This window comes from Infirmifilum lucidum, from assembly GCF_014876775.1.
GTDB classification, from domain to species: domain Archaea; phylum Thermoproteota; class Thermoprotei; order Thermofilales; family Thermofilaceae; genus Thermofilum; species Thermofilum lucidum.
The window spans coordinates 57,672-113,649 of record NZ_CP062310.1 but is presented as its reverse complement, the minus strand read 5'-3'; the positions used below and the strand labels follow the sequence as shown (position 1 = coordinate 113,649).

The 55,978-nt window shown below is 55.0% G+C and carries 63 protein-coding genes (2 of these 63 only partly in view); 23 read left to right on the top strand and 40 right to left on the bottom strand.

Features of this window, described 5'->3' with window-relative positions:
* The 3 genes in view from IG193_RS00640 to IG193_RS00630 are tightly spaced (at most 8 nt apart) and all read left to right on the top strand, a layout consistent with a single transcriptional unit that may run on beyond the window.
* Positions 1 to 2,511, top strand: the 3' portion of a protein-coding gene (locus IG193_RS00640) for a DEAD/DEAH box helicase (protein WP_192818980.1). It extends 1,095 nt beyond the left edge of the window; only the last 2,511 of its 3,606 coding nucleotides appear in the window; its start codon lies off the left edge, out of view; it ends in the stop codon at positions 2,509 to 2,511.
* Positions 2,512 to 2,519: 8 nt separating this feature from the next.
* The gene (locus tag IG193_RS00635; protein ID WP_192818979.1) at positions 2,520 to 4,667 is read left to right on the top strand and encodes a hypothetical protein; all 2,148 of its coding nucleotides are present in this window, start codon (positions 2,520 to 2,522) and stop codon (positions 4,665 to 4,667) included.
* On the top strand, positions 4,657 to 4,794 hold the full coding sequence (locus tag IG193_RS00630) for a hypothetical protein (protein WP_192818978.1): 138 nt from the start codon (positions 4,657 to 4,659) through the stop codon (positions 4,792 to 4,794). The genes IG193_RS00635 and IG193_RS00630 overlap by 11 nt, the downstream gene beginning before the upstream one ends.
* On the opposite strand, the gene IG193_RS00625 is transcribed toward IG193_RS00630, so the two are convergent.
* The 9 genes from IG193_RS00625 to hypA form a co-directional block, all read right to left on the bottom strand.
* Complete coding sequence (locus IG193_RS00625) at positions 4,795 to 5,967, bottom strand: hypothetical protein (RefSeq protein WP_192818977.1); 1,173 nt, start codon at positions 5,965 to 5,967, stop codon at positions 4,795 to 4,797.
* A gap of 130 nt (positions 5,968 to 6,097) precedes the next feature.
* The gene (locus IG193_RS00620) at positions 6,098 to 6,274 is read right to left on the bottom strand and encodes a hypothetical protein (protein WP_192818976.1); all 177 of its coding nucleotides are present in this window, start codon (positions 6,272 to 6,274) and stop codon (positions 6,098 to 6,100) included.
* Positions 6,275 to 6,389: 115 nt separating this feature from the next.
* Positions 6,390 to 6,521: a hypothetical protein gene (locus IG193_RS09230; RefSeq protein ID WP_263971719.1), complete on the bottom strand. Its 132-nt coding sequence runs from the start codon at positions 6,519 to 6,521 to the stop codon at positions 6,390 to 6,392.
* Positions 6,522 to 6,541: 20 nt separating this feature from the next.
* Positions 6,542 to 6,946, bottom strand: coding sequence for a type II toxin-antitoxin system VapC family toxin (locus IG193_RS00615; protein WP_192818975.1), 405 nt, complete (start codon positions 6,944 to 6,946; stop codon positions 6,542 to 6,544).
* Entirely contained in the window at positions 6,864 to 7,100 is a 237-nt protein-coding gene (locus IG193_RS00610; protein WP_192818974.1) for an AbrB/MazE/SpoVT family DNA-binding domain-containing protein, read from the bottom strand. The genes IG193_RS00615 and IG193_RS00610 overlap by 83 nt, the downstream gene beginning before the upstream one ends.
* A 90-nt stretch (positions 7,101 to 7,190) precedes the next feature.
* Positions 7,191 to 8,420, bottom strand: coding sequence for an ATP-binding protein (locus IG193_RS00605; RefSeq protein ID WP_192818973.1), 1,230 nt, complete (start codon positions 8,418 to 8,420; stop codon positions 7,191 to 7,193).
* An 88-nt stretch (positions 8,421 to 8,508) separates the two neighbouring features.
* On the bottom strand, positions 8,509 to 9,807 hold the full coding sequence (locus tag IG193_RS00600; protein WP_192818972.1) for an ATP-binding protein: 1,299 nt from the start codon (positions 9,805 to 9,807) through the stop codon (positions 8,509 to 8,511).
* Positions 9,808 to 9,904: 97 nt separating this feature from the next.
* Positions 9,905 to 10,630 (bottom strand): P-loop NTPase, encoded by a 726-nt coding sequence (locus IG193_RS00595; RefSeq protein WP_192818971.1) that lies wholly within the window; start codon positions 10,628 to 10,630, stop codon positions 9,905 to 9,907.
* Positions 10,631 to 11,026, bottom strand: a complete 396-nt coding sequence (gene hypA / locus IG193_RS00590; RefSeq protein ID WP_192818970.1) for a hydrogenase nickel incorporation protein HypA — start codon at positions 11,024 to 11,026, stop codon at positions 10,631 to 10,633.
* A gap of 76 nt (positions 11,027 to 11,102) precedes the next feature.
* On the opposite strand from hypA, the gene IG193_RS00585 reads away from it, so the two are divergent.
* Entirely contained in the window at positions 11,103 to 12,089 is a 987-nt protein-coding gene (locus IG193_RS00585; RefSeq protein ID WP_192818969.1) for an MDR/zinc-dependent alcohol dehydrogenase-like family protein, read from the top strand.
* Here the strand turns inward: IG193_RS00585 and IG193_RS00580 are convergent.
* The 3 genes from IG193_RS00580 to IG193_RS00570 form a co-directional block, all read right to left on the bottom strand.
* Entirely contained in the window at positions 12,086 to 12,613 is a 528-nt protein-coding gene (locus tag IG193_RS00580; RefSeq protein ID WP_192818968.1) for a hypothetical protein, read from the bottom strand. The genes IG193_RS00585 and IG193_RS00580 overlap by 4 nt on opposite strands.
* Positions 12,594 to 12,797 (bottom strand): hypothetical protein, encoded by a 204-nt coding sequence (locus IG193_RS00575; RefSeq protein WP_192818967.1) that lies wholly within the window; start codon positions 12,795 to 12,797, stop codon positions 12,594 to 12,596. Before IG193_RS00575 ends, IG193_RS00580 begins: the two co-directional genes overlap by 20 nt.
* 71 nt (positions 12,798 to 12,868) lie before the next feature.
* Positions 12,869 to 13,129, bottom strand: coding sequence for a hypothetical protein (locus tag IG193_RS00570; RefSeq protein ID WP_192818966.1), 261 nt, complete (start codon positions 13,127 to 13,129; stop codon positions 12,869 to 12,871).
* Between the two features lie 357 nt (positions 13,130 to 13,486).
* On the opposite strand from IG193_RS00570, the gene IG193_RS00565 reads away from it, so the two are divergent.
* Complete coding sequence (locus IG193_RS00565; RefSeq protein ID WP_192818965.1) at positions 13,487 to 14,659, top strand: MFS transporter; 1,173 nt, start codon at positions 13,487 to 13,489, stop codon at positions 14,657 to 14,659.
* 24 nt (positions 14,660 to 14,683) lie between these two features.
* Here the strand turns inward: IG193_RS00565 and IG193_RS00560 are convergent, their stop codons facing one another.
* From IG193_RS00560 to IG193_RS00540, 5 genes are all read right to left on the bottom strand, one after another.
* The gene (locus tag IG193_RS00560; RefSeq protein ID WP_192818964.1) at positions 14,684 to 15,088 is read right to left on the bottom strand and encodes a pepsin/retropepsin-like aspartic protease family protein; all 405 of its coding nucleotides are present in this window, start codon (positions 15,086 to 15,088) and stop codon (positions 14,684 to 14,686) included.
* Entirely contained in the window at positions 15,063 to 15,449 is a 387-nt protein-coding gene (locus IG193_RS00555) for a hypothetical protein (RefSeq protein ID WP_192818963.1), read from the bottom strand. Before IG193_RS00555 ends, IG193_RS00560 begins: the two co-directional genes overlap by 26 nt.
* A 201-nt stretch (positions 15,450 to 15,650) precedes the next feature.
* The gene (locus IG193_RS00550) at positions 15,651 to 15,965 is read right to left on the bottom strand and encodes a hypothetical protein (RefSeq protein ID WP_225876094.1); all 315 of its coding nucleotides are present in this window, start codon (positions 15,963 to 15,965) and stop codon (positions 15,651 to 15,653) included.
* 2 nt (positions 15,966 to 15,967) lie between these two features.
* A complete protein-coding gene (locus tag IG193_RS00545) occupies positions 15,968 to 16,432 on the bottom strand; it encodes a hypothetical protein (protein ID WP_192818962.1) in 465 nt (154 codons plus the stop codon).
* A 178-nt stretch (positions 16,433 to 16,610) separates the two neighbouring features.
* Positions 16,611 to 16,769: a hypothetical protein gene (locus IG193_RS00540; RefSeq protein ID WP_192818961.1), complete on the bottom strand. Its 159-nt coding sequence runs from the start codon at positions 16,767 to 16,769 to the stop codon at positions 16,611 to 16,613.
* Between the two features lie 117 nt (positions 16,770 to 16,886).
* Between IG193_RS00540 and IG193_RS00535 the strand changes: the two genes are divergently transcribed.
* Positions 16,887 to 17,291 (top strand): hypothetical protein, encoded by a 405-nt coding sequence (locus tag IG193_RS00535; protein ID WP_225876093.1) that lies wholly within the window; start codon positions 16,887 to 16,889, stop codon positions 17,289 to 17,291.
* 200 nt (positions 17,292 to 17,491) lie between these two features.
* On the top strand, positions 17,492 to 17,851 hold the full coding sequence (locus tag IG193_RS00530; protein ID WP_192818959.1) for an aspartyl protease family protein: 360 nt from the start codon (positions 17,492 to 17,494) through the stop codon (positions 17,849 to 17,851).
* Positions 17,852 to 18,049: 198 nt separating this feature from the next.
* Here the strand turns inward: IG193_RS00530 and IG193_RS00525 are convergent, their stop codons facing one another.
* The 4 genes from IG193_RS00525 to IG193_RS00510 form a co-directional block, all read right to left on the bottom strand.
* Positions 18,050 to 18,769 carry an AAA family ATPase gene (locus IG193_RS00525; protein WP_192818958.1) on the bottom strand — a complete coding sequence of 240 codons (720 nt, stop codon included), beginning with the start codon at positions 18,767 to 18,769 and terminating at the stop codon, positions 18,050 to 18,052.
* Positions 18,770 to 18,789: 20 nt separating this feature from the next.
* Positions 18,790 to 19,083 (bottom strand): ATP-binding protein, encoded by a 294-nt coding sequence (locus IG193_RS00520; RefSeq protein WP_192818957.1) that lies wholly within the window; start codon positions 19,081 to 19,083, stop codon positions 18,790 to 18,792.
* A gap of 104 nt (positions 19,084 to 19,187) precedes the next feature.
* Positions 19,188 to 20,453 carry an ankyrin repeat domain-containing protein gene (locus tag IG193_RS00515; RefSeq protein ID WP_192818956.1) on the bottom strand — a complete coding sequence of 422 codons (1,266 nt, stop codon included), beginning with the start codon at positions 20,451 to 20,453 and terminating at the stop codon, positions 19,188 to 19,190.
* 66 nt (positions 20,454 to 20,519) lie between these two features.
* The gene (locus IG193_RS00510) at positions 20,520 to 22,073 is read right to left on the bottom strand and encodes a serine/threonine-protein kinase (RefSeq protein WP_192818955.1); all 1,554 of its coding nucleotides are present in this window, start codon (positions 22,071 to 22,073) and stop codon (positions 20,520 to 20,522) included.
* A 260-nt stretch (positions 22,074 to 22,333) separates the two neighbouring features.
* Between IG193_RS00510 and IG193_RS00505 the strand changes: the two genes are divergently transcribed.
* The gene (locus IG193_RS00505) at positions 22,334 to 22,954 is read left to right on the top strand and encodes a hypothetical protein (RefSeq protein WP_192818954.1); all 621 of its coding nucleotides are present in this window, start codon (positions 22,334 to 22,336) and stop codon (positions 22,952 to 22,954) included.
* Entirely contained in the window at positions 22,935 to 24,566 is a 1,632-nt protein-coding gene (locus IG193_RS00500) for a hypothetical protein (protein ID WP_192818953.1), read from the top strand. The genes IG193_RS00505 and IG193_RS00500 overlap by 20 nt, the downstream gene beginning before the upstream one ends.
* Here IG193_RS00500 and IG193_RS00495 read toward each other — a convergent pair.
* Positions 24,550 to 25,695 (bottom strand): carboxypeptidase-like regulatory domain-containing protein, encoded by a 1,146-nt coding sequence (locus tag IG193_RS00495; protein WP_192818952.1) that lies wholly within the window; start codon positions 25,693 to 25,695, stop codon positions 24,550 to 24,552. The two genes, IG193_RS00500 and IG193_RS00495, sit on opposite strands and share 17 nt — an antisense overlap.
* Before the next feature lie 88 nt (positions 25,696 to 25,783).
* Between IG193_RS00495 and IG193_RS00490 the strand changes: the two genes are divergently transcribed.
* Positions 25,784 to 27,067, top strand: a complete 1,284-nt coding sequence (locus tag IG193_RS00490) for an HD domain-containing protein (protein ID WP_192818951.1) — start codon at positions 25,784 to 25,786, stop codon at positions 27,065 to 27,067.
* Between the two features lie 65 nt (positions 27,068 to 27,132).
* Here the strand turns inward: IG193_RS00490 and IG193_RS00485 are convergent, their stop codons facing one another.
* A complete protein-coding gene (locus IG193_RS00485) occupies positions 27,133 to 28,131 on the bottom strand; it encodes a hypothetical protein (protein ID WP_192818950.1) in 999 nt (332 codons plus the stop codon).
* Positions 28,132 to 28,227: 96 nt separating this feature from the next.
* Positions 28,228 to 29,244, bottom strand: coding sequence for a serine/threonine protein kinase (locus IG193_RS00480; RefSeq protein ID WP_192818949.1), 1,017 nt, complete (start codon positions 29,242 to 29,244; stop codon positions 28,228 to 28,230).
* A gap of 113 nt (positions 29,245 to 29,357) precedes the next feature.
* On the opposite strand from IG193_RS00480, the gene IG193_RS00475 reads away from it, so the two are divergent.
* Entirely contained in the window at positions 29,358 to 29,987 is a 630-nt protein-coding gene (locus tag IG193_RS00475) for an ankyrin repeat domain-containing protein (RefSeq protein WP_192818948.1), read from the top strand.
* A gap of 463 nt (positions 29,988 to 30,450) precedes the next feature.
* Here IG193_RS00475 and IG193_RS00470 read toward each other — a convergent pair whose 3' ends face one another.
* The 8 genes from IG193_RS00470 to IG193_RS00435 all read right to left on the bottom strand — a co-directional run bounded on the left by IG193_RS00470 (position 30,451) and on the right by IG193_RS00435 (position 37,946).
* Positions 30,451 to 31,350: a metallophosphoesterase gene (locus IG193_RS00470; RefSeq protein ID WP_192818947.1), complete on the bottom strand. Its 900-nt coding sequence runs from the start codon at positions 31,348 to 31,350 to the stop codon at positions 30,451 to 30,453.
* 44 nt (positions 31,351 to 31,394) lie between these two features.
* Positions 31,395 to 31,952 (bottom strand): hypothetical protein, encoded by a 558-nt coding sequence (locus IG193_RS00465; protein WP_192818946.1) that lies wholly within the window; start codon positions 31,950 to 31,952, stop codon positions 31,395 to 31,397.
* Positions 31,953 to 32,090: 138 nt separating this feature from the next.
* Positions 32,091 to 33,995 carry an ATP-binding protein gene (locus IG193_RS00460; protein ID WP_192818945.1) on the bottom strand — a complete coding sequence of 635 codons (1,905 nt, stop codon included), beginning with the start codon at positions 33,993 to 33,995 and terminating at the stop codon, positions 32,091 to 32,093.
* Complete coding sequence (locus IG193_RS00455) at positions 33,996 to 35,129, bottom strand: serine/threonine protein kinase (RefSeq protein WP_192818944.1); 1,134 nt, start codon at positions 35,127 to 35,129, stop codon at positions 33,996 to 33,998.
* Positions 35,130 to 35,185: 56 nt separating this feature from the next.
* On the bottom strand, positions 35,186 to 35,467 hold the full coding sequence (locus IG193_RS00450; protein ID WP_218042149.1) for a hypothetical protein: 282 nt from the start codon (positions 35,465 to 35,467) through the stop codon (positions 35,186 to 35,188).
* 383 nt (positions 35,468 to 35,850) lie between these two features.
* Positions 35,851 to 36,435 (bottom strand): hypothetical protein, encoded by a 585-nt coding sequence (locus IG193_RS00445; RefSeq protein ID WP_192818942.1) that lies wholly within the window; start codon positions 36,433 to 36,435, stop codon positions 35,851 to 35,853.
* Between the two features lie 434 nt (positions 36,436 to 36,869).
* Complete coding sequence (locus tag IG193_RS00440; protein WP_192818941.1) at positions 36,870 to 37,478, bottom strand: hypothetical protein; 609 nt, start codon at positions 37,476 to 37,478, stop codon at positions 36,870 to 36,872.
* Between the two features lie 282 nt (positions 37,479 to 37,760).
* Entirely contained in the window at positions 37,761 to 37,946 is a 186-nt protein-coding gene (locus tag IG193_RS00435; protein WP_192818940.1) for a hypothetical protein, read from the bottom strand.
* Positions 37,947 to 38,051: 105 nt separating this feature from the next.
* Here IG193_RS00435 and IG193_RS00430 point away from each other — a divergent pair, with 105 nt between their 5' ends.
* Complete coding sequence (locus tag IG193_RS00430; RefSeq protein ID WP_192818939.1) at positions 38,052 to 38,414, top strand: DUF5518 domain-containing protein; 363 nt, start codon at positions 38,052 to 38,054, stop codon at positions 38,412 to 38,414.
* 247 nt (positions 38,415 to 38,661) lie between these two features.
* Here the strand turns inward: IG193_RS00430 and IG193_RS00425 are convergent, their stop codons facing one another.
* Positions 38,662 to 39,675 (bottom strand): ankyrin repeat domain-containing protein, encoded by a 1,014-nt coding sequence (locus IG193_RS00425; protein ID WP_218042148.1) that lies wholly within the window; start codon positions 39,673 to 39,675, stop codon positions 38,662 to 38,664.
* 112 nt (positions 39,676 to 39,787) lie between these two features.
* Between IG193_RS00425 and IG193_RS00420 the strand changes: the two genes are divergently transcribed.
* Positions 39,788 to 40,300, top strand: coding sequence for a hypothetical protein (locus IG193_RS00420; RefSeq protein ID WP_192818938.1), 513 nt, complete (start codon positions 39,788 to 39,790; stop codon positions 40,298 to 40,300).
* Between the two features lie 84 nt (positions 40,301 to 40,384).
* Here the strand turns inward: IG193_RS00420 and IG193_RS00415 are convergent, their stop codons facing one another.
* Complete coding sequence (locus IG193_RS00415) at positions 40,385 to 40,945, bottom strand: hypothetical protein (RefSeq protein ID WP_192818937.1); 561 nt, start codon at positions 40,943 to 40,945, stop codon at positions 40,385 to 40,387.
* A 121-nt stretch (positions 40,946 to 41,066) separates the two neighbouring features.
* On the opposite strand from IG193_RS00415, the gene IG193_RS00410 reads away from it, so the two are divergent.
* From IG193_RS00410 to IG193_RS00400, 3 genes are all read left to right on the top strand, one after another.
* On the top strand, positions 41,067 to 41,405 hold the full coding sequence (locus tag IG193_RS00410) for a hypothetical protein (RefSeq protein ID WP_192818936.1): 339 nt from the start codon (positions 41,067 to 41,069) through the stop codon (positions 41,403 to 41,405).
* A gap of 9 nt (positions 41,406 to 41,414) precedes the next feature.
* Positions 41,415 to 42,956: a S8 family peptidase gene (locus IG193_RS00405; RefSeq protein WP_192818935.1), complete on the top strand. Its 1,542-nt coding sequence runs from the start codon at positions 41,415 to 41,417 to the stop codon at positions 42,954 to 42,956.
* A gap of 293 nt (positions 42,957 to 43,249) precedes the next feature.
* The gene (locus IG193_RS00400) at positions 43,250 to 43,822 is read left to right on the top strand and encodes a hypothetical protein (RefSeq protein ID WP_192818934.1); all 573 of its coding nucleotides are present in this window, start codon (positions 43,250 to 43,252) and stop codon (positions 43,820 to 43,822) included.
* 39 nt (positions 43,823 to 43,861) lie between these two features.
* Here IG193_RS00400 and IG193_RS00395 read toward each other — a convergent pair whose 3' ends face one another.
* Genes IG193_RS00395 through IG193_RS00385 form a run of 3 tightly spaced genes read right to left on the bottom strand, consistent with a single transcriptional unit; the run spans position 43,862 to position 46,620 of the window.
* Complete coding sequence (locus tag IG193_RS00395) at positions 43,862 to 44,269, bottom strand: hypothetical protein (protein ID WP_192818933.1); 408 nt, start codon at positions 44,267 to 44,269, stop codon at positions 43,862 to 43,864.
* Positions 44,270 to 44,317: 48 nt separating this feature from the next.
* Complete coding sequence (locus tag IG193_RS00390; protein ID WP_192818932.1) at positions 44,318 to 46,171, bottom strand: COG1470 family protein; 1,854 nt, start codon at positions 46,169 to 46,171, stop codon at positions 44,318 to 44,320.
* A gap of 41 nt (positions 46,172 to 46,212) precedes the next feature.
* Complete coding sequence (locus tag IG193_RS00385) at positions 46,213 to 46,620, bottom strand: hypothetical protein (protein ID WP_192818931.1); 408 nt, start codon at positions 46,618 to 46,620, stop codon at positions 46,213 to 46,215.
* Between the two features lie 153 nt (positions 46,621 to 46,773).
* On the opposite strand from IG193_RS00385, the gene IG193_RS00380 reads away from it, so the two are divergent.
* Genes IG193_RS00380 through IG193_RS00365 form a run of 4 tightly spaced genes read left to right on the top strand, consistent with a single transcriptional unit; the run spans position 46,774 to position 52,847 of the window.
* Positions 46,774 to 48,702, top strand: a complete 1,929-nt coding sequence (locus IG193_RS00380) for a hypothetical protein (RefSeq protein ID WP_192818930.1) — start codon at positions 46,774 to 46,776, stop codon at positions 48,700 to 48,702.
* Positions 48,699 to 49,634: a hypothetical protein gene (locus tag IG193_RS00375; protein WP_192818929.1), complete on the top strand. Its 936-nt coding sequence runs from the start codon at positions 48,699 to 48,701 to the stop codon at positions 49,632 to 49,634. Before IG193_RS00380 ends, IG193_RS00375 begins: the two co-directional genes overlap by 4 nt.
* Before the next feature lie 3 nt (positions 49,635 to 49,637).
* Positions 49,638 to 50,789 (top strand): zinc ribbon domain-containing protein, encoded by a 1,152-nt coding sequence (locus IG193_RS00370; protein ID WP_192818928.1) that lies wholly within the window; start codon positions 49,638 to 49,640, stop codon positions 50,787 to 50,789.
* Between the two features lie 6 nt (positions 50,790 to 50,795).
* Complete coding sequence (locus tag IG193_RS00365; RefSeq protein WP_192818927.1) at positions 50,796 to 52,847, top strand: serine/threonine-protein kinase; 2,052 nt, start codon at positions 50,796 to 50,798, stop codon at positions 52,845 to 52,847.
* An 80-nt stretch (positions 52,848 to 52,927) separates the two neighbouring features.
* Here IG193_RS00365 and IG193_RS00360 read toward each other — a convergent pair whose 3' ends face one another.
* The gene (locus tag IG193_RS00360) at positions 52,928 to 53,446 is read right to left on the bottom strand and encodes an ankyrin repeat domain-containing protein (protein ID WP_192818926.1); all 519 of its coding nucleotides are present in this window, start codon (positions 53,444 to 53,446) and stop codon (positions 52,928 to 52,930) included.
* A complete protein-coding gene (locus tag IG193_RS00355) occupies positions 53,439 to 53,699 on the bottom strand; it encodes a hypothetical protein (protein ID WP_218042147.1) in 261 nt (86 codons plus the stop codon). The genes IG193_RS00360 and IG193_RS00355 overlap by 8 nt, the downstream gene beginning before the upstream one ends.
* Before the next feature lie 543 nt (positions 53,700 to 54,242).
* Between IG193_RS00355 and IG193_RS00350 the strand changes: the two genes are divergently transcribed.
* The 3 genes from IG193_RS00350 (at position 54,243) to IG193_RS00340 (ending at position 55,449) form a co-directional block, all read left to right on the top strand.
* Positions 54,243 to 54,617: an aspartyl protease family protein gene (locus tag IG193_RS00350; RefSeq protein ID WP_192818924.1), complete on the top strand. Its 375-nt coding sequence runs from the start codon at positions 54,243 to 54,245 to the stop codon at positions 54,615 to 54,617.
* A 113-nt stretch (positions 54,618 to 54,730) separates the two neighbouring features.
* A complete protein-coding gene (locus IG193_RS00345; protein WP_192818923.1) occupies positions 54,731 to 54,997 on the top strand; it encodes a hypothetical protein in 267 nt (88 codons plus the stop codon).
* The gene (locus IG193_RS00340; protein WP_192818922.1) at positions 54,994 to 55,449 is read left to right on the top strand and encodes a type II toxin-antitoxin system VapC family toxin; all 456 of its coding nucleotides are present in this window, start codon (positions 54,994 to 54,996) and stop codon (positions 55,447 to 55,449) included. Before IG193_RS00345 ends, IG193_RS00340 begins: the two co-directional genes overlap by 4 nt.
* A 37-nt stretch (positions 55,450 to 55,486) precedes the next feature.
* On the opposite strand, the gene IG193_RS00335 is transcribed toward IG193_RS00340, so the two are convergent.
* Positions 55,487 to 55,978, bottom strand: the 3' portion of a protein-coding gene (locus IG193_RS00335; protein ID WP_192818921.1) for a DedA family protein. 126 nt of this gene lie beyond the right edge of the window; 492 of the gene's 618 nt are visible here — the last part of the coding sequence; its start codon lies beyond the right edge, outside the window — the gene reads right to left on this strand; the stop codon is at positions 55,487 to 55,489.

Sequence of the window (55,978 nt, the reverse complement as noted above, 5' to 3'; positions counted from 1 at the left end):
GTCGCGTCCGGGAAGACTCTAATTTTCACTGTGTTCATTATAGCCAAAATACTCGCGCTCAAGGCCCGCAGTAAAGAGGGCGGCGACAGCACGCGCTTCAAAGCGATCTTGATCTACCCGAGGAAGTCTCTTGCAAGCGACCAGTTAAAGAAGATTATAGAGCTACTCTACTTCTTGAATAAGGAGCTGGAGAGCATCGATAAGAACCTGAAGCTCAGAGTTGCAATTCGCGACGGTGACTCACTAAAACAAGATCGTGACAATGTGGAGCGGCAGAAGTTAAGAGACTTAGAGCTAAACATTGGTGGAAGAGCAGAGCTATACCACGGCTACTCCGATGAAGAATACTACGTTGAATTGAGGAGAGAAGACGGGTATAGTGAGAAAATAGACTGGTTATTCGATACAAAATCTATAGAAGACTACGGGAAGGTAGACATACTCGTCACGAATGAAGTGATGCTGTACCAGCTTTCGAGAGACTCTATTGTCTCTGGCGAAACCTTCAGAGAATTTGCCAGAAGAGTGGGCACGATCGTCGTGGACGAGGCCCACATATATAGGGATGCTGAGAGCAGGGAGAAACTTTCCGCGTCACTTGTCGCGTTTATCATCGCCGCGCTTGAGGATTCGACAGATCCTACAGGAGAACTTAAAAGGTTTGACTTCGTTATGTCCAGTGCTACTCTTACCAATAGGGCTGGATCCGATAAGAGTTCCGGCTTAAACCCAAGCGGGGTCTTAGGGGTAGTAAACCTGAGAAAGCGACACGAGGAGGGCAAAGAGCGCGAGAAGAGGGTAGTACAGGAGATAAGGAACTTTATCAGGATGATTACCGGGGAGAGACTTTACGATAGGCTTGGTGACAGGGAGCTGGTATACCACGACTACTACGCGCTTCTCTCCGAAAGCTACGTCGGGCCATCGAGTACCTACCGAGGGGGGTACAAGGTGGACATTTCAATGGTTACTCACCCATTCCCGGAGAAATCATCGAAGACAAGCCTCAATAAGAGCTTGGTAACTGTCCTTCATTGGGTGAATGCCCTGCGCTCGCTTCCGGTCAAGGAGCTGAAGCGAAGCTTCTCGATAGCATTTATTGACTCGCGCGAGTCACAGGGAGAAATTTACAGTTATTTCATTAACAGGCAAATTGTAGAGGCGAAGGATCATGTAGATAGAGTTCTTCTGACCTTTACCAGTGTAGGGAGAGGCAAAGACTTAAGCAAAGGTAGAAGGGAGGTCACAGCTGTTGAGGCTATGCTCGCACCTTTCTTCGGAGACAGGCAAGTTAAGCCATCACTCTTCGATATACTCTTCCGATCTCCGCATGAGGATAAGGCAGGTGACACAGTCATGCTACCCTTCCGCTTCCATAATCTTTCCTTTTATATCACGTTAGACAAGCTGAGAGAAGTAAGCAGAACCCCCGTAGAAGATGTTAAAGATGTTAGCAGGAAAGTACAACACGTTTTCCCAGATGTTTTCGAGTTTGTAAGGAGGGTAAGCGAGCAACATAAGTCATTCGTTGATCGTCACCACGGCCTCCTTGGACGCAGAAAGAGGCATCAGCTTGAGCAGAAGATGCGTAATGGAGAATTGCGCCTCGTACTGAGCACGTCGACACTCGAGGTCGGAGTAGATTTTCCGAACCTCGTCTTGACCGTGCAGTATGGCTCTGAGCCAAACCCGTCCGAGCTCCAGCAGAGGTGGGGGCGATCCGGGAGGAGCTTGGACTCGCTGTACGTGAGTACTCTAGTCCTCATTCAGCGTAACACTGGCGAGGACTTAACGTTCCTAGACCCGCTAGAAGCTTTCACTTACGTATTCAACCTAAAGCCAATAGCGACCGGAATGAGTCCTCTAGAAGACCTTATAGTCAGTCGCGTGGCTGCATCAATTGTTATAGACGTGAAAGGAAGAAAAAGCACCACAGAATTCTTATACCTTGGAGAGAAGCTAAAGGAAACTCTTGGGGAAATATTTGGCTACTCGCCCCCATACTATGAAGAGTGGCTATTGGCTGTGAAAAAATTTTCCAGCATTAAGGATGAGCATGCGTACAAATATGATTTTAATTTTCTCATCGATAGGATCATGGACTGTAGAGAAAATTTGCCTCCTATAGAGGAGGTAATATTAGAAATAAAACATGAACTTGAAGAAAATTCCGCTAGAAGACATAATGAGAAAATTAACCTCCTGTCTTACATATATAGGCTAGAAGACATAAGGCGAAAATTCGGACGCGAAATTTCAAGTGAATGTCATAGTATGCTAATCCAACTACGCGTGCGTCTCATTGAAAAACTAATGGACACCCTACCTAGTAGCGTGCAAGGCAAGATTGCTAGTGAAATCCCAGCCAAGATTACACCGCCAGGAGTGTACTCGGATCTTCTCGAACCAGAAAAATTCCTGTATATTCTTCCGTCGAGCAAGAGCGAATACGAAAGCATTAGCGACTTCGTTGAAGCCTCCTACGAGGTCAGGCCTCTTCACTCAGGGTGACGCTCTACATGACTACGGGCAGGAAGGTTAAGTTTAACTTTCCCTTGTTTCCATCGGATAGAAAACTTGCAGTGTACACCTCTAAGCTTTCCATTCGATCTTCAACGCAAGACAGGTTGGTAGAGGTCTACCTTGAGTTTTCTCAAATAAAAGACGTGGGAGGTAAATATCTGGTCAGCCCAGTAGCGGATATTGCAGATACCTTGAGAATTTTAGAAGAGATTAGGAGAGATGTGTCGGACGACGAAATTAATTCTGTAACTACAGAGTTCGGTCTTGGAAGTAAGCACCACGTATACTTTGTATACATGTTCTCAGACGACCTGAGTGGGCTTGTAGCTGTCTCGTTCACGGTTCAACGGGACTCCGACAAGTCTAGTGCTGTATTCTTTCTTTTCGTACCGTTCGAGTACGCAAAGCAAATATTTAGACTTGGATTTAAAATAAGGAGCCTGCGTCGGAGGAATGTAAAGCTCCACGTGGAGGTAGTGCGTAATAACAAGAATGTAACTCATGAGTACCACAGTGATAAGGCGGTTGTCTACCTGTGGAGAATCCTTCCATCTCACAGCGAACCTTACCAAACGGTATACCCATTCATTCTCAGTGTGCCGTATGAGTCACTCTCACGAATACTCGGGGGAGAGTTCTCAGGAGCACTCAATTTGTACATAGTCAGAGACGTGCTGATGCAGTCCCTACTCGGGAGTTGGTTAATTCTCAAAGATAGGGACACCTCGGTTCAGTTTGAATATATAATCCCGACGCCGGTGGTCGGCAGACTTTTGAAGTTAGGCAAAACGCCTAGGCCTCTAAATGTGTTTTCAAGCGTCACTTTCTCGGCTGCCACGTTCGTGCTGAGAATCGACTTGAGCTCCTTCTTCGACGATATTGACGGAAAAATAAGCAAAATGGATCCAAAGGCTATACTAAAAGCTCTGGCACACTCTCAGGCTATCCGGGCTTTCTTAACAAAAGGAGACCAGGAAGCAGATAGGAAAATCTTCAGACTTGTCCCTATAGCTCAGAGAAGCCTCCACATGGACATAAGTGTTGGAGGTGAGGACTTCAGGCTGAAGTATAGGTATCTAAAGACGAGGAGTCTCGAGTTATTCTTGTACTCTCTCTACGAGGAGCTTAAGGAAAGACCAGCTAGCTCCTCTAAACTCTCCTCTGAAAATCTCCTGTCCATGGTGAAAGATATTATAGAGAAAAAGGTGATGGATGAGTTAAAAACACCTCTTAATTCACTAGAGCTCAAGTATAAAAGGGCTGAGACCCGCGAGAAGTACCTGAAGATATTTGTCGTGTTCTCGCTGGCAGAACTCGGACTCCATGCGATCTCACACTTGCTCATGCACTATATCCACGACATATTCAATGTACCGCTGTCCAAAATGCGGGAGATACTGGTCTTGGAGATCCCACGTAGTGGTAGTGGCATTAGTGCGGAGAAACTTGGTATACGTAAGAAGAACCTCGTTATTGATGGATACATCTATGTCGTGAAATCAAATTCCAACACACTCAAGGGTTATGTTCTCATATCAATAGACGACGACTTTTCTTTTGAAAAGATCAAAAATTCCCAGGCTGTAAAGGAAAGTTTTAACATGTTAGACGACACAAAACTTCACCTTAAAGACGCGAAGAATGTAGTTGAGCGGCTCCTGAAATACATAGGCATTGATGAAAGTGGAGGCAATGACCCGTGTTATGATCTGTGGAAACGACACTCTGGGCTGTACCACAGAACTATGAAAGTCATCCTCGAGAACCAGCGCGAAGACGTCAGAGAGATTATTCAACGTGAAATTCTGGACGCCTATGAGGATGCGTTTGGTTTGCACGATCCAGAGAAGGGGGAGCCTTACAGGCAACTATACTACCCTCTGTCTCAATTTAGAAGACTCATAATCAAATTGGCTAGAACCGCTAACACTGGTGATAATACTAGAGACCTCATAGGCAGTATGAAGATTATTGCAAACGCTATTTACATGGCTTACCAGCCTATATGCTTCGACGGGTGCTATAACTGCACGATGATTAAGCCAAGGTACTGCGGGACAAAGAACCCCTTGCTGGGAGAGTGGCTAACTTCCAAGGCTGCCGCCCGCCTAATATTGAGGAGCTATGTTCAGGGTGGGGTATGAGGCTATACTTGCCCCTCATGTACCCTGCAGTTTCCCGAGCTGGCTGCTCGAAGAGCTCTACAACGGGATTTGCTCTGCAACCGACGGCATAAAGGTCGAGAGGCTACTCGTCCTGGAGAAGCCCTGACTAGAGCAGCACGTACTCCCCGTACAACTCCTCTCTTACTCTCTTGAAGTGCCTGATGTTATGTTCTAAAGATGCCACCTGAATCTCCTCGCCGAACTCATAGTTCCTCATGACCTTCCCAGCAAGGATGTCCACGTTGACCTCCCGTCTCATCACGTTCTTTGATCTATTCCACGTGAAGACGCGTGGGCTGAGTTCGAGCAGAGTCTCTGCAAGCGTCTGTCCCCTAGTAGGCGTGCCTCTGAACATATCAGAAATATGACCGAGTCTTTCCCTTATTCTCTCTCGGAGCCTATTGTATACTTCCTCGAATTCAATAAGGGAGGCTTCTCTTCTCCCTTTCTTTACTACGCTGTGCATCAGCTTATGCCACGCAATGTGGATTAGGTACTTGTATAGGAAGTCTGGATGGATGCTCTCTACGTGGAGGATCACGGGTATTGTCGGAAGCCCTTTTAGTTCACCCTTTGGAGACAGGTAGATCGCGAAAGCCAACCCCTCGGCTCTCTCTTCGACATCGTCGGCCACACACACGTCAACACTGCGTGGCCTGATATACTCGGTGTCAGGGCTGTTCGTCAGGACGTAGACCTGCGATGAGGAGCCCTGCACGGCATAGCCCTCTTCCTCACCTCTAAGGAGTTCAGCTATTTTTCTGCACGAAACTCCACCAGGCATCTGGGTAGTGTCTGGCTTTCTGCGAAATAGTCTCGTTATGAAGACGCCCACTCGATAGTAAACTCCTTTTCCCGGGATCTTAATGTTAGTCTCGCTGAATAGCCAGGGCCCATTATCTCTCAGCCCCCTCGTGTAGAAGTGTAACATTTCTCCAGCTTGTACCATGTGGTTTATAACGTAGTGGCTCTGGAAGTTACTTATAACCTCCTTTAGTGAAGTATGGGTCAGTACCCTATCGCCCTTTTCCTCTACCGGAAACTTGTATACCGCATGCTTGAGTTGATCTCGTAGTCGTTCGCCAGAGTGATTGACTGCTAGGACACTTGCATAGTCGCCCAAGTAATTGAAGACGTAGAACACGTAGCGCCAGTAGCCGTACTCTTCGCCACTTCGACCCATGTATTTATCCTTAACGGGTCTAAAGAACCTGTATGCAATTGAGCCGGTTGGGCAAAGGAACTGCGTAGGGTATCCAAGCATATGATCCGGAGGCATTAGTACGACACAAGATAATATTACATGTTAAATATAAAAATCTTCGCGAGAGGAATTGTCGAAAATTGTTACGTTATCAAACTAATTTTTCCCAAATTCTGGTGGCCCTTAACCGCAGGAGCTCGGCGGGCTAGTCCTGCCGTATTTTCCCGTGCTTCCGGAGGGCTTTCACTACGGTGTCGAGTAGCTTCTCGTCGTGGAAGAGCACGTCGGCTACGTGTCTGCCGTCTACGTAGACGCGGAGCCGGTTCCCGTCTACCGTGAAGGACGCGCGCTGGAGGAGGGTGGCGAGCTTCAGTAGTTCCACGTGGTAAAGAGTACGCAAGTGCTACTTAGGGTTTCCGGCACTCCCCGCAGGGCACTCACCTCCTCGCCCGTCAACTAGCTCCAGCTCTGCCGGCTTTACCGCGTGTAGTGGGTATTCAGGTGAGGGGGTTTGGGTACGTGTCGGGCGTGACTACCTTGATGTCCTCTGTTTTGACGTCGAGCCCGTTGTCGCGGGCCTCTGCCGCGATTCTAGGCAGGCTCCTCCTGAGCCTCGCCCAGTCGTCCACGTCGTTGGTTACTACGGTGTCTATGCGTTCAAGAGGAGGAGGGACGCGTGGATGGCGTCGTACCCGATGTTGGTTACAGTGTTCACGAGTGAGGCCAGGAGTAGTGTCTCGCTCGTGACCTCGAGGTTTACTACAGGCATTGCGAGGTAGGCTTTCATCGCCTCGCGCGCCAGCTTCGCGTCGACGCGTGAAAGGGAGCCCAGCAACTCCGCCGCTACTATTGGCGAGCCGTAGGCCCTTACCCGCTCGGAGTAGGCGTCGTAGAGTATCGCCCTGCACTTCTCGTAGTACGTCCTGTTCCTCAGGGCGACGCAGACGTAGATGTCCGTGTCCAGGTACGCGCTAGTCTTCGTGCCACGACTCCTCCACGAGCTTGACCGCGTCCAGGTCGCTTGGCTTAGGGCTGAGGGAGGAGAGGTAGTCAACGGGGTTGCCTACTACGGGCTTCAGGGACTCTAACACGATCCTGTTGCCCTCAACCGTCACTTTGAGCTCGTCGCCAACTCTTACGCCTACGAGCTCTCTGACCTCCTTGGGGATAGTCACCTGGTACTTCCTCGTGACCCTTACCTTCTTCACAGTACTACGTACTACGCACTACTCTATATTTTCCCCTCCCCCCGTGAGACACTGCACGTGTAGAGTCTTTACAACCGAGCTCTCCCCAAGTCAGCCTCTAAGCAGGAACTCCAAGAGGGGGACTACGCTGACCCTCTCCGGCAGGCCCTCCAACTCCTCGGCCTCTAGCGCCACGACTGTGGCGTGGGAGCACTTCAGCTCTCTGCACGCCTGCTCGGCCTTGTCGACGTGCTCCCGCGTCGCCCTGAGCGTGGACTCGTATATCCTCGTCGCCCCGCCCGGCTCCCGCACTATGAAGTCGACTTCCCTGCCCCTCCGCGTGGTGTAGTACGATATCCTCTCGGGGTCGCCTGTCCTCCTCAGGAGGTGGGTGTACACTACGTTCTCCACTCTCCTCCCGAGGTCCATGGGCTGCTCGAAGAGCGTGGCTATCGAGTGGTCGACGAGGTATATCTTCCTCGGCGATACGGCTCTCTCGCGCTCGGAGAAGGAGAACTTCTTGACCTGGAACAACAGGAAGGCCTGCTGCATCGAGTACACGTACCTTATCAGGGTCTTGGTGTCCAGCTTCAGGCCCTCGCCCTCGAGTAGCCTCCTAAGCGAGCGCCAGGTGACCGCGTTGCCGTACTGGGACAGCACGTAGTAGAACACTTCCTTGAACTCGCCCACGCTCCTGACCCCCTGCCTCTCGACTATGTCACGGTAGAACACTGTCTCGACTATGGAGACGAGCTTCTCCCTGCTCCTCGCGAGCCAGACTTCTGGGAAGCCGCCCCACTTCAAGTAGTCCTCTAGCAGGCCCCTAGCCGTGCCCCTGTCCCGGAAGCCCCCAGCGCCCAGAGGCCCCGCGGCCTCCCTGAAGGAGAACGGCAGGAGGACTACTGAGACGTACCTCCCCCTGAGTCTGCTCGGTATCTCTGACGACTGGAGTGTCGAGGACGAGCCCGAGACGTAGATGTAGAAGTCCTTCACGTCGTGTAGCCACCTCAGGTTAAAGTCCCAGTTCCTCCACTCCTGAACCTCGTCCAGGAACAGGTGGATCCTGCCCTCGGGGTACTCTGACTTGGCGAGCTCGGCGAGCTTCCTGGCTTCCATTCTCCTGAAGAACGGCTCGTCCATGGACACGTAGATGACGTTCTCCCCCCTCTCGAGTAGCTCCCTGGCTTTCTGTAGCATGAGGAAAGTCTTGCCCACTCTCCTAGCCCCGACTACTGCCACGATGTCTGTTATGTGGGTGGGGATCCGGGCTTCGCGCTCTACCGCTTTCACGAACTGGAGGGAGCCTATATACTCTCTCGTAACCTCCGACAGCAAGCCCATATTGTGTGGAGTCTAAATCCACAAGAATATATAAGGATTGTGGAGTCTAAATCCACAAGCTTCTCGCAGAGCGCCAACACCGGGAGCTCTAGAACAAGTCTGCCAGCTCCACTTTCAGGCCCTCGAAGTAGCCGTGTATCTTCTTTGCGACGACTCCATAGTAGCCCTCGCGGTAGCCGAGCTTCCTCCTGAGCTCCTGGACTGTTTCCCGCGCCTCGCCGGCGTCGAGCTCGGCCCACTTCACCTCGAGCGCGAGGACTTTCTCGCCTTCCAGGCAGAGGACGTCGACTTCCAGGTCTCTCTCCCAGTACTTCCCGCACGTGCCCAGGAAGGGGAGGACGCCTTTCCTCCAGAGGTGCTTGAGCGACCTCCTGACCATCTCCTCGAAGACCAGCGGGAGGTAGTCCCACATCTCCTGGAGCCTGAACCTGTAGGCCCCGAGTTCGACTCTGTCCTTGTTGGGGAGGACGTAGCGGACCCAGAACCTCAGGTAGTTGTCTCTAACAGCGTAGACGGGCCTGGCCCTGCCGAGGACGGGCTTGACGCGTTCTACGACTCCCATCTTCTCGAGGACGTGGAGGTACTTTGGGAGCGTGGTGACGCTCACTCTAGCCTTGTCGGCTATCTCCGAGTAGGACGTGGCGCCCTCCTCAATGGCCCTGACTATGTTGAAGTACGTGTAGGGCTCTCTCAGCTCGTACCTCAGGAGGTTCTCGGCCTCCTCATAGAGTACACCGCCTTTGCTGAAGAAGAGTGCGTTGATGTTCTCCTCTAGGCTCCTCGAGGGGTCGAAGAGCGAGAGGTAGAATGGCACGCCGCCCACGCAACCGTAGACTGCCACGAGCTCCTCGAGGCTATAGTTTGGGAGGAAGTCTCGCACGAACCTCGGCTCGAGCTCGCCCAGCTTCCACTGCCCGGTTCTCCTGCCGTAAAGCGCGCTCCCATAGGAGAAACTCTTCTCGACGAGCGTGGCTGCTGAGGCGACGAGGAGTAGGAAGACTCTGCTCTGCGCGAGGTACTCGTCCCAGACCCTCTGGAGTACTGTGAGAATCCTGGGGTCTTCCTCGACCCAGTGCGTGAACTCGTCGATCACTACGACTACTCTCCCCTGCTCCGCGAGCCTGCTGAACACCTCTTCAAAGTCGGGCTCCACGTATGTCCCAAGAGCTCTTGAAACGACGCGGGCCAGCCTCTCAGCCTCTAGCCTCAAGTCCTGCCTCACCGCGTGGAAGTAGACGCTCTTCTTGCCCTCAATGAACTTCTTCGCGAGCTCCGTCTTGCCTATCCTCCTCCTGCCGTAGAGGACAACCATGTGAGGCCTACCCTCCCGGTAGAGCCTCTCGAGGTACTCGAGCTCCTCCTCCCTGTCGATAAACCTGCCCGCCATCAACACCACATGATACTAATGATCATGATCATTAGTACCATGATACTAAAAAATTTCGGTGCGTAAAGAAGGGAAATTGGCCTCGGGTATAGAGCCCTTAGTCTAAGGCCTCCCTGACCCTGCCTAGAACCCCGGCCAACGTACCTGAGAAGAGCTCTGCGAGCCTGTCCCTGTCCCCCTCCCGTAGCTGCTCGAAGCGCGGGACGCAGTCGAGGGGCTTCACGCCCAGGGCCTCCTCCAGGCCCCTGCAGTCTTTACACATGTTCGCCACGACCCCCAGGACGGCTACGCCCTCGTGCTCCAGGAACTCCAGGATCCGCTTCGTGGACACCAGGCTGAGCTTGTCGCAGGCCGATACCACGAGAACTCTCGAGCCCCTAGCCAGCCTCAGCATCTCCAGTAGCGCGTCCGAGAGGCCCGGCGGGGAGTCTACTACGAGCACCGTCGAGGACCACCTCGTGATGGCGAGCACCTCTCGTAGCGCGTCCACGACCGAGTGGCCCCTGAGGGGGAGCGGCCTGTCCCTTGTGTAGAAGGCCAGCCCCATGAGCTCCAGGTTCTCCTCCACTCTGACGGGCAGTACGCCTTTCTCCTCCTCAGGCATAGCCGACGCGGTGTCGACTCCGAGCATTATGTGCGTCGTGGGGTTCGTGAAGTCTAGGTCCAGCACGCCTGTCTTGACGCCGCTCCTCGCCAGCAACACGGAGAGGGCTGACGCGATAGTAGTCTTCCCGACGCCGCCCTTGGGGCTCGCGACGGGCACTACGAGTTTTATGCTTGAGAGCCTCTCGCGTATGAGGGGGGCCCTGAAGTCCAGCTCCACCTACCTCACCCTCACCTGCACGCCCCTGCCCTTGACTATCTCGAAGTCCCTGCTACCGCACTTGGGGCACGAGTAGTACGAGTGGACGGCCTCGGGGACGAAGTGTATGGCCTCCCTGAACTCCTCCGCGACCCCCCACTCGTCGAGGCTCCACGTGTGGCCGCAGACGTTGCACTTGAAGAGCGCCTTCTCCCTCGTGATCGTGAAGCCCCCGACGCTTACCCCCTTCTCTGCTCTAAGCGAGCTAAGTAGCTCCTCTAGCGCCACCCGGAAAACCTCCTCGTCCACGGCCTGGAGCTCACCGAGGACGACCTCCACGTGTTTCACGTCCCTGCCGCTTAGAACAAGCTCCTCGACTGTCCTGGCGACAGCCTCTGCCAAAGCCCACTCATGCACGCGAAAAGCTACCCTGCGGGATCATATAAAGGTATCAGCCGTCAAGTATATGAGCCCTCGAACCCTGCACTTCTTAATGAAGGCCGTCAGGCTGTACGGGCCTAGAGACCTGAGAGTAGAGGAGGTAGAAGACCCCAAGCCCCCTGAGGGCTGGGCGCTTGTAAAGACGGAGGCTGTGGGCATCTGCGGCACAGACAAGGCGTTCTACTCCGGCACGTACCCCCTCTTCAAGAAGCCCATTACACTGGGGCACGAGGTCGCGGGCACCGTCGTCAAGGGGCCCGGGGAGCTCCTGGGCAGGCTAGTCGTGAGCGAGATAAACTTTCCGTGCTGGAAGTGCGAGCTCTGCAGGAGCGGCCTGTACACCCACTGCCCCTACAAGAAGACCCTCGGGATAGACTTCGACGGCGGCATGGCCGAGTACTTCGTGGCCCCTGTGACTGCGCTACACGACGCGTCAGGCCTGGACCCGGTGATGGCGACGTTCGCCGAGCCGCTCGCGGCAGTCCTGAACGCGCTCGCCCAGTTCCCCGTGAGAGCCGGCGATAGGGTAGCGATACTGGGGAGCGGGAACATAGCCTACCTCCTGGCCCAGGTTCTCAAGGAGAAGGGCGTGTGGGACGCCGCTGTAGTAGTGAGGGACGGGAGCCCGAAGGCGAAGTACTTCGGCTCCGTCGGCCTGGATGTTGTCCCGCTGTCCGCCCTGGGCGACTACATGCGCGAGGCGTCCATCCCAGGCTTCGACGTAGTGTTCGAGGCGACGGGTAGCACGAGTGCCCTAGACCTGGCCATAGACATAGCTAGGCCCCGCGGCGTCATACACTTGAAGTCCACGCCTGGAGGCGTCTTCCAGGCCAACTTGACGAAGGCTGTTGTGAAGGAGCTCAGGATAGTGGGGACTAGGTGCGGAACCTTCCGCGAGTTCAGGCTTGCTCTAGACATGCTGAAGACGGGGAGGGTCAAGCCTCTAGCTACAGCAGTGCTGGACGGCTTAGAGAACGCGCCGAGGGCCTTCGAGAAGGCCTTCGAGAGGGATCAAGTAAAGGTCGTCCTACGCCTCTAGACGGGGCGCTGAGGCTCTCGTAGAGCCCCCAGCACCCTCTGGATACCCGCTTCAATGCCCTCAACCAGGTTCTCGAGTCCCGACTCTCTCCTAACCAAGAGGTAGTAGTGGCTCGCGTAGAACTCTGGGAAGCCTAGGACTGCGCGGAGGTTCTCCCTGACCCTCTGGAGCGAGCCGCGAGTACACCCGAGCTGTTCTACATAGCGCCTCACAGCAGCCTCGTCCACGTGGCGTAGCAGTCTAAGGTCGAGCACGGCCTTGAGGATGTCGTGAGCAACTAGCGGTAACTCGTCCCCGAAGTCCCTGCAGAGCCTGCCTGCAATCTTGGCAGCCAGCTGGTACTCCACCTCGGTGATGCTGAGCTCGTGCCTCCCAAGCCTGAAGGGGAGATCCACGACGTAGTACTTGCAAGGGTAAGCCTCCCCCACCGAGACCTCAAACCTGACGTAGTCGATCAGTGCGCCTTCTCTCCCGACAGTCTCCCTGAAAACCGCTTTAAGCCTTCTAATCAAGTTGTAGTCCATCTCGACCCCCCGAGACTTTCGAGGCAAAACGGTAGAACTCGAGCCTACTCCACCTCGTGATAACTGGCATTCTCAGTGAGAGTATGTCTGGGAAGAAGTCCTTCTCGGCGTCATACTCGGAGGTATAGAGGGGAATGCTCGCGGTGCTCGAGACAGGCATGTCTACGGAAACCTCACGCCTCAAGTACGCATTGAACCCGGCTATCTCCTCGAGGAGAGAGTGCTTCGCTCTAACCTCCCCCAGCCACCTCGCGTCTAGGTCAAAGGTAAACCTGGGGGCGTAGCCGTAGCTCCTGAGGAAAATGTAGTTGAGTACTGCACCCCCGCCGAAGCACAGTCTTTCGCGGAAGTACCCCCCAGTTTTTTCATAAGCCAGAGGACGTAGTAGACTCTCTCCAGGTCGGCCAGAACGCCTTGTTTCTCACCCGGGCTAAGCCTGTACCTCTCGGCCTCCTCCTCTAGAACCCCCAAGTCTGGGACAGCCCTAGCCAGGTTTTCCCTAAGCAACTCCTCCACAGCCACTTACCCTAGAGCCTCCTCCCCTCGATGACGCTCCGTGTCGAAGCCCCTCGGAACGAGGGGGGTGTCCCGAAAACCTCGGGGCCCCTGCAGGGGTAGGGGCTCTTGGAAACCCCAAGCCTAGTTTTCGGCTCTGCGCCTCATGAGACATACTCTTAAAAGCCATGTACGCCACTAGGACTGAGAGAGCTCGAGTAGTGCACGACACCAGGAAGAGGGGGTTTCCCAAGCTCCAGGCACTCACGTGGAAATTATGAACTCTCCCGCGCTAGCCTAAACGACGCCTAACTAGCTTGAGGATAACTAACTCTGAATTTTCAAAAGGTTTTATAGCCGGCCGGGGGTTAGACCCTTGTGTCAGAGCGCCCAGGGGACAGCCTGAAGACAAGGTTGTTTGCCTATGGGTTCGTGTCTAGCCTTGCAGGCAACCTCGTCTCGCCGTTCCTCCCAGTATTCATATTCGAGCTGGCGGGCAAGAGCTTCCTGGCGACGAGCATTAGTAGCCAGCTCCCAGCGGCTATCACGGCAGCGATGTCACTGGTATGGGCCCGCATCTCAGACTCCACCGGCAAGCGTAAAGCCTTCATAGTCCTCTCCGCTGGCACCGGGGTAGTGGCGAGTGCGGCGCTGAGCTTCGCCTCGAGCATCGAGCAGGTAGTGGCTATACAGTCGCTCGGAGCCTTCACTGGAAGCGCCGGCGGCTCTGCCTTCTCAGCCTTAATTGCGGAGAAGTTCCGCAACGGGAGGGGGGAGTTCCTGGGGAAGTACAACGCCGCAGGGGTTCTCGGGGCTTTCCTTGGCAGCCTAGCCTCAGGCCCGCTCTACTCAACTATAGGATTCAGGAACCTCTTGAGGCTAAACGCGGCCCTGAACGTGATACCACTTTTACTAGTCCTCGAGTTGAGAGAGGAGAACAAGGACTCTAAGCCTAGAGCCAGGGACATAGTCCGGATCCCGCGCGTTCCGAGGAGGTTTTGGCGTCTCTATGCGGCGAGGCTGCTCATGACGCTCCCAGGGGCTATAAGCGGCGGCATACTTGGCATATACTTCCTGAAATACCTCAAGGGCTCGCCCGAGCTCTGGTCCCTAGTAGTCTCGATAACAGTGCTGGCGGGCTTATCCTCGGTACACTACGGCAAGCTAGCAGACAAGCTCTCAACGCGGCAGATGTTCACCCTTGCAGGCCTCGGCTGGGCAGTACTCTACGCGGGCTACTTCCTCTCCCCGAACCCCCTCGTCTTCGCCCTCTTCTTCATAGTCCCGGTGTGGCCCCTCTTCTGGGTATCCTACTCCAAGGCCCTAATGGACATAAGCGACGAGACAGAGAGAGCCACTTTCTACGCGTTCGAGGGCGTGCTCTCGACGATATACGGTTCAACCATAGGGATGGCCGCAGGCTACCTGGCAGACGTAACAAGCCCGAGGCTACTCTTCCTGGCCTCGAGCACGGCCGCACTAGCCTCCACTCTCGCCGTGCGGCTCCTCCTGCCTGAAGACACGGGAGCCCTCAGAACGGGAGAGCCTTAGGGTAGCCCGTGGCATAGCGGAGCCTCAAAGCGGCTGGGAGACCCTCACTCTGAGCTCTGGGCCTCTCAGCTCCACTAAGAGCCTGTTCAGGATTTCCCGCCCCAGGAGCGGCCACTTGAGTAGAGGGTGCATGTACACCCGCGTGAGCAGCGTGAACAGCCCGCAGACGCTCATGCTCGCCAGCGCTACTTGAAGCCTGACAGGTAGGGATCCCGCGTGGACAGCGTAAACATCCTCTCTCATCTCGATGAGGCCGAGGCGCAGTCTCTCCCATAGAGGAGCCGTGAGGAGCAGGGAGCCGTCGAAGCCTGTGTCAACGTAGGCCATGACTTCAACTTTGTCGCCTGAAACAGGGTTCACCAGGGTGACCCTCACCCTCGGCGCGGGAGGCCTTCTCCACGTATCATACTGTTCCTCGCAACTCGTCATACCCCATGCCGACCTCGATTATCCTAGCCCTCTTGGCGCCCAGCGGCTCTATGTACGAGTTCCTCAGCCTCCCCTCGCTGTAGAGCTTCCGTAGCCACGCAAGAGCGTCCTCGAGCCTGTCAAAAGTCTCCTCAAACTCCCCGTCGTTGGCGACAACCCTATACCTCACCCCCTGCTCGTCCCCTACCCCGTGCCCAGCGCTAGTGGGCCCGCTAGAGCAGTGGCCATGTGAGGACTCTAGCCAGGCCTTTAGAGCAATATTCACAGCCTCGCTGACAGTTATCCCCAACTGGGCCGCCCTAGCCTTTGCCTCCGCGTATACCTTCTCGTCGATGCCCCTGAGGAAGACTTTCCTACCCACAGGTAGATTATCGCGATAATCACTAATTAACTTATCCCACAGTCGCTCGCCCCGTACTCCCGCCTCGGCCCTTGAGAAAAGAGTACATTAGCCCTCGAAAGCGCGCTAGCCCTCTATTCTGGAACACTGTTTATTACTATCCTTTCTGTAGCTACCCAAGACGTGAAGACCCGCTAAAAAACACCTTTATTTTGAGTAATACTAATGACCCATTACTTCTATGGCGTAGAAGCCAGCTATAATTATGACGCTCAATGCTGTAAACACTACCACCAAAATGGCTAACCTCCCTATATCCCTGTCCGTCGGCTCATATCTCCTGATAGCGTACCAAGCCAACAGCGTAACCAGTACGAACACGGCAATTGTTAATATCCCGTGACCAAGCCAGTGGTGGCCAAATGTAGCTTTCAGCCAGTCAAAAACGCTTTTGTTTGTTTCTTTGATAACCAAGAGTATTGAGTTAAACATAGCCGCGGCGATGTACCCTATTATTGAGGACACGGCAGCTCTCATGTTCACCCACCTCCAGCCTTTAGTGTCCACGCTATCTTCGCCGATATAGAAACCCAGCCTCCCAGAATCTCTTCCACAATCCCGCCTAAGATCACGAACAATGTAGCCCACAGTAAGAGCTTTCTGCTCTTCTCCAGGTCAGTATACGCGAAAATAGGCAGCAACGTACTCAAGAGCAAACCCGTATAGAATATGTGTTCCTTTACTTCCATGCCAAACTTGTGTGCAAGAGCTGTTTGCGGATACTTCACTATTAATGCTTTGTCTACTGGGTACTCAACAGTGTAAACGTAAACGGAGGCAAGCCACGCAAGCCACACCAGGATCGCTGTGCCTAGTGCAAGTGCTCTTATCATTTTTACATTTGTTGAGCCAGTATGTAGGAGCGCGAGCAGGGCTGATGCTGAGAGTAGGCTGAGCAGCGCGAAGAAGACGTGGATTCCAGCCTCTATGCCCGGGGGCTGCATTTTCTCGTGTTATATATATTCAAACGAATATAAACTATTTCTTATTTCCAAGCTGGAAAAAATTAATGAAGTCGTTTAAAGATGGAAATAAGGTCTCTGGGAGGGGCATTACTAGAGGTATTATTTTTGTTAAATATATCTACCGCCTTGAAAATATAACCCTGCCCGCATCTCTTCACTACCCGCTTATGAGCTCTCGGAGGACTCCTTTGATTTTCCTAATAGCGTATTCGGCCTCCTCCGGGTTGTAGACCCCCTCGTAGAAGGCCTCTTCGTGTGGGGTGCTCGCGACAACTCCGTCGAAGTCCCAGATAAAGGCGTTTCTCGCCTTCATCATATTTACTACTAAAAGTGGTATATAAATAAATTAATCATGTAAAGAAGCTATACACACCAAGACGCACGGCCGCTGTGTTGACTTAAGGCTTATATGTTACAAGTCATTGCCAGCACCGTGGGACACACGGTCGCTGAAGTAAGGCTCTGTAACCCCCGTGACAGGTCAAGGTGCGTGGGCCTTCAGCTCATCGTCGATACTGGCTCCACGTACACGTGGGTCAGGGAGAGTATGCTCGAGTCTATAGGTGTGGAGCGTGTTGTTAAGAGGAAGTTCAAGACCATCGAGGGCAATGTCATTGAGAGGTGGGTCGGCGAGGCCTTTGCAGAGTGCATGGGGGAGAAGGCAACGATAGCGGTCGTCTTCGCCGAGGAGGGCGACGCTGAGGTACTCGGGGTGACTGCGCTCAAAGTACTCGGGCTAGAGGTCGACCCGGTAACCGGGGAGCTGAGAAAGTCCGAGGCACGGCTAGCTCTAATAGCCAGAACCCCCGCGGGGAATCTGGGAGTAACTGCTATATGAAGGCACGGCTCTTGTCCCAGCACCCAATATAATGTTGGGCTAGGCCTTGCCGGGGCGCCTGTTAGGGGCTATAGGTCTAGTTTTCTCAGCCCTTCCCGTGGATCTAAGTAATAAGCACAGGGGCTCGCCAGTTCCCCTAACCCAGACATTGGGTAGACAGGTACTAAACTTTTTAAAAACCCTCTATACGAGCTCTTGTTGTGGGCCACGTTTACGTTACTGCTAGAGTTGGTGACCCCCTGAGGACTCGCGTAAGAGAGGTTAGGACGCTTGTAGACACTGGAGCCACCTACCCCTGCCTCCCCGAGGATCTAGCGAGGGAGCTGGGCCTCAGGCCCGAGTTCAAGACTAGCGCGGTGCTCACAGACGGGAGGGCTGTAGACGCGTGGTACACAACTATATACCTGGAGGTGCTCGGCAGGGGTGACCTGGTGCCTGCGAGGGTATTCAGCGTAGAAGAACCGCTCCTGGGAGCCTTCGCCCTTGAAGCCCTAGGGCTAGCCGTAGACCCCTCCACTGGGGAGGTAAAACCCACGCGGAGCTTCATAGCGAGGGCATAACCCTCACACCGATAACCCCCAGCTCCCAGAGCCGGGATCCAGAGGGGCGGAGTTAGCCCTAACTGGTGTAGGTGGCAGCGCCCTGGGCCCCTCTTAGATGTAAACCAGTGTCTCCCTGCTCTAGCGACTGGGAACAGGGGGCTAGCCTTGTAGATGAACTTCAGTGCTACCCGCTCGAACACCTGGCCCATGTAGTTGTCATAGTCCCTGGAGAGAACCTCTAGAACCTCGCCCCCCGCGGTCTGCCTCGACGAGATCCCTATTGGGGTGTACGTAGCGGAACCAGAAGTTGAAGTAGTTGTCCTTGATGTAGTAGAGCCTCTTCTTGGTCTTAGGGGTCTCGAGCACTGGCGCCTCGTGCCCGACGACGCCGAGTAGCTCCAGCGTGTCCAGGTACTTGCTCACAGTAGTCTTGTCGAGGCCCATGGCAGCAGCTACCTCCGACACCCTCCTCCTACCCCCTGCTACAGCCTCCAGGACGAGCTTGTAGTTCCTGGGCTCGCGCAGCTCCTGCCTCAACAAGTTCTCGGCCTCCTCGTACAGGACTGCCCCCCTCCTGAAGAAGAGCCTCTCGACGTTCTCCAGGAACCCGAGAGAGGGGTCGAGGTGCCTTAAGTACGCGGGGACGCCCCCGAGCGCCCCGTAGACCCTGAGGACGTCTTGGGAGGCGTAGCCGGGCACGAAGGCCCTCAAGTAGGGTATTTCGAGCTCGTCAACCCTCCACTGGCCAGTCCTCCTGCCGTAGAGAGGGCTCCTGTAGGAGAGGATTTCAGTCTCCATCATGCCGACACTCGAGCCGCAGAGGATGAGCACGACGTCGGGCCTGCGCGACAGGTACATGTCCCACACCTTCTGCAGGAGCGATACAACACCGGGATCCAGCTCCACAAGGTAGGGGAACTCGTCTATAACCACCACTGCCCTCTCCCCGGGGGCTTCTACTCGAGAAACTCCCTGAAGAGATCCTCGAAGTCGGAGAAGCCTATCCTGGCGAAGCTCTCCCGCCCGAGGTACTCCGCCATGCGCCTCGCGAGCTTGGGTATGTTAGCCCGCATGGAGGTCTTCTCCGCTAGGTAGTACACGTGCTTCTTGCCCCGCGCAAACCTCAACAGCACCTCTGTCTTCCCGACACGCCTCCTACCGTACACTACGATGAGCTGCGCCCCCTCCTCCCTGTACTCCTCCTCCAGGGAACCCCAGCACGTCTCCCCTGTCGGCGAAGAGTTGGCCACGAGTATTATACTCCAACAACTATAAATTGGTCCTCACGCCAACTCCCGGGAGGCCGGGAGGGTCTGCTCGTGGAGCAGTAGTTGCCCCGCCGCGGGCACGGCTCCTAGTAGTGGCGCCTGGTAACCCTCTCCCCATCCCCCCTCTCCTTCACAGACTCCAGGAGCTCGACGACTTCTTTGTGCCCCTTCTCCCTCGCAAGGTCTAGGGGCGTCCTGCCATTATTGTCCCTTGCTTTCGTGCTTGCACCGCTCTCGACGAGTAGCTCCACGACTTCTAAGTGCCCATTCCAGGCGGCGAGGTGTAGGGGTGTCTGGTCACTGTCATTTTTAGCGTTTACCTTTGCACCACTATCTACCAGCAACTTCACGACGTCTAGGTGCCCTTTCTCAGCAGCCTTGTGTAGGGGTGTATTGCCAGAGTTATCCCTGGCGTTTAAGTACGCACCACTATCTACCAGCAACTTCACGATATCTGAAAGCCCCTCTCTAGCAGCGACGTGCAGAGGCGTCTCGCCATCCTTGTCCCCGACGTTTACGTCTGCACCACTATCTACCAGCAACTTCACGACGTCTAAGTACCCATTGCTGGTAGCAACATGTAGTGGCGTCTCACTGTCCTTGTTCCTCGCGTTTACATCTGCACCATTTTCGGCTAGTAGCTTTACGACGTCTAAGTGCTCATACCTAGCAGCGACGTGCAGGGGTGTGTTGCCAGAGTTGTCCCTGGCGTCTACCTCTGCGCCACTCTCAACTAGTAATCTCACAACATCCAAGTGCCCATTCCGGGCAGCATAGTGTAGCGGTGTCCAGCCACTCTCGTCCCTGGTCTTTATGCCCACACCCCTATCGAGCAATTCCTTGACTCTTCCCAGGTCGCCCCTCTTCGCGGCCCTGAATAACTCTACTACAGACTCAAGGAGCTCGACGACTTCTTTGTGCCCCTTCTCCCCCGCAAGGTCTAGCGGCGTCCTGCCAAACTTGTCCCTGGCGTTCGCGTCTGCGCCCCCCTTCAACAGCAGCCTCGCGACATCCAGGTGCCCCTTGAGAGCAGCATAGTGTAGCGGCGTATAGCCATGCTTGTCCCTGGCGTCCACGTCTGCGCCCCTCTCCAGCAACAGCTCCGCGACCTCCAAGCGCCCATTGAGAGCAGCATAGTGTAGCGGCGTACCGCCAATTACGTCTCTGGCGTTTACATTTGCGCCTCTCTCCACTAGTAGCCTCGCGACATCCAGGTGCCCCATCCGGGCAGCATGGTGTAGCGGCGTCCAGCCAGCATAGTCACTGGCGTTCACGTCTGCGCCCCTGTCGAGTAGTTCTTTTACCCTCCCGTAGTCGCCCCTCCGTGCTGCCTCGATCAAATCCTCAGACACGGGGGATACTTGCAGGACAAAACTATAAGCGTTGCCGCAGGGCTACGTGGGAGGTGGAGCCGTGGCTCAGCTGTGCCTGGCCGTTCCCCCCTCGTTCCAGTTCTTCTCGCTCCATAGCCTAGACATTCTTTCCGCCAGGTTCTCCATGCTCGGCCTCTCTGAGGGGTCGTCCCTCAGGCACTCCAGGAGAATAGCCTTGAGGGGCTCTGGGATTCTCTCTTCTGCCCTGATCCTCCTTGCGAGGTCTAGTCCGGACTCTTCTCTGGGCGTGTACCCTGTGGAGAGTTCTGCGAGCGTTAAGGCGAGGCTGTAGACGTCTGTTGTCTGAGCAACCCCTCCTCTTAAGACTTCGGGCGCGGCATACCTCCGCGTAAACCTCATCCTCCCGTAAATCTCTAGCTTAACCATGGACTCGAAGTCTGAGAGCTTGACTAGGCCACTCCCGTCGACGAGAATATTCTCGGGCTTTATGTCGAGGTGCTGTGCTCCACCTGTTACTTTGTAGAGGTATATTAGCGCGTCAGCCACCTGGATACCTACTTTCACGACTTCGCGGGGCGCCAGGGGGCCAACTCTATTTAGATAGTTCCTAAGCGAGCCGAAGGGGCAGAACTCCCAGACTGTAGCTAGGTGCTTCGGAGAATAGTCTACAAACTTCACAACGTGAGGGTGGCCTAGACCCTCCGCTAACCGCTGGAACCCAGCGACCTCTCTTTCGAAGCGCTCTCTATCCTCGCCGCTTACCTCTCCTTCTGTAATCCAATTTATGTGCGTGACGGCCAGGTCTAGGGGGCTCTTGACGACTACAGGGCCGCACCTAAAGACTGCGAACTTTATCCTCTTGCGCATTAACTCGTCACGCAGTGTTTCGCGGGTAGGATATATCAACTCGGTGCACTCGTATCTCCCTTTCATACCCTCAACGATGAAAGGCCTGAGGGGCTCGCCGCGTATCTCGTTAAAGTGCGGCGGCAGCAGAATAGGCTCCTCGAGTAGATCCACCCAGGGCTTCCGGGCGCCAGGCTCGACCCTCAAGACGTCTTCTCTCTCGAGAAATCTACCTAGGCTCTCGTGGTAAACTCTCACTCTATAGGAGCCGTACCTCAACCTCCTCCTGAGGTCGTGGCCCGAGTAGCCTTGGAGCTCTACCCCCAGGTCTATCTTCTCGATAACCTTCCCCCCAGCTATAATTAGCATGGAGTCGAGCCTAACAGGCCACGGCTTCCTGTTCAGAAGCCTTATTACAACTGAAGCCTCCTCAACACTCAAAGGAACAGTGTAGGGGAACTTTATCTCCACTGAGGGTGACTCTACGTCGCTCCGCACCTCCTCTAGGAGCTGTCTCGCGTCCCCCAGGCTGGAGATTCTCCTACTACCGTAGAAGACTCCCTCAACACACTCGTTCTTTATGCTCTCGAGTATGCCAACGAGCTCGCTCACAAGCTCCTCTGCCCTGCCGCGCCTCCCGCTGTCCTCTGAGACCAGCCCGGCTTTAACCTCCTCGATAAACTTCTGGCTCAGCTCAATACGATAGCACCTTATGCTTCGCGCAACTTCCTCGATGCTCTCTACGTACCTTTCTGCGAGTTTCTTCAGGAAGGCATCCCGTGACGAATACACGAAAATAAACCGGGGAAAAAATATATTCATTACTCCTCCTCAGGTATAATTTGATGAGCTACGTGTCCGATTATTCGTACAGGTTTAGTGGAATTGAAGACAGAATTAGTAGAATTGAAAGCACAATAAACAGTATAGGCAGGGAACTGGAATTTCTGAGCCGGGCCATATCAAGTGTAAGTAGCGAAATTAAGGAGATCCGGCGTCAGATATCAAGCATAAGTGGCCAGTTAAACAGCCTCTCTTCTCTTCAAAAGAAAATGGAGGAGAGAATAGAGGTTCTGTCGGGCATTGTGTCGAAAATCCAGAAAGATGTGCCTGAGCGGCTCGAGCAAGTCAAGAGGGATTTAGCCCAAGAAGTCTCTGGACTCGCTGAAGTCTTTGCCCAAGAGGTTACAGGTATCAAGAAAAGTCTCTCTACAGTTGACCAGAAACTTAGCGAAATAGGGAGGGAAGTGAAGAGCAGCAGAGAGGAAGTGAAGAAGATTCTGAGAGACAACCACATAGAAGTTCTGCAAAATCTCGGCAAGACTGGGGAACTCCTAGAAGGTATTGAGAACAGAGTAGACCTTCTAGGCGGGAAACTCGAGGATCAGGCCAAAGACATAAGAGTAACAATTGAAAACGCGGGGAAGAAGCACATCGAGGCGCTAGATGGGGTTAGAGGGGAGGTCGCGGGTAAGCTCCGGGAACAGTACATGGCTCTAGCACTTCTCTCCGAAAACGTAGACTCCATCCAGGGCTCTCTGATCGATCTCACCTCACGCCTACAGGCGCTAGCGACTGAGTTGGCAGGGAGCATCCAAGACCTGCAGACAGTTCTCTTCAGGATAGATAACAGTCTGGTTCAGGGTGGTTTGGATGGGTCTACCCGAGCTTAACAAAATCCTAAACGCATCATCGGAGGAGAGATCCAAAGCCATCAGGAAAATTGAAGAGGGCAAAAAGCTAAGTAAGGAAGAGGCAACACTCCTCTTCTCCGCATACATCTCGGAAAAATACGAGCATTTATCTTCAAAATTCGCCGAGGATTACAGAAGCCTGCAGGGCAACTACGAGGATCTCAGGAAAAAATTTGAGAGCATGTTTGCCGATGCCCTCAACTCCCTGAGGAAACTACACGATGAGTTTAGGGGTAGAGCCGAAAACCTCCTAAGAGTCCTCAGTGAGCGCGAAGAACATCTAAAGGGCCTTGAGAGGGAGCTCGCGAGCCTCGAGTCTAGAATACAGGACGTGGAGAAGAGGGAGATGCAGGTCGATACACTGCTGGGTGAATCCCAGAAGCTCAGGGACTCCATAGCCGAGCAACTCAGCATCCTAGGGAGTCAGAGGAAGAGTCTAGAGGAGTTTATGGCTTCAGTCGAGAACAGGATGGAAGATATCTACTCGAAAATCTCCGAGTACACAGATACAGTTAAAACGCTCTCAAACACCGTCCAGAGTACTATCAAGACATTAACAGACATGCTCTCAATGCTACAACGCGAAAGAGAGGGTCTGAAAGTACTGGAGCAGCACCTCAGCGGGAGACAAAAAGAACTCGATGCCAGGGAGGCTGCTCTCAGGGGGCTAGAGGAGAGAGTTAAGGGCCTCAGAGGAGAAGTTGAGAGGCTTGAGAAGAGGAGGAATGAGCTCGAAGAGTATGTGCGCCGGCTAGAGGAACATGCCGGCAAGATGGAAAAGGCCTGGGTGGCGCGTGAGGAGAGCTTGGCAAAGCTGGAGGAAAGAGTAAAAAATGAGCTAGGAGAGCTGGAGGCTCGCTGGAAGAGCATTGAAGAGCAGGAGAGGAGACTGAAGGAGTGGGAGAGCAGTCTCTCAAAGTTACAGGTCGAGCTCAGTGCCCGCGAGAAAGAGGTGTTGAGGAGGGAGAAGGAGTTAGAAGTTCTTGAAAAGCGCAGGGCCGAGCTAGCCGAGATGGAGAAAGCCTTCAAGGAGAACTCGTCAAAGCTCTCGGTGCTCGCGGCCCAGCTCGCAGAGAAGGAGAAGAGGCTAGCCTCGTGGGAGGAGGACTTGAAAAAGAGAGAGGAGGCTTTAAGAAAGCTAAAGTCAACCTTAGAGGCTGAACAGTCAAGACTGGAGAAGGAGAGGAGCAAGCTCTCGCGGGAACTCGACGACCTTAAGCACGAAGCAATAAAAGTAGAGGAGGAAAAGAGGCGAGTAGAACAAATGCGCGCTGAAGCCTCGAAGCTAAGAGAGGAGGCCGAGAAATCCCTACGGGAAGCAGAAGTAGTTAGAAGAAACTACGAGTCCCTCCTCGCGAAGCTCAACGAGAGACTTCTAGCACTACAACAACGCGAGAGGGAGCTTGAGGTGAAGGAGGAGGATCTGGAAAAGAGGGAGGCCCTCCTCAGAGAGAGGATTGAGTGGTACGAGAAGGCCCGCGAGAGGATGGACGCCTGCGAGAAGGAGAGGGAGGAGCTCGCCAAGCAAGTGAGAGAGCTGTCTGAGACCTTGAGGACGCTAAGCGAGGAAAAATCTACTCATTCTCCGTGATTGTTGGTACTCCTCTCTTAGGGACTCCAGAAACAACCTCAACCCTAATGGGGACTTTCAGCGCCTCCTTACCCACCTCCAGTATGACAAGGTTAGTCCGAACTTTTATCTCCTCAAGCGTCCTACCGCCTGGAATGAGTCTCTCTGAACCATCAACCCTAACGAGCGTAGAGTTTTTATTCAGACAAAATACGCTAAAAAAGTTCCCAGACGGGACTATAACAAAGTGTGCCATGCTAAACTTCCTAGGTACGGGGGTACCGGTCTCTGCTAGGACTCTCAAGTGCTCAACTGCAGAGTAGTAGTCCAATCGAGCTTTCTCCAGGAACTGTGAAATGGGGAGTAGCGGCTCGTAGAGCACAAGATTGCCTTCTCCACCCTTATCACGGCCCAGGACGACTGGGCCTAGTACTGCTCTCTCAAAGCTACCTGCCCTCACGACGATGCGTGTTTCCTCGGACTCAACTCTCACTACTGCAGTTTCCCGGGCTTCAATGAAGTTTTCCTTAGTTACTCTCACGGTTAGAGCATACTCTCCCGGCTGGAGAGGGCAGAGCTTAGCCCGGAAGTAGCCCTTAGAGTCTGTTAGACCACTAGCCGGATCCACAGTGCCGCCCGCCCAGGAGAGCGTTACCTCAGCGCCGGCAACGGGAGAACTGCCATCCGTCACTTGCACGACAACACTGGCGCAGGTGTTTACCTTTACGACCTTAGGGCTATCTAGGTGTAGGTATAGCTTTGGCAGTTCCGGTGTAGGCCTCACCCCCCTGATAAACTCTTCCTCGATTACCTTCTCAATAACCTTTAGCCTCTCGCGGACATCGTTAACATGGATTTTTATCTCCTCTGCAATGCCCACTGGAACACGTTTGCCTTGGAAGTCCTTTAGCCTTTCAACGCACGACTCAACGCTCTCGAATATGTTCTCTATGTTCATCGCCAGGAGGTGCCCCGGCGGGAAACTTCCCCGAAGGCTATGCATATTCTCGACGTGAACCCGAAGCCTGGAGAAAAGATTGAGGAGCTCTGTCCCGTCAATCTCTTCGCGCCCAAGGAGAACGAGTATGTCCCCTAATACAGCACTGGCCTCTCGGGCAAAATCCTTAACTATCCGTACAGAATCCCCCATACGCTTTTATTAGCTTGTGCAGAGGCTATATACTTTTCTTTAATTGAGGATCAGAAAGTTTTTAAGAGTAAGTAGGAGGTGCTATAGCGTGCCAGGAACTTTCAAGCTGAGGCGCGTCGCAGACTACGTTGTTGAAACCGCCTCAAGTATACTGCCGTATGCCAACCTCTTCTTCTTCCACTACACGTACCACGACCACAGGCATAGCAAAAACCTGGAGATGTACTTTAAGTCCTTGTACAATGAGACGTGGTATGGGAACATTAACGGTGCAGAGCACGAAGTAATTAGGATGGCTGTGTACCTGCACGACATAGGCATGGCTTATAACCCGCGGAACTGGGCAGACCTCCAATTATCCAAAGAGGAGGTGGAGACATGGGCTGGGAAATGGTGTGCAGAAGACCCGCTCAGGAAGATAGAAGACTACTTTGTCAGTAGCATATGCAGGGGTGACGCTGAGAGGAAGCTACTGGACGGGTTGCGGGAAGGGAGCAGGAGCATAACTGACGTGTTCTTCCCGAGAGGCGTACTAGAATTCCCCCATAACCTCAAAGACAAGGCTTGGGACGATATCCCATCTTACGCGAAGGAGACGCTGAGGGCGGTCATGAGGAAGCTACACCCATACGTCTCCGCCGCCTATTCTCGGGACTTCATATTAAAAGAGTGGCCTGAATTGGGGCGGGTTCTCGCGCTGGTCGTTGAGTCTCACGATTTGGAGAACCCCAAGTGTTACCCGCAGGAGTTAGAGGGCGGGGTAAGAATCGAGGCTGTAGACTTCCCAGACGAAGTCGACGTGCTCAAGGTTGTGGGGGTACTAAACCTCCTAGACTCGATCGACTGCGCGGGGAGGAGTAGGGGGGACGAGAAAACACTCAAGAACATTGTCGAGGACATAGCGCTGTTGGGTGCCGGATACCTAACCCACTGGGTTTTCAAGATGCCTATTGAGAGTGTAGACCCGAAGCGTGACGGGATAAAGATCAGGCTCACGAGAAACCTCTACACCGACAAGCTGAGACTAGCCGACCTCGTGGGCGCCCTCCTCTTCGAAGTAGCCCAGAACGTCTACCCAAAGTACCGGTTTGCCCGTAAAATCCTCGAGAGGAGAGGTGTTGGAGTCCCAGACCTCTACGTCGCACTGCCCGGCGGCGAAGAAGTGCTATTCGACGACAGGCTCTTCTCGACGGCAAAGATCTACCAGGACGAGAAGGTTCAAGTTGACGGCGGGACATTCAGCTTGTTTGACGGGCTAGCCTTACTCGTGGCGAGGGGGAGGTACGCAGAGGCCGACAGTATTGCGCGGAAAATCGCCTGTAGCGATGATGTGTTGAGAAGAATTAAAATGGTGAAGGAGAACTGTCCATAAGTACTACAGCTTCAGGGGGCACGGCTACAACCCCGGAGGACGGGGTAGTAACAGAACCCTGGCCACTACGCCCCAGGCACTTCTAACCCAACTTCTTCAGCGCCAGCCAAGAGAACCCTAACAGCACCAGGTTCTAGCCTGAAGTGGAAAGACTGCTGGGGGTTAGAGCCCTGCAGCCTTACCGAGGAGTCACGTATGTAGAGCGTAGACCCCCCTCCCCCCAAGTTGACGTAGTAGAAGGAGCCCCCGAGGTAGTACACGAGCCCGTGGAGTCTCGAGACACGCCTGCTACATACCTCGGAGAGAACCTCCACCACTGGGAACTTTTCGTCCAAGAGCTCTGGCTCAGAATATCCAGCCTCACGTGCCTCGAAGATTTCCTCGAGCAGCATGCCCCTCTGCAACCCCCTCACAACAAGGCTCCCCCCTTTCCTCCCGACAATGAACGGCTCGTATGCCCTGTAAATCCTGTCTCTAGCTCTCACGACAACAGCCCCGGGAAACTTCACGTAGGGCACGAACTTCGGCAACGGCATAATGGTGGGCCCCTCCCCTGTGGGAGGCCCTGGGCTTCCAGGCACACTACCCCTTAAGTCGCCCTTAGGATCCCATATGGTTACGGCTCCCCCATCGCCAAGTATTAGCTGGGTCTCATCCCTCCCCCGGTTTATTATAGCGTTGGAATAGATGAAGATATTATTCCTAATTCTATTATTTAAAGCCCGCCGCCACGACTGGAGCTTTATCTCTAGATTTTCGACCAAGCGGGGAGGTACTCCCTCTTCTTTAAAGTGCTCGATGTAGTATTCTACCTCTTTTTTCAAGTCACTGACTGGTTTTACAGCAAGCTCGGGGCTCCCAATGTCCGACAACATATAAGATAGGTCATCAAGTAAGGCCTTGATCCCTCCGGGTTCTCCTAGCTTCTCCATTATTCTATCTATATCCCCCTGTTCAAGCGGCTGTTCGAGTCGTCTCAGAAGATCCTGGAGTTCTCCTATTATCTGGTCTATATTTTCGATCTTGAAATTAATTGCGTACCAGAGTAGCCCCTCCTTACCCACATTCTGTCTATTCGGCACCAATGTTAAAAACCTTCCGCAAGCCTAGGGTCGCATGCTCGCGGGGTTAGGCCACACCCAGGTAGTGCCGTCCCGACGCTATTTATGTAGCTTGCCTCTAAGCGCGTCCATTTTCAGCCTCGCGTCCGCGATGAGCGCGTCTACACCCCCGCCCTCGCTCTTCAGGGCTTGAACTGCTCTTTCCACGGTTCCTTCAAGAGCCTTTAACTCCTCGAGCTCTCTAGCAGACAACTTGGCGCCTTCCTTCCGCATTTTCCACCTCAGGTTCTCGAGGAGGTCGAGGTACTCCACGACTAGCCTTACTACCTGAACCTTGTAGTTAGTTGCCTCGAGGTAGTCTTCGAAGAAGGGGATAGCCTCGGCAACACTAATCCTCCCAGTGTAGACTGGATCTACCATCCGCCTAAGAGCAGCCCTTAAAGGGATGGGAAGCTTCTCCAAGAGCTCCTCGCGAGACGCGAGGATGCGTGCCCTGAGCCCTCTCCTACCCTCTACCAGCTCGAGGAATATTACTCCAAGCGCAAAGGCGTCATACGTCTCGAGAAACCTCTCGTCTTGCAGGGCTTCCTCGCTAGCATCAGGCGGGGCGTAGTCGAAGTGCGTCCTGAAGGAAGAGTAGCTGATATCTGCCCAGTAGGCGCTGTCAAAGTCCGAGACTTTAGCCGTGCCCTCCACTACGAAGATGTTTGAGGGGCAGAGATCCATGTGCGCCTTTATGTCAAGTACCTGCCTAGCAAAGACTAACGCCTTCATCACGTCGTAGACTATCCTAGCCGCCTCCTCGAGCTCCACCTTCCTCCTCCCGACGACCCCCCCGAGGTTGGAGCTGGGGTCGATGTACTCTAGGAGTATGTAGGGCTCCTCCCCCGCCCCCACCTCGTACACCCTCACTATATTCGGGTGCTCCACATTCAATAGCTTCCTGTGAACCCCGAGCACCCTCCCCAAGTACCCGCGGTCTACGCCACTCTTCGGAACCTTCAACGCGAAGACTCTGCCATCGGAAACCCTCCTAACCTTATAGACTTCAGCAAAACCGCCCTCACCCACTTTCTCTAGAACCTCAAACCCCCCTTTAAGGCGCCCATAAGACACACTACTCTAGCCTCTGGGGCCTTTTATAGCTTTCTGCTGGAGGTGCCCGGCCCTCAGTGCCCGGGACTGCTCGAGCGGCAACGTTTATATGCCTGCCCCGCGAGTACTCCCCCGTGCAGGGCTCGGTAGACATGGAATTAGTGAAGGCAGCGAAGGAGGGCGACTACAGGAGGGTAAAAGAACTGCTCGACAGAGGCGCACACGTGGACGCTAGGGACTATGATGGCTGGACGCCGCTACACCATGCTGCTGATTCCGGGCACTTGGAGGTCGTAAGGCTACTAGTGGAGAGAGGTGCAGAAGTAGACGCCAGGGACGAGCTTGGCTGGACACCGCTACACTATGCTGCTCGCGATGGGCACTTAGATGTCGCGAGGCTGCTGTTGGATAGGGGCGCAGACGTGAACGCCAGGAACAAGTTTGGCTGGACGCCGCTACACCTTGCTGCTTTCAATGGGCACCTGGGAGTCGTGAAGCTACTACTCGACAAAGGCGCACACGTGAACGCCAGGGACAATGAGGGCAGGACGCCCCTAGACCTTGCGAGGGAGAAGGGGCACAGGGAGGTTGTCGAGCTCCTGGAGTCTGTCAGAGGGGGCTCGCGGGCCAGAGTGGGGAGGGGGGAGGTTGCTGGAACCCCTCCAGCCGGGGTAGTAGACTTAGAGAGCGCGGTCTTGTGGGTGGAGAGGGCGATAGAGAGGGGTAGGGAGCTGCTGAGAGAAGCCACGTCCCACAAGCCCTAGCAGGAGCCGGGGCTAGAGTGCCCCAGCCATACTGTAAGAACTCCTCCCGCCCCGCTCACTGCACTCCTGAGCCCAGGGCTAAGGAGGGCTCCACACCAACAGCACCTGGATTTTATCACTTTAAACCCCAAGGGGTTCATGGAGGGGCGATCCTGGGCTGTGGCAAGGGACTAAAAATGGTTGCCCGTTATTCCATTTCTGCCTGCGCTGAGGCTACTGAGGGCGGAGTGTCTTGTGGCAGCCATATCCCTCTTTCTGGGATCATTGCACGGACTCATTCTCCTTATTACGCTGGCTTGTTCACGCCTATACCCCGGAGTACACCACACCCCGTACACCTATTTTAGGTACTACCTCGTTAACATCTCTCAGTGCACCCTCTATTGCATGTTATGATGTAGTGAGAAAGGGGCGCGAGGAATGTGGTGGGCTTGAGGAGTGAAAGCCCAAATGAAGAGGGGGGTCAGCCTACTACGTGCTGGCTGATTCTACCCTTCTCGAACACGGCGACAGAGGGTGTTTTAACCTGCCTGTAGTACCTGCACGTGAAAATCGATAAGAGTAGACCCGGGTACCTAGGCCCTGCCCTGAAGGCCCTGCGGATCAGCGAGGCTAGCCTGCCGCCGGGCTTTTCCTGGCCGCCTGTCGGGAACATGTACCTGAAGCCCTCGGGGTAGGGGTAGTGAGACCTCACAACCAGGCTGATCCTGTTCCTCCTCATGAACTCTTCGAGGGGCTTCCTCCCGAACACGTAGCCCCCGCCCCTCACGGCGTTCGGCGCAAAACCCTCTACGTCCTCGCTCGGGTCGTTCCACAGTAGCTCAGCCGCTAACCCCTCCTCGGCCTCCAAGTCCCCCTTGGGGATTGCCTCGATGTCCCTGAGCGTTCTCAACTCTCTCGCAATCCCCCCGTGCACGGCCAGAACTCTGCCGATGAGGCACGCGTAGGGCATCTTCGAGAAAACTCTGTTGAAGTCCGTGAAGGCCTCCTGCGCCCTCCCCCCATACCACTTTACGAGCTCCGCGAAAAAGCCATACGAAGAGTTAACCCTCGCTGTCTCGTGGTTCCCCCTAAGCATGACGACCCTACCCGGCTCCTCGGCCTTCAACCTGAGGAGCGTGACGATACACCTGAGCTGCTCAGGCCCCCTGTCCACGTAGTCCCCGAGGAACACGAGCGAGTACTCGCCCAGGAACCTCTTGAGGACGTACTCCACCGAAAGGTAGTCGCCGTGAATATCGCCGACAAAGACAGCCCTCCTAGCCCCCAACTTTACGAGGCTCCTCTCCCTCTCGAAGGCAGACTCCGCCTCCTCGAGTAGCCCCCTCAGCTCACCCAAGCTAGGAGGAGAGAAAACGCCCATCACGCACACCCCGCGGACAGACAATAAAAACCTATCGCTGGAGGCTACCGATGCAGCCGGGTCGGGGTCTCCCCGACCTCCTCCGCAGCACCCTCAATGTAAACCTCAACATAAATCTCATCGGAGGATTCATAACAACCTCCGCGGCACCTTAACCCGCAGACGTAATCCCCTTCCTCTCCTACCTCAAAGTCGATTGTGCGCTCATCGCCCCTCCCTTCGAGAGTGATCCGGTAGACTGGGGGGAGTACTACGCCGACACCCCTCTCCTTGGCAAGTTCCAAGACTTTCCAAACGTCCGTCTGGGGTTCGAGAATAATACCTCTAAAATCCTTTAAATCCTCTAGCTTGCGGAGCTCCCAGGCCCCCTCGATCTTTACTAGTGAATATGCAAATATTTCACTGCCAAGCCCAGGTCCGACGTATGAAGCTATTATAAAGTCATATCTACAGTAGCTCACACTACAAAGGAGAATTTTAACTTTACCTGATATCTTTGTGCCCACCTTTAAGTGCCTTGGGGGGAATGTAATGTCTCCATACCTTACCGTCTTTATCCAGGGTTTCTTCACTGCAAGCCCTCTAATGTACTCCAATGCCACGAGATAAACATTACCCCGGAACCCCCAACTCGCTAACAGTCCCAATACAGGAGCGGGTAGGAGCCGCTGTTGCCCCTGTAGCCGGGAAAAGTGGAAGCCGGGGGCTGGGGAGCACCGGAGTAACTCCTGCCTCCGCGGCTAGAGGCCTAGCCAGACGAGGCACACTTCCTCCACGCTGACCCCCTGGGGCTTGACAGGTACTATTTGCTCGCGCACGCGCCTCCGGGCCTCAGCCTTCTCCCTCTCTACCTCTGCGCGGAGCTCTGCTAGTTGTGCAAGTAGCTCTGACTTCCTCCTGGCGAGCTCTCCCGCCCGGCCACCGCGTAGCAGTGGCGCGAGGTGTGCTAGGGCTCTCGCCCCCCTACCCGAGAGGAGCGAGCTCGCTAGCCTGCCGAGCGCCTCTAGCCTGCGCGTCCTCTCCCTCTCCTCTTCCCGGGCTATCCTCTCCTCCAGCCTGCGTATTGAGCCTTCTAGGGCCTTCACCCTCCTAGAGTACTTCTTCTCTACGTCTCTGTATAGCTCCACGGCTACTGCGTCGAGGACTCTCTGCTCGAACTCTTCTGGTTTTTCACCGGGCTGGGAGCAGAAGCCCCGGTAAACGAGGAACGCCCTGCTAGCCCAGTACTTCTCGAACATCGCCTGTACGTCCCTGAGCCACGCCTCGTAGGCCTCGGGGACGGGCTCCCGCTCCGCGGCCTGGATCAAGTGGCGTACGCTCTGGAGCGGGACGCCGTAGGCGGCCTTAGACTCGAAGTCCAGCCTGCCCGCCTCGAAGAAGGACTCCACCCTCGCGGTGCAGGGGCCGGCGTGTACTCTGGCGGAGATGTACACTGCTGGCTTGAAGCCGTAGCCACCCAGGGGGATGTACACGCTCCCAAAGCTGTGGCCCTGCGGGAGTGGCCTTCCCGGGGGCAGTGCTCTGGCCAGGGTGCCTACCTCGCCTAGAGTCAGTGGTGGGCCCAACCTCGTATACGTGTCTCTACTCCTCATGAACTCCACTCTACCCTCTCTCACGAGGAGGAACTCCCTGAACTTGAGCTCTCTGAGCAGGCCTGGCTTATCGAGGCCCACGCCCTCCGCGACAGCCCTCCTGTCGCGCTCGGACTGGAGCCTGCCGATAATCCACGTGCCGATATTGGACAGGGCCTTGTAGTCTATGTCCCTGGCGTTCTGCGTCGCCAGGACTACGGAGGTGCCGAAGGCCCTCCCCTGCTTGACCAGGAGGAGTAGGGGCTCCTTGGAGGGTGTCCTCCTGACAGGGGGTATGAAGCCGTACGCCTCGTCCAGGTAGAAGAGTAGTCTGAGCCTGCCAGACCCGCCAGTGCCAGTCATCCACCTGTAGACTGCCTGTGCGAGAAGGGACGTGAAGAAGACCTTCTCGTCTAGAGTGAGGTGTGCCAGGTAGAACACTGCGGCCTTAAACCTCGATATCCCGTCCATGTCTAGGGGCACCCCCCTGAGCCACTTCCCGAAAGAGGGGGAGGAGATAACCGCGTTCAGCTCGGAGGCGAGGCTCTTCCTGAGGCCCTCTGGGGCAAAGTCCTCTAGGCCCATCGGGCCTATGCTTGTAAAGGGGGGAGACACTACGAGCTCTACGAGCTCGTGCAAGTCCACAAAACCGCGGCGCGACCACTGCTCCAGTATTATGTGGGAGAGGAGCGTGTGCTCGACAGCTCTCCCGGGCCTGCGGACCAAGCTGAGGAGGGAGAAGGCGAGGTTTGAGGCGCACTCCTCCACTGACTGGGCGGGCCTCGACAAGGCCCCGAGGATGTTTACAGGGCTAGGCTCAGCCCCCGGCGTGAATACCGCGGTCTGGCCCTGCGTCCAGTGTTCAGCCCACCTGGCAATGTTAGACAAGTCCCCCTTGACGTCTAGGGCTACGACATTCCTCCCGTCCATGAGCACCTCCTCCATTAACGCTACCCCGACGCCCGTCTTCCCCGACCCCGTCATCCCGAGTATGACCACGTGCTTGAGGAGCTCCTCCTCTGCCAGCTCGACAGCCCTGCCCTCCCACTCGCCGATCCTGAAGGACGAAGGCATCTACTCCACCGCCAGCTCCATCTCTAGGTACGTCGTCCCCGACACTTCGCCGTAGGAGAGCGCCACCCTCTCCCTAAGGCCTATCGCCTCCTCGCCTCGGACTACAACCCACCTGCCACCCCTGTATAGCGCCGGCTTGTTCTTCCCCAGCCTGACCACCTTCATCCGGGCCACGTCTACCAGGAGGTGCCCTTCGGGGAGCCTGGAGATGTACTGCTCCACGTCATCTGCCAGGGTGACCCTCTCGTCCCCGCACACGGCCACCACTCTAAGTGAACTGCGATCCCTCCCGATGAGTATCTTCCCCCCGCACTTAAAAACGTCGAAGGTGTATTCACTTCCTTCCACTCTAATCCTCACCTTCCCCCCCGGGAGCACTATCTGGCTCGTGTGCCCTAGTCCCCCGAGCATGCACTTCTTAACGACCTCTGCGAAGACGCCACACTTCCTGAATTCTGGGTTATTCGGATGCTCGCCCGTGAGGGCGTAGTAGAGCGTGGCACCGTAGGAGTACACGTCGTAGTAGAACTCCACGCCCCCCTTACTGGATAGGTCGGGGTGCGTGTAGCTACCACTGGATATCCTCCAGTCAGGGTAGTTCTCCGGGAGCTGCGTTACTTCGTGGTATAGTGCGCAGCCAAAGTCTACGACTACGGGGTCTGACGGGTCACCACCCCTGAGTATAATATTGCTGGGCTTAAGGTCGCGCAAGACGTAGCCCTTCTCGTTCACGCTCCTAACAGCCTCGAGCAGGGCCCTCGCGAAGAGGAGGGCACTACGCCCCTCCAGCGGCCCATTCTTCTCAACGTAGTCCCGTAGCGTAGGCCCCTTGACGAACTCCATTATAATTACCGGGAGCTCGTACCCCTGTACTCTGACATACCCGAAATCAACAAACCTGACGACGTGCCGCTCCCCCTTCACCGTTTTCAAGACGCCCTTCTCGGTCTCGAACCTCCCCCTCACCTTCTCAAAGCCTACCTGAATTACGACGTCCAGCCGCGGGATCTTCCCTATAAGATCGCCGGAGAGGAGGTAGAGCTCGCCGAAGCCCCCCGTCTTAAAGTGCCTGAGAACAGTATACTCTCCGTGCTCCCCGCGTATCCTGTAGCCTTCGGCGAGCATCCCAAGCATCTAGGCGTGCTCCCGGGATTAAAGCCTTTCCCCCGGTACAGTGCTGGGCCCGAGGCCTAGTGGTGGCTCCTGGTAATCATCTCCTCACCCCCTCCACGCCCCCTCTTCTCCTCAAAGAGTATGACATGCTCATCTTCCCCGCGGCAGTAAAAACCTATCTTAATAACCTCGTCGTCAACGTAAATATAGGGGACATGGCCATCACACCATCTATCGTCACATATTATCCGACCACCGCATAATGGGCACCTTCCTATATGAGAATCAACATATTTTTTGAGAAGCTCACTGGCCTCCACATATTCCTTAATTCTGTCCATAACTGTGTCTAGAGACATGCCCCCTTATGTATCCTTTTCTCCCCTTATTTAACGTTTTTTGCTGTTAACCCGCACTTACTAATGAGGAGCTGGCGGTTAGGGACGCTACTGGCCAGGAGGAGCCCACGTAGTGCCGCGTACCCGTGTGCCCCCCCATCAAAGAACATAATAACCGTCCCCCCGTGGTGAAAGGGGTTGCCGTGTTTGGCTTGCAGCTGGGCTTTACCGGTAAGCACGGACAACGGCCGACTCTTGTAGAGCCCGCTATATGGGGGTCTGGCGGCACTGGCCAGCGGCAGGCGGGGCCTGGCCGAGCCCGGGAACCCCGGGGGAACTGCTCTCCAGGTCGGGGCGCCAGAGCGCAGAAAGGCTTGTTTCAAGGGGGTGAAGTGTCTTTATTTTTAGGGCCAGCCGTAGGCCATTCTGTGGATCTTAGCAGTGCTGTCTTTAAGGTATGCTAGGAGGTCGCGGGGGGCTCCCCCGCTCTTGATAACTTCATCTGCCCCCCTGAGAAACTCTATAACTATTCTCTTGAGAGCTTCACGGGCGTCTACCGCCGCATCTACAATAATGCCATGTACTTCTAGGTGGGATTGGGAAACTTCTCCTTTGAATATAGCTTCAAGGTTCCGGAAAGTCGTGAAGTCCGAACTAATCTTGCCAAAATCTGGAATATAGTCCTTGAAGTGTTCGTCAGTGTCAAATTTGTAGGCTTCGCCTCTAAGGGACTCTACGACCTGGAGAGGTAGCCCGGATTTTTCGAGGCGCGTTAGTAGTGCTCTCTTGAACTCTCTCTCGAAGATAATGTCTAGTAATTTGCTACTAAACTCAAACCACATAAAAGCCTCAGTAAACGCAAAGTCCTTAAACGTGTGGGCTAGATCCCTGCAAGCTCTTAGAGTCCTCATTAACGCAACAGCAGGATTAAGGTTCTCCTCCTCTATTTCACGTATTATCCTCAAAATCTCGTCTCTCAGTCTCTCCATCCCGCTGTAACGGCATCGGGGCACATATAAACATTGTTTCAATGAAGGTAAGCAATTGCCAACCCCGGGGATTCCCATCTCTACGTGCCCAGCCCCCCGGCTCCAAACTCCAGGACGCCCTTTGCCAAGCTCGGGAAACCCCCGGCCTCTGAGCCAGCTACGAGGGATGTGAGGAACGTGCAAAAAGCTGGGGTAAGGGAGATCCACGGCTGATGTCTGGAGGAGCTATAAGCCCTTCGTAACTCTCTTCGCCGAGTCATCCACCCCGCGACTGCGAGGGTATTGGGAATAGAGGGTGGGGGTACGTGGGGTGATCGGGGCCCAAGATTAGCAGAGTCGGGGCTGTAGACGGCTACATAGGGGCGCAGTCCACGGCCTCGTACGCTCCCAGCCTGGAAACAACGCCCAGCCGAGCCCTCTCCGTCCCAGCGGGCTTACTCCACGTAGACTGATACCTCGACGCAGGAATTTTCTTCTAACTTACTCTTAACCACCAGATTTAACAGCCCGACGACAGTAGAGACGGCGAGAGTAACAAGAATAATAGTGTTAAGCATCTCCAGGAACATATCCAGGAACATTGCCAGGAACATTGAAGTTAGGCGCGCGCCTAGTTTCTCGATAGGAAACGAGGAAACGTAAAGAAAGAAGAATGTGATGAGGATGAGGAGAAATGTGATGAAGAGGAATGTGATGAGAGCAGTAAGAGCTGCAGTTTCTGCGAAGATCTTAAGCCTCTTACTGGCCGTGAGCACCGGTCTTAACTCTAGGGAACATGTATACTCGCCTTCCTCGATAACGCTGAAGAGTACATCCTCTTCACGTCCAACAACTTTGCTGTAGACGGTGGTTTCGCCAAGCAACCTTTTTCTGCTAATGAAAAGTGCTGCTCTATGCTTACCCTCTCTAACTATAATCTTCCCCGTAACCCGAGTGCCTGGCGTGAGGTATTTCGGAGGAAACTTAATCCTATAACCCTCTGAATACTTCAGCCTCTTACATACCTCAGTGCTAACCCACTCCCCTCTACTAGAGGCCCCCATACCCCTTGGTAGCAAATCACCCTCATTTATTTAAGGATAGCCCCGCGGAGCAGCAGCTGCCCGTCTTCAGGTGCCTGCCCGGGCTGCTGGACAAACAGGATCCCCCTCCCACAGGCCCCCCTCTAGAACTCTCTCCCCTCACTTTTATTCCTCCCGCAAGGCCTGGGGGTTCCCGGTACGCCTCCCACCATACACCGCGACGGGCCGTGCCCTGTACTTCTCCTCAGGGGAACCCTAGTACGTCTCCCCTGTCGGCGGAGAGCTAGCCCACAGTATCGTGCTCTAGTGCTGACTATAGACTGGTCGCGCCAGCTCCTGGAAATCCCTCGCTGCCGCGATCAAACCCCAAGACACGAGGAGTACTCGCGGGGCAGGCCGGGTCTCGCCGGCTACCCGCCCGGCGGGGGCCTTCCTCCCGGTACACGCCTTCCCAGAGTGCGTCGTGTAGCCCCCGCTAATTAAGTCCATGGTTCCGCTACGGCGATGGAGTTTGCGGCGCTACTGTCTGTCCCGGGGGGTAGCAGGCCCCCGCCCAGAGTTAAGTTAATAAGTGGGGGCTCTGAGTAAGAGCACGTGGCGGGGAAGGGCAACCTCCTCCTAGGCGTGCTCGCAGGCTTCATCGTACACCTACTCCTCGGCGGGCCCCTCCCCGTAATCGGGGACTTCATCGCGGGGCTCGTCGCCGGCTACATCGCTGTGGGTGCGGGTAGGGGCGCCATAGCAGGCTTCCTGGCAGGGATGCTCGGGGGGATCATCCTGGCATTCGCCCTCTCCCTGCTCGTAGCTCTCCTCGCCCCATACATACCCTTCCTGGCCCCCTACATCTCCCTCCTACAGGCCAGCCTAGCACTACTAGTCTTAATCCTCAGCGCTAAGGGAGCAGTTATAGGCCTCATCGGGGGGCTTATCGGGGGGCTACTAGCAGCCAGGAAGTAGCCGGGGAAAGCGCTACACCCGGCGCGCCCCAGGGAGTAGGCAGGCTCCCCAGGGATCCTGCTGGAGTTGAAAGAGCCCGCCCCCGGCACTACACCTGCGGGACACCCCCCGGCAGGGGGGACTAAGGCGGGCCGCCAGGCAATCGCGTAGAGCCCCCTGGAGAAGAGTTTGAGCACGGCTAGCACGTAGTCCGGGGCCCAGCTCCCCTGGAAACTGGGGCCTGCCCCGCGTAGTGTCGCTTTGCAGCCTACACGTGCCGCCTGGTGACCGCCTCCTCGTCTTCCCCGTGGGTGTGGGGCTCTGCCTCCCCGCCCTCCCCCCTCTTGGACTTGAAGACTAGTATTGGCGTCCCCGACTTTGGGCAGTGGTAGCCTAGGGCCACGTACCCGCCGCCCACCTCGATGTAGGGTAAGTGGCCGTGGCTCCAACCACTACCCGACACAACCTCGCCCTGGCACACAGGGCACCTCACGCCGCTCAGCCTCCTCCTCAGAGACTCCTCAAACTCCTCCCACGGGGGCACTCCGGCTGCGCCGGCATACCCGGCTACAGGCTCCCCCACTCTGGCTCGCGAGCCCCCTCTAGCAGACTCAAGGAGCTCGACGACTTCTTTGTGCCCCCCCTTTTTCGCAAGGTCTAGGGGCGTCCTGCCAATCACGTTCCTGGCGTTTACGTCTGCACCCCTCTCCACTAGTAGCCCTACGACATCCAAGTGCCCCTTCTCAGCAGCCCAGTGTAGCGGTGTATTGCCAGCCTTGTCTCTGGCGTTTACGTCTGCACCCCTCTCCAGTAGCAGCCTCGCGACATCCAAGCGCCCCATCATAGCAGCAAAGTGTAGCGGTGTATTGCCACCCTTGCTCCTGGCGTCTACTTCTGCGCCCCTATCCAGTAGCAGCCCCGCGACATCCAAGCGCCCCATCATAGCAGCATAGTGTAGCGGCGTCAAGCCAATCCCGTCCCTGGCGTCTACTTCTGCGCCCCTATCCAGCAGCAGCCTCACGACTCCCAGGTGCCCACCGCCAGCAGCAATGTGTAGCGGCGTCAGGCCAGCCTTGTCTCTGGCGTTTACGTGTGCGCCTCTCTCCAGCAGCAGCCTCGCGACATCCAGGTACCCATAGAGAGCAGCACGGTGTAGCGGTGTGTCGCCATCCTCGTCCACGGCGTTCACATGTGCGCCTTTGTCGAGTAGTTTCTTTACCCTCCCGTAGTCGCCCCTCGCCGCTGCCTCCAGCAGTCCCCTGTCTAGCGAGCCCCAAGGCACGGGGGAGTACTCGCGGGGCAGGCCTATAAACGTTGCCGCAGGGCAGTCCCGGGCACTGGGGGCCGAGCACCTCCAGCAGAAAGCTATAAAAGGCCCCGGAGGTTAGAGTAGCGTGTCTAGCATCGACCCCTACGAACTACTCGGGGCTGTTGGCTACTTTCTAACACTATCCCTTGGAGGTGCGCTATTGTACATAGGGAGGATGTCTGGTAACGCTAGAATAGCATCGCTCGGCGCCTCACTCGTGTTCGCGAGCGTGCCCGTAGCACTCCTAGCATGTGCCTCCCCCTACTACAGCGCTCTTCTCGCTATACTCCGTTTCCTGGAGAGCTCCCTGGAGGCCCGTGCCGCCTTCTGTATTCTCGCCGTGGTATTCCTCCTGCCTACAGTCGGAAAGGTAACATATGAAGTAAGCTATGAAATGCTAGGAAACTCATTCTCCGCAGCTGTAATGACTGGAGTAGTTATAGCGTATGCTGGAGTGGCTGCGTGGGAGCTGGTACCGGCCCTCGTGGCGATGTTTACGGCTCTCAGCGTTTTTCAGGTGGTCTTTGTAACGGCTGCTGTGATAGCCACAGCAGTTGCCGCGACAGCAATTCACGTTTCGCAGAGGACTAGAATTTAGAAAAGTCCGGCGTAACATGCCCCCTGGGTAACTGCCACAGCTCTTGCAAGCACGGCGGCTTCACTCCAAGGAGACTTCTCCTCCTCACTTCTTGGCTTCTCCCGGCGGAGGAGGCGGAGCTGGGGGAGGGGGCGGGGGTGGAGGCTGTTCCTGCACCTTAGGCTTTTGAGGGGGTGCGGGTTTCTCGGTGGGCGCTATGAGGAGGCCAACTAGGACGGTGGCTATCGCGACGGCAAGTAGCATGGAGCCTGTGAGTAGAGAGATTGCGAGGAGGACTGCTGTGAGCACGAGCCACGTGCTCCGGGTGCCGTGGGGTATGGGTAGGGTGTCAGGTAGCTTCAACATCCTGTAGCCGAGGTAGGCTAAGACGAGATAGACTACAAGCATGACTGCCAGTAACGCTGAGCCAATGCCCACGAGAAAGCTGACAAGCGGCTTTAACCACGGTATGGATGTGAATACTGTAGTGAGTACATCGACTAGGAGGGGCGGGAGAACCCAGATTATGAAAAGCGAGACCATGCTCTTCACAGCCTCCACTAGGCTGAAGATTAGTACGAGGATGCCTCCAACCCGGATCAGGAAGGCTCCTAGTTCTTCTGCGATCTGCTTTGCCGGCTCACCGAAAACTTTTCCGGCCTGCACGCTTTAACTAGTGAACGCCCCTAATATTAAACTTTTCTAAGGCTATCTTTTAGCGAAAAGTTTAACTCGCAATCCTTTAACTCTTTTTACAATGGACGTCTCGTCCCGCCTTAGGAGCTTAGTGCTAAAGTTGAAAGCCAGGAAGTGGCGTGTTTTCCTCGAGAGGCTTCCCGAAGACGAGCGTAGTGCACTTCTAGCCAAACTAGGCGTTAGCAGCATTGAACAGGCTGTGCAGGTGCTTCTGGAGATCCCTGGGGGCAGGGTCTTCATACACTTCCGGGGAGCCCTAAAGCGCATCCCCGGGGTCGAGTATGTGAGAGAGTTCCCGGACATGAACATGGCTTCAGCCTACGTGTCTGAGAGCTCCCTCAGGGAATTACTCCTAGACAGAGACGTTGTAAGGGTGGAGCCTGTCCCCAGGGTGCGGGCCCTGGGTAAAGACGCGTCGCTTAAGGAATAGGTGGTGAGCGTGAGGGTTGACCCGCGCCTCCTCGAGAGGAGATCGGGGGTGGAGAGGCTCTTCTTTCACACTACAATGAGGGTGGATGACTACTACATACTAACGTATAAGGCTAGAGTACGGGAGGACATACCTGAGGCTCTCGGGGTCAAGCCCTCATATGTAAGAGCACTAGACCTCACGCCAGTCCACCTCTTCGGGCCAGAGGCGATGTTCTCGGCTTATGCTAGATTGGATAAATTCGGGGAGCTCGTAAAGAGTGGCATCCCTGGGGTAGAGGCAGTCGAGCTAGTCCCAATGACCCACCTCCTCCTGCACGAAAGCGTCCCCCTCATTGGGGGGAGGAGAGCCCACGAATTGGGCTACACGGGGAGGAGGGTGAAAGTAGCCGTGCTAGACACGGGCATCGACAAGAACCACCCCGACCTGCGTGGCTGCGTAGTCGAGGAGAGGAGCTTCACGTCTGAACCCCCCGGCGACTGGAATGGGCATGGGACACATGTTGCGGGCATTGTTTCCAGTAGGGACAGCTACTACACGGGAGTTGCCCCAGGCGCAGAGCTTGTAAATGCAAAAGTCATTGATTCTACTGGAGAGGGGAGGCTTGACGACACCATAGCTGCGGTAAAGTGGGTTGTAAGTGTAAAAGCAGACGTCATAAACCTAAGCTTCGGCGTACTTTTACCCCCCAGCGAGTTCGAGTCCCCAGCGCTGAACAAGTTCGCCTCCGAGCTCAATAAGTTAGCGAGGAGCGGCGTCCTGGTGGTAGCGGCTGCCGGCAACGACGGTGAGCAAGGCTCAAACTCTATCAACTACCCGGCAGTAGTCCCAGGTGTTATTGCTGTCGGCGCTACTGACAAGAGAGGCAAGGTGACGGCGTACTCTTCTGAGGGGAGCCCCCAGCTTGAAGGTCTCGTCGGCGAGCCCAAGCCCAACCTCGTAGCCCCCGGAGGGGCCCCCGGCTCCTCCCAGGAGGGGATAGTATCTTCCCTCAGCACGGAGATCTCCCGGAGCCGGAGGGAGGAGCTGGCAGGCAGGATTGTTGACGAGTACCACGTATCGCTGGTCGGGACTAGTATGGCTACCCCGCACGTCTCCGGGGCTATAGCAGTGTTGCTCGAGAAATTCGAGGAACTCGGGGCAGATAGGGCTCAGAGGTACCCTCTCGTTTTCGGCGCACTTGCTAGAACTGCCGCAGACACGGGCGCTACGAGGTACAAGCAGGGCTACGGCCTTATACAGGTCGACAAAGCCCTCAAAGAGCTTGGGAGGCACTCAATACCAGTTCCGGGTTTCAGGCAGATCGGGAGGGTTCCTGTGGGCAAGCCGAAGGTCGACGAGGTAACATTGGCTGTCGCGTCACTACTGGGGGCGTTCGCTGCAGAGGTTGTCGGGACACTCCTCACGTACAAACGGGACAAGGCGAGGGAGCTCGTCGAGAAGCTCAGGGCCGCAGAGTATCTCCTCAGGGTTGGGAGGATATCCGAGGAAGACTTTAAACTCTACAAGGAGTTTATAATCAGCGAATTAAGGAGGATATACCAGTCTTGAGCTACCAGTGGGAATAGTGGACTGAAGAGCTACTCCCTAATCTCGCATAATGAATAGAGCTGAGTTTTCGGTCGTGGTGGGACTCAAGCCCAGAGCCGTGCCCAGGGGGGATGTAGCTCAAAAACCCATTGGGAACCCCTTGAGGCCGGAGGCATAGGGGATCTTTAGGAGTCGAGACCTTAAGGAAGGCGAATTACTTCCTTTTCATCCTCTAATTTAAGGGTATACATGATTTCCCTCGTTTTTCTACACAAAGTAAATATATGTGTTGTTCATATTATAGCTCGATACGAATGGGTAGCTCATCAATTGACTGGAATGCGGTGTTTAAAGAGATAGCAAAGACAGTCGGCACTGAGACTGCACGAGGCCTCTTCTATGCTGCATTAATAAATACCCTTTACCCTGCTCTATCACAGAAAATCGCGGATTTAGTTTCACAGGCGAATAGAGGCAAAATCACGCAAGATGAGCTCTTAAGGAGGATCGAGCAGGAGATAGCTTCGCTAAAACAACAGTCTCCCCCACTCGCCTCACCTCAGGTCGACATAAACGCCATAATACGCGAACTAGAGAGGAGGGGCTATCCTCCGGTGCAAACCCCCCAGCAACCGCTTTACCCTCCGTCCCCAATTCCCCAGCAACCGCTTTACTCTCCGTCCTCCGTTGAGGTGGAGCTGCAGAGGAAGAAAATCGAGAATGAGATAAATACTCTCAACGAGATAAGGGGTGAATTAATGCGGAGAGTGTACTTAGGGAAAGACCCCCAGGAGGTGGAGGATGCTAAAAAGAAGCTTGAAGAAGTTGAGAGAAAGATAAAAGAGAAGGAACTGGAGCTACAGAGGCTCTTATATCCTCTCAGGTAGCAGGCACAAGGAAAATAAGAGGGAAAAAGAGGGATATTTCTAGGATGCTACTTTAAGTTCTTCAATCATTCTCCTCAACTCGCTGTATTTCCTGGCGTCTATTTTGCCCTGGAGCATAAGCTCCTCCAGATCCCGTTCAATCTTTCCAAGCCTCAACATCTCTTCTTCAGTGAGTTTTCTCTGTTTGCGGGCCTCGAGGAGACCTGCCAGGAGAAGACCTATAGCCGCCGCCGTCAATACCCCTGTTGCTGTGGGCTCGGGGAGTGCTAGCTTCTTGGGCTTCTTCAGCTTTGAGCGTAGCCACGAAATGGCTAGGTACGCAGACAACACGAGGGAGATTATCGGCAGTACGGGAGGGGCCGTCCTCATCCCCCCGGAAAACCACTCATAGAGCCCTGGGAGGGCTAGAATAGCTAGGATTAGTGCTATGAGTAGGCGTACACTCACGCTTATAGGAGAGCACCTAAGGGTATTAAAACTTTTGCCTCCGTGTGTTCAAGTTTTTTCAGGCAGAGGGCCGGCGAGAACTTTCTCCTTCCTCTGCAGGCACACTTGCACCTCCTCGCCTATCTTCCTTAAGTAGTCGTCCTGAGTTATAACTCCGTTGAGCAACGCGTCGTCTAGCCTCTCTACTGTCTCGAGGCACTCCTCTGGGACTGGCTGGACTAGCTTGCCGAAGTCCGGAACTAGGTCTACGACTTCTTGGACTAGGCCCTGGGGGTTGTAGTAGAGCTCCATAGTCTTCAAGTCGACTAGTAAAAGCCCGATTCTCGGGTTCACGTAATGGCGGGCGAATTTCTTAGCTTCTTCGTCCCACCCAGTGGGTGACCCCACGATCACTATGGCAGGCTCGTCTTTTCCTTCAACAACTCCTATAGCTCTGCTGACCTCCTTAGTACTCAGGGGGTAGTGGTCTACGCCGTACTTGGAGAGTTTGTCACGCCTAGAGTACGTTAGCACGTACACTCTACTGACAGCCCTAGGTACGAGCCCTCCCCTCAGATAGGTGTAGACTACACCTAGACCATTAGGGGGGTCTGAGATACTCTCTTTCTTAAATTTCTCCGCTTCTCTAGGTCTCCACGCGCTGAGCCTCCCCTCCATTATCCCGATGAAGGCTGACTCGAGCCTCTCAGCTGTTGCCGCGTCTACGGCGCTCGAAAGCTCAGCTGGGCTCGCTCTCCTGAGCCGCACGAAGTCGTCGTGTTCCTCGATCACGACGCTTATAGGGTGCTCTAGGACGTACAGTTTCCCCTCATCCCTCTTCTCAACAGCTCTAATGTTCTCGACGATGGTCTTCTTCGGGACTTTAACCTCCTTCCCCCTGGCGACGAGGTACCCGACCATGAAGAGGAGCCCCTTCTGCACAACTCCGTTCACGAGCTGGTCAACGTCTATCCTCTCCTCCTCCCTCGGGAGAACATTAACGCTCACACTGTTACTCCTAAAGGTGTACAACTTACCGTCGACGTAGCACTCCGCCACGGCTGGCTCCAAGGTGATAACACCCCTCTTCTCGGCTTTAACTTCGTAGCTCAGCGTGTACTCCTCGCCGGGCCCCAGAGTCCCAGACCAGCTCGAGTCCCCGCTCACCGCCTTCTCGTCATTCCTGACAGCCAGGGGGGTAGCGATGTTGCCCCTGTTGCGAACATGTACGTTGACTCTGATACTCTCGCCCTCAAAGACTTTATCCCTTTCGACGGTTTTCCTAAGCTCGATTTCGACTCGGGGTGCCGGGGCGGCTTCAACTAGCGGCTTCTCCACGCCAGGTTTTCTCTCAGCACCGGGAGCTCTGACGATGACCTCTATGAGGTTTATCTGAAGTTGTCTCGACGCGCCCCCGCCGCGTGCGTGTACGAACATCCCACCAATAGCATGTCTCCCCTCTTTCTCAGCACGGTAAGTGAAAGTGTATGTTGCATCCTCTCCCTTCCCCAACGGGACTTTGAATGGCTTGGGGGGCTTCTGGGGGGCGACGAGCTCGAGCCCGTCTGAGACTTTGTCAGGCCAGGATTCTGGGAATTCTAGCTCAACGTCGAAGAGGCTACAGTTAATAGCCCTCAGAGTGACTTGTACCGTGTCACCGGTAACGACGCTCCCCTTATCCGCTCTAATTTGTAACTTAACGCATATGTCCCTAGCCTTCTCGTATGCACTCCTCACTTTCTCCTTATACCCTTTTACTCTCTCGAGTAGATGCTTCATATCAGAGGACAAGAGACGAGCTCTTGAGATTTGGTCTTCAATGCCGTCCAGCTCCTTGAGTAGATCTCCCAGGAAGCTTGGCCCTCTCTCGGCGAGCTCGTCTACGGTTCTGTGCTCGATGTACCCGTACCGCTCTCTCAGCATTTCCTTGAACTTCTTGAAGTTTTCGTACTCCTCTCTGAACGTTACGCCTCACCCGTCACTAACTTCACGAGCTTGTCTACGTAGCGCCTACGCATCCAGACGTAGAGCCCGCTGTCAATCTTACCGTTGCAAAAAGCTTCCTGTATTTTCCTGAGCTTGTCCAGACACTCGTAGATCTTCCTCGTCTTGTCCGACGGGCCCTGAGACCTCTTCTCAAGCTCCTTAATGACGAGTCTCAACTCCTCCTCTGTGGGCTCCCGCCCCATGTTCTCCTTAAAGGCCTCCCTAACAATGTCCTCCACTCCCTTAGGCCTGCTGCTTAGAGCATCAATCACGTCGGTGGTGGGTGAGACGAAAACTATTGTCGGCGAGACTATGTACTCTTTCCTCTTGACTTCCCGCCCTACAGCCCACCCGCTCGCCAGTGCAAGAAGGGAGTACCAATCCACGGGGAAAATACTCTGAAGAGCTCTTTTAAGCTTTTCGACAGCATTAATCGTGGATTTTCGACGTGGCTGATACAAGGCCCTAAAAGAAGAAAAGGTAAAAGAATTTAATAGCAAGGAATATATATAAAAAAAGACAAATAGTATCGGGGCGGTATGGAAAAAAGCCCTAAAGCTAGGCTTCTAGTCGTCGAAATGCCCTCCTTGTTGGAAGAACTTGCAGCAAGACTCCTAAAAGAAATATTAAACAGGAGACTGGAGGAGTTCCGCAACCTTAAAGAAGAGCTTTCTAGGAGCCTGGAGCTCAAGAGGGAGAGCGAGGCGAAGTACAGGCAGAACTCTGAGCGTATATCCTTTATCGAAAAGAGGCTAGTCGAGCTCGAACCCCAGAAAAACTTTGCGTCGATTCTAGTGTTCATCTTCTTAATCATCTTCGTTATTTCTCTCGCCTCCAATAACGCGGGGTTTATAATTCTAAGTCTACTCCTTCTTATTATATCTGGAACTGTTGCCCTCGCTAAAAACGACGAGTTTAGCAGGTTGCAGAGGGAAAAAGAGGAGCTTCAGCGGGAGAATAGGGGTTTGGAGAGCCAAATAGAGTTCTTGAGCAGAAAAATAGCTACGCTAGAGGGGGAGCTCAAAGGCTTCAGGTTGCCCCCCGTACTCTTGCGGGCCTTTCGCGCGTACGCGCCAGTCTCCCTGGCCAGAGTAGATGGCGGTTTTGTGGCCTTCGCGCCCTGGGCTGACGAGGCTAAGTTCGAGCTCTTCATCGTCTCTAACCCCGACCTCGTCAACGAGGCTATTAAGAGGCTCCGTGTAGGAGAGAACATATACCTAGAGGCGACTATCCGCGAAAAGGATACAGGCTACAAGGTCGTGAAGGGGCTTAGAGAGCTTAACTTCTGGGAGAAGGTTCTCAAGAGCAGGAACCCGGAGATAATCCTAGACGAGGTTATCTCGGAGGTGTCTAACACTGTCTCGGCGTCTATAGAGTATAGCGAGGAGACCTTCAGGCCTATAAAGCCAGCACCCAATACTCTGGAGTTCTTCGGGAAGCTTTTCTCCGACGGCATTGCCCGTGAGCTGGACGTAGAGGCTTTAGGGGGGCGTTTACCTGTGGGCGGCGCGGAGGCTATTGAGGACGCTGGGAAGTTTAGAGAGCTGTGCTCTGTTATTGAGAGTATGCAGTACATTCCCGACTTTACCCGTGAAGCTCTAGAGTTCACTGAAAGACAAGAGATTTACACTACTCTAATCGGGAAAGCTATAAAGGAGCTCATTGAAGCTACTATTCCCTTAGAGGGCAGAGCCATTGAATACATGTACTCAAGGTATTTCTGCAGGAAGTGCGCAAGCACGTCCCTACGCAGGTACAAGCGCGACATCGACCTCAGGAGATGGGTTCTAGACTACATTCTTGGAGGTGTAGATAGGGATCCCGACATTCTTTTCCCACACGAGTCTACGAGGCATATTGTGGAGGAGAAGTGGAGGAGCCTGAACGACGAGCTCACCCGGTCTCTCCCCCTCCCCAACGTAAAGGGCTCGGAGAGCCTAGACGAACTCCTAAAGAATTACGAAGAGGGCCTAGAGATCTTCGCTCTCCCACTAACAGGCTCGGACGAGCAGATAACCCTAAAGTGGGTATCTGTTTTCAGCGAGCCGGAAATCACCTGTGGGAGCTGCGGCTCAGTCCTGGGAGCAGGGGATTACTACAAGCTATTTAACCTTGAGCTTCCGGCCGTCAAGGGCTATATAGCCCTGCTGAACGAGAGAGTGGAGCACCTCGAGAAAGTGAGTTCAGAGATCATAAGATCCGTTAATGAGGCAAGGAACCTGAAGAACGTGAGCAAAACAGGTATAGGCGCTTACGAACAAATCCTGAGGGACTTCGAGAAAGAAAGAGAGAGCATCCAGAAAGAAATAGCCCAGGCAGAGTCCCACCTGAAGATGCTGAGAGAGTACTCGGCTGTAGTCGTGGCAGGAGCTGCGGCTCTGAACATAGAAGACCTAGTCAAAGAGAGGCCGGAGCTGAAGAGCCAGGTTGAGAGGGTATTGAGCATTGTAAGGGGTGAGGGGAGATGAGCTCGGAGAGTAGCATCACTAGGCTTGAGAGTTACCTGCGTGAGCTCATTCACCAGAACTCCCAGATCCTGGGCTTACTCCAGTCAGTCCGCGACTCAATAAGTGGATTGAGGAAAGATGTTCAGAAGGTAGACGGAGAGCTGCTGAAAATTGACTCTAGTATCAATAGGATGCGCAATGAAGTGGCACTAAGGCTTCTACTCACCAACGCTTTGGACGTGATGCTCGACTATGCTGCAGTTAAAAGCAGGCTCGAGGCCTTAACGTCTTTCCGGGACGTTATAGCAAAGAAGCTTAAGGAAGTAGAGGAGGTGTTCGTAAAGAAGTACCAGGAGATAATCAGCGACTACCTTGATGCCATAAGGGACTACGCTGCTCAATTCGCTAGGAGGGCGCAGGGAGACTTTAAGCTCCTCAAGCTCGCCTTAGACGAGCGCGAGCAAGTTCGTACATTCTATGACCTCGCCCAACCGGAGTACGTCGACCCAGAGCTGCTCGAAATAGTTACCCATGAAGATATAAAGAGGAGGATCGAGACGCTCAAGGAAATTAGGGAAAAGCTTGCCGGGGCGTCCACTAGGCTCGAAAAAGCTAGTGGCGTGCAGAAAGCCTTCAAGGAGAGAGTCTCGCAGTTCCTGTTTCCCGTAACACCCCCTGACGGCACAGATGTGACGTTGGTCTTGCTACCTGTGGTAAAAGTAGTAGTAGAGCACGACTCCGCTAGCCTAGAGGGGACTACAGGCCCCCTGCTCGCCTGGGAGAAGCCCCTCGAGATAAACAACAAGCTAGTGTCTTTTGCTTCAAGCTATATTGACAACAACCCTGTAGCACTAAGCCAGGAAAGCGTCCACAAGCTCAAGCAAATGCTGTTAAGCCTTGCAAGAGACCCCTCTGAGAGACGCCTCATCGAGGAATGGGAGATAAGGGTGTAGCCGATGCCAGGCCTGGTTAGGAGGAGGTTCGAAGCGGGGGAGAAGGTAAAGTACGACGAGACTAGGGATGCTGTCTACCTCGAAGGAGGGTATCGGGGCGTAAGCCCGATAGTCGGAGTTAGGAGTATTTACTCGGATCCCGACGTCGCCCATTTCAACGACCTCATGGCCTTCGACGAAGTCCTCCTCAACGGCGATGCGCTCGTCAGGGGGTCTGTGCTCTCCGAGGCGAGGGTACGTTTTAGCTCTACTGTTGAGGAGCCGGCAGTCGTCTTCGGAGACGTCGGTACTATCCCGAGTAGGACTGAAGGCGAAGAACACGCGCGTGAACGCTCCCTGCAGATAGAGGGGAAAAGCCCGACAGTGATCTTCGGGAACGTCATCACGGGGAACCTCTACATACGGTCACCTTCTGTGATTGTAGGGAACGTGCTAGCCCTGAGAGAGCTCAAAATCGAGGCTGAGAGCGTCATCTTGGGTAGAATCCTCGTCGGGAGTAAGGTCAGTAAGGGGAAAGCCTATATTGAAAACTCAACGTTCTACCACGTCTACGCGTACGGTGACGTAACTCTTGGGCCCGGGAACACCACGATGCTCCCGATAATCGCGTCGAGGGGCGGGAGGATAGAATTAAAGGCAGACACTATTAGAGTCCTCGGGCTTCCTTGCATATACTGCCCTGTTGAGCAGAACCCGTTCCTGTGCTCACGCTACCGCGAGCAGTCGTGCCCCCTAGTCGAGAAAGGCCTGGGCTTTGACTACCTCAGCGAGTTTGACCTGGCGAAGTCCGGAGAGTACGAGTATGTAAGCTGGTTCTGGAGGTCTTCTCCAGCAATGGTGCTCCAAAACGTTCTAGTCAAGAAAGTCCTGTACACGGCCCTAGCACTGAGCAAGAACGTCCTTTTCGACTTGAAAGAGAAAAGGATTAACGGGTTGACCCTCAGCACCTACGTAAGCCAGTACCTTAGAGACGTCAGAGAGAAGGCTGGCGGGGGCATGAGCGCCTCTATTGAAGAAGTCCGGAGGAGCTTCTTCAAGATACTCGAGGAGTACTTCCAGTCTAGAAAACTACCCTACGTTACCTGCTCAAAGTGCGGCATGCCTAACCCCCCTGGGGTAAAGATTTGTATATACTGCGGGAGCAAAGTCTCCTAGGATGGCATGATGGAGCTAGCAATACAGAAAGCCCAACTCATTGACGCCCCTGTGAGGAAGCTCTTCCTGTCTTTCGCAGTTGACTCCCATGGCCAGGTATACAAGTTGCACCCCTCCCGCCCCCCTGAACGCCTCACAGAGGCTCTCGGAGAGCCGGTCTATTTCCACGAGGCTGGAGAGAGACTAGTGTTCTACACGAAGTCAAGGAACCTAGCAGTACTTTCTCCCCCCGCAAGGCTGGAGAGGTATGTCCTTGAGTCAGTACCTGACCAGCTTACCCTAACAGGGGAGGGTTTCGCTATGTCCCAGAGGCACCCGAAGAAAGTTGCAGCCAGCCTTGTTAAAGTCGTAGGCAGTGGTTACACCCTTGAAGTTGAGTCTCCCAGGATTCTCTCAATGGCGAGTGTAGACAACAACCTCTACGCTCTGACGATGACAGGCGAGGTTATAGGCTTGGCGGCTAGCGGCTCCCAGTTAAATGAATTCCTGAGGATTAGGAACCTGCCTCGTGGGTGCACCCGGGTAGTTGCAGTGGGCGACAAGATAGCTGTTAAGTGCCAGGAGAACATTGCGTGCTTCGACGCGTACACGGGCAAGGCCCTGTGGATGCAGAGGGTGAGTCTAGGGTCGCTATTAGCTTGGGGTAACTACCTCGTCCTCTGGGAGCCTGAAGAAACGAGCCTAGAGCTACTCAGTGTTGAAGACGGGTCTCTACAAACCTTGTCCTTCAAGCCAGTATTCACGCTCTTCACTGCCGGGGGGAGACTGTATGTTGTCCAGCGCTACGTGGTAACGGCTTTAAGTGCGGGCCTGGCGAGGGAAAACATGCTGCTACCCATCCCCATCCCTGAAAACATGTCTGTTCACAACGTGGACTTCTACTTCTCTGTCTCAAGGTGGATTGCCTCCTGCTCGCCCACGCCGCCGTCAGTAGTTGTAGAGAAGGTAAGCGTGAAGCCAGCCGAGGGCAAGCACAGAGTGTACATCACTCTCTCGGCTAGGACGCCGTCGAGTAACATCCCCATCTCTAATGCTGAGGCTGTAGTCAAAATAGGAGGTATAGAAGTGTCGAGCGTATCCGACGAGAAGGGGAGGATAGTCGTTGAGACCGAGCTCCCGCCGGGCTCCCACTCCCTGCAGGTGAGGCTAAGAGGCCTCACTCCGACGGAGAGCGAGCTAGGGGTGGTAGAGACTGTGACAGAACACGAAGTCGACGTCCCAGAGGATACTAGACCTTTAGGCCTAAGCGTAGGCGATTTCCTAGACGATAAATACTCTGTCCGGGAGCTCCTCGGGGAGGGAGGTTTTGGGGGAGTGTTCAGAGCCCTCGACATCCTCCTAGAGAGGCGGGTCGCCATCAAGGTGCCGCACGGCCACTTCTCAGACTACTCCGTCCTCCTTGAGGAGGCGTCGAAGCTCGTAGAAGTCTCGAAGAGGGTGAACAGGGAGTCGCACGTCGTCACGGAAGTATACGACGTAAAGTTGTTCAGAGTCAAAGATCTAAGCCACAGGGAGAAAGGGGAGGTCTTCGCAATAGTGATGGAATTCGTTGAGGGGGGCTCTCTCAGAAACCTACTAGCAGGCAGCAGTCTCACCAGCATGGAGAGGAGGAGCATTGCCCTAAAACTAGCGGAGAAAGTGGCTCTCCTGAACGAGAGGAAAGTGGTGCACGGAGACCTAAAGCCAGAAAACATCCTCCTCACAGGCGAGAAAAACCCCATACTAGCAGACTTTTACACTGCAACACTCCTGGGTAGATTCGAGAAGATGAGGAAGCTCAGGAAGCTAGTATTCAGCAGGCTATACGCCCCGCCAGAACTCATAAACTCGGGGATAGTGAGCGAGAAAACAGACTCCTACTCCCTGGGCGTAACGCTAATAGAGCTACTGACGGGCAGAGCACCAGCCCCAGGCTCAATACCCGCCCCACTCCTCGAGGCGAAAACAATCCCCGACAAATGTAAGAAAAAACTCATAGAATCACTTTCACCAGACCCCCACGAGCGCCCAACAACAAGGGAAATCTACGAAGCCCTACAAGATACTCCAAGCACCTAAGCAGGCGCCTCCACACGGGCCTTGTGGGAGACCTCGCTGGACGCCCCCGGCCTGTCGGGGCACTCTAGCCCCGGCTCCTGCTAGGGCTTGTGGGACGTTGCTTCTCTCAGCAGCTCCCTACCCCTCTCTATCGCCCTCTCCACCCACAAGACCGCGCTCGCTGGGTCTACTACCCCGGCTGGAGGGGTTCCGGCAACATCCCCCCTCCCCACTCTAGCTCGCGAGCCCCCTCTGGCAGACTCCAGGAGCTCGACGACTTTTTTGTGCCCTCCCGCCCTCGCAAGGTCTAGAGGCGTCCAGCCAGCCTTGTTTCTGGCGTTCACGTCTGCGCCCCTATCCAACAGCAGCTTCACGACTTTCAAGCGCCCACCGCGAGCAGCATGGTGTAGTGGCGTACTGCCATAATTGTCTCTGGCATCTACTTCTGCGCCCCTGTCGAGTAGCAGCTCCGCGACATCCAGGTGCCCCATCCAAGCAGCATGGTGTAGTGGCGTCTCGCCATGCTTGTCTCTGGTGTTCACGTGTGCGCCTCTGTCGAGTAGTTCTTTTACCCTCCAGTAGTCGCCCCTCGCCGCTGCCTCAATCAAATCCTCAGACACGGGGGAGTACTCGCGGGGCAGGCCTATAAACGTTGCCGCGTGCCCCTAGGGAGCACAGCCCTCCCCGCCCCACAGCCTTGCTGTCGGCCTCTGCGTACCTCCCCCTCGCCACGAGTAAGGCTAGCCCGTCGAACAAGCTGAATGTCCAAACGCCATCTCCGCCAGTTTCTCCATGCCCCCTGGGTTTCTGACCACGCCTAGAAGGCAACTCCTTCCCCAAGTAACCTAGGACTGAGCCACCCTTGAAGGGCAACCACCCGGTATCCGCCCTCGCTCGTGTCCTTTCACTGCCGTGCCCCCGCAATAGTACCAGAAGCTCTGTGTTGGAGGCGGCGGGGGGGGGTGTTGCTGGTTGTGGAATCGCTGGGCGCTCTTGGCCCCCGACGTGACGGCTCTAGCCCAGTGCCCCCTCCCGCTCTTAGCCGTAGGAGCCTAAACTCGGCATTACTCCAGGGTTAATTAGGGTCTAGGCGTGAAGAGGCGGAGAAGCCCCTCTAGAGGTAGACCCGGTTAGGCCCAGGGCCGCCACCGGCGCTGGGAGAGCTGTCAGGGAGATGGGGGGGGGTCGAGGCCGCGACGGTGGCTCTCTCGTACCCTGGCTCGAGTGTTATTGTGGGGCTTTGCCCGGCTCCCACTCTAGTGGGTGGGCTTTCGGCCGTGACCAGGGGAAGACCTGTGCTGTTACCCACTCTCTACAAGCGGGTATTGCAGGAAAGCAAGCTCCAAGGTCAAAAAGGCAACCCCCTGACGTTTTCGTCAAAGTTAATATTTTAGTGTTTTTCTCCTGAAAGTAGGCATGGGAGTATTTAAGGTTAGGGCTAGAGTGTGGAACGTCTTCGATAGGAGTAAGAGCTCCGAAGTAGAGCTCGTAGTGGACAGTGAGTCTACTTATACTGTCCTCCCCGCGTCCCTGCTTGCTAGGCTCGGGGTTACCCCGGCAAGGGTCGTGAGGTTAAGAGTGGCTGACGGCAGGGTGGTGGAGAAGAAGCTAGGCGAGGTAGGCATTGAAGTAGAGGGCCATGCGCTCTCGGCGACGAGAGTCGTCTTCGGGGACGAGGACGTATACCTCCTCGGCTCTCTCACGCTAGAAGACCTCGAACCAGCCGTAGACCCGGTGAAGAAGAAACTCGTGCCAACAGAGGCTCTTTTAATGGTCGCAGAGTCTCCCTAAACTCCGCCGCATGCTGAAAGCCCCGCGACCGCCGCTACTACTTCTCTTGCCGGTTGGGCTCTTGACCGTAAAAGATTAAATACAGCATTACTCCCAGTTAATAGGGTCTAGACATGAAAAAGGTGAAGACTAGCGTAGTGATCGACGGGGAGCTGTGGGAGAGGTTCAAGTCGAGGGTGGGGGGCGAGGGGGGCTTGAGGAAGCTGAGCCGGGCTGTCGAGGAGGCCCTCGAGGAGGAGCTCTGCGAGAACATGGTTATCGAGGCTATAGAGAGGCTTCTGGGGTCGGAGAAGCCCCCTCTAGAGGTAACCCCTGTTAGACCAAAAGTTGCTACTGACGCTGGGAGAGCCGTCAGGGAGATGAGGGAGTCAAGGCTGTGACGGCGGCGCTCCTGTACCTGGACTCGAGCGCCATAGTGAAGCGCTACGTGATAGAGCCCGGGAAGAACCTAGTCGACCAGGCATACTACGAGGCGCTGAGAGGAGACGCCCTGCTATCGTTCTCGATGTGGAACATTGGCGAAGTACTGGGCGTTCTCGACAAGTACTACAAGAGGGGCTGGCTGGATCGCGATGACTACTTGCTCGCCAAGCGGCAGTTCTTGTTTGAAACCCTAAGGCTACTCAAGCTGGGTGTTCTTAGGATAGTACCAGTTAAAGCAAGGCTTCTAATCGAAGCCTGGGACTTGATAGAGAAGTACCACTTGTACGAGGCAGACGCCCTGCAGATACTCTCTGCGAAACACGTAGGTGCGGAGAGGCTCTACACAGGAGACAAGATCCTCCACGAAGTGGCGTTAAAGGAGGGGCTGGAGAGCGAGTACGCGGGCTAGCAGTTTTACCCGGGGGGTGCAGTAGGCTCTATTAAATTTATTGGTTTAGCTTCCTCCTGGACGTGGTTCTCATAAAGTAGTAAATAGCTATGAGGGCTAGGATACCGACGCCTAGGGTGTCTAGTAGCGGCGCGTGGCTCTCGATTACGGCCCAGTTCTCCCCGAGGTGGTAGCCTGCTAGGACTAGTGCCGTGTTCCAGGGTATGCTCCCCAGGAATGTCAGGACAGAGAACTTGGCGGCGTCCATCCTGGCTACGCCGGCCGGGAAGCTTATGACTGTCCGCACGGCGGGTAGCATGCGTCCCAGGAAGACTGCCAGGCTACCCCTCCTCTGGAAGAACTCCTCAGCGCTCGCGACGTGGTGCTCGCTGAGCAGGAGGTACCTGCCGTACTTGAGGATGAACGGCCTGCCCGCGCTTAGGCCTAAGTAGTACGCTACCAGGGATCCCACGAGGTTCCCGAGAGTCCCCGCCATAACGGCCTCGACAAACCCGAAGAGGCCTTTGTACACAAGGAACCCGGAGAACAC

What these genes read in the sequence shown, in the direction of transcription:
- IG193_RS00635 (WP_192818979.1), top strand. Translation starts at nt 2,520, where the DNA reads ATGACTACGGGCAGGAAGGTTAAGTTTAACTTTCCCTTGTTTCCATCG.
- IG193_RS00625 (WP_192818977.1), bottom strand. Translation starts at nt 5,967, where the DNA reads ATGCCTCCGGATCATATGCTTGGATACCCTACGCAGTTCCTTTGCCCA.
- IG193_RS00605 (WP_192818973.1), bottom strand. Translation starts at nt 8,420, where the DNA reads ATGGGCTTGCTGTCGGAGGTTACGAGAGAGTATATAGGCTCCCTCCAG.
- IG193_RS00600 (WP_192818972.1), bottom strand. Translation starts at nt 9,807, where the DNA reads ATGGCGGGCAGGTTTATCGACAGGGAGGAGGAGCTCGAGTACCTCGAG.
- IG193_RS00585 (WP_192818969.1), top strand. Translation starts at nt 11,103, where the DNA reads ATGAAGGCCGTCAGGCTGTACGGGCCTAGAGACCTGAGAGTAGAGGAG.
- IG193_RS00580 (WP_192818968.1), bottom strand. Translation starts at nt 12,613, where the DNA reads ATGGACTACAACTTGATTAGAAGGCTTAAAGCGGTTTTCAGGGAGACT.
- IG193_RS00560 (WP_192818964.1), bottom strand. Translation starts at nt 15,088, where the DNA reads ATGACGAGTTGCGAGGAACAGTATGATACGTGGAGAAGGCCTCCCGCG.
- IG193_RS00550 (WP_225876094.1), bottom strand. Translation starts at nt 15,965, where the DNA reads ATGAGAGCTGCCGTGTCCTCAATAATAGGGTACATCGCCGCGGCTATG.
- IG193_RS00545 (WP_192818962.1), bottom strand. Translation starts at nt 16,432, where the DNA reads ATGCAGCCCCCGGGCATAGAGGCTGGAATCCACGTCTTCTTCGCGCTG.
- IG193_RS00540 (WP_192818961.1), bottom strand. Translation starts at nt 16,769, where the DNA reads ATGATGAAGGCGAGAAACGCCTTTATCTGGGACTTCGACGGAGTTGTC.
- IG193_RS00505 (WP_192818954.1), top strand. Translation starts at nt 22,334, where the DNA reads ATGGAGGAGAGAATAGAGGTTCTGTCGGGCATTGTGTCGAAAATCCAG.
- IG193_RS00500 (WP_192818953.1), top strand. Translation starts at nt 22,935, where the DNA reads ATGGGTCTACCCGAGCTTAACAAAATCCTAAACGCATCATCGGAGGAG.
- IG193_RS00495 (WP_192818952.1), bottom strand. Translation starts at nt 25,695, where the DNA reads ATGGGGGATTCTGTACGGATAGTTAAGGATTTTGCCCGAGAGGCCAGT.
- IG193_RS00470 (WP_192818947.1), bottom strand. Translation starts at nt 31,350, where the DNA reads ATGGGCGTTTTCTCTCCTCCTAGCTTGGGTGAGCTGAGGGGGCTACTC.
- IG193_RS00460 (WP_192818945.1), bottom strand. Translation starts at nt 33,995, where the DNA reads ATGCCTTCGTCCTTCAGGATCGGCGAGTGGGAGGGCAGGGCTGTCGAG.
- IG193_RS00455 (WP_192818944.1), bottom strand. Translation starts at nt 35,129, where the DNA reads ATGCTTGGGATGCTCGCCGAAGGCTACAGGATACGCGGGGAGCACGGA.
- IG193_RS00450 (WP_218042149.1), bottom strand. Translation starts at nt 35,467, where the DNA reads ATGTCTCTAGACACAGTTATGGACAGAATTAAGGAATATGTGGAGGCC.
- IG193_RS00445 (WP_192818942.1), bottom strand. Translation starts at nt 36,435, where the DNA reads ATGGAGAGACTGAGAGACGAGATTTTGAGGATAATACGTGAAATAGAG.
- IG193_RS00440 (WP_192818941.1), bottom strand. Translation starts at nt 37,478, where the DNA reads ATGGGGGCCTCTAGTAGAGGGGAGTGGGTTAGCACTGAGGTATGTAAG.
- IG193_RS00435 (WP_192818940.1), bottom strand. Translation starts at nt 37,946, where the DNA reads ATGGACTTAATTAGCGGGGGCTACACGACGCACTCTGGGAAGGCGTGT.
- IG193_RS00400 (WP_192818934.1), top strand. Translation starts at nt 43,250, where the DNA reads ATGGGTAGCTCATCAATTGACTGGAATGCGGTGTTTAAAGAGATAGCA.
- IG193_RS00390 (WP_192818932.1), bottom strand. Translation starts at nt 46,171, where the DNA reads ATGCTGAGAGAGCGGTACGGGTACATCGAGCACAGAACCGTAGACGAG.
- IG193_RS00380 (WP_192818930.1), top strand. Translation starts at nt 46,774, where the DNA reads ATGGAAAAAAGCCCTAAAGCTAGGCTTCTAGTCGTCGAAATGCCCTCC.
- IG193_RS00375 (WP_192818929.1), top strand. Translation starts at nt 48,699, where the DNA reads ATGAGCTCGGAGAGTAGCATCACTAGGCTTGAGAGTTACCTGCGTGAG.
- IG193_RS00370 (WP_192818928.1), top strand. Translation starts at nt 49,638, where the DNA reads ATGCCAGGCCTGGTTAGGAGGAGGTTCGAAGCGGGGGAGAAGGTAAAG.
- IG193_RS00365 (WP_192818927.1), top strand. Translation starts at nt 50,796, where the DNA reads ATGATGGAGCTAGCAATACAGAAAGCCCAACTCATTGACGCCCCTGTG.
- IG193_RS00350 (WP_192818924.1), top strand. Translation starts at nt 54,243, where the DNA reads ATGGGAGTATTTAAGGTTAGGGCTAGAGTGTGGAACGTCTTCGATAGG.
- IG193_RS00345 (WP_192818923.1), top strand. Translation starts at nt 54,731, where the DNA reads ATGAAAAAGGTGAAGACTAGCGTAGTGATCGACGGGGAGCTGTGGGAG.